The organism is Actinomadura monticuli (assembly GCF_041463655.1).
Lineage (GTDB): Bacteria > Actinomycetota > Actinomycetes > Streptosporangiales > Streptosporangiaceae > Spirillospora > Spirillospora monticuli.
This window is the reverse complement of record NZ_JAXCEI010000006.1, coordinates 52998-110668: the sequence shown is the minus strand read 5'-3', so window position 1 is coordinate 110668 and position 57671 is coordinate 52998. Positions and strand designations below refer to the sequence as shown.

Here is a 57671-nt window from a genome sequence, read left to right as displayed (position 1 = left end):
GACCGCGAACCAGGACCGGCGGCGGGCCCGCCGGCACCCCCGGGCGGCTCCGGCTGGACGGTCACCGCGACGCGGATCTCCCTGCCCAGCTCGCGGGAAAGCGCCTGCGTGATGAGGTTCCGGAGGCGGGTCTCAAGCGCGTCCTTGGCGAACTCGTTCGGCGCGGCCAGCAGGGCCGTCCCCTCGACGAGCGCCAGCGGGCGGACCATCGGCAGCCATGCGCGGTAACTCGGAGACAGATCGCTCTCGGCCAGTGCGGTGAGGGTGCGGGCCCAGACCGATCCGAGATCCTGACCGTCCATGCGCGAGGTCCCCCCTCCACCGACTCCGCCGAACGGAGTACCTGACTGCCCGGCTCTCCCACGGGATACGGCACGCCTCTCAGGGCCCGGCCGTGACGCGGAAGACTTACTCTCTCACGAGTTGTCCACAGAGTTGTCCACATGCTGTGCATAGGCATGCGGCACCTGTGTAAAACCCGTGGGGCGGGTCACTGGATGCGAGGTCGGAAAGGCTTCGGCCTTGTCGCGGCCGGGACGGGGCGATTCTGGAACGGGGGGCTTGAGGGCAAAAGGCCGACATCAGATCATCGAATACGTCGAAGGAGCGTCGGCTCGCCCGGACGACCCTAACCCTTGCCGCCCCCACCCGCAACACGAACCTATCCCGTCCACAGCGCATCCTCTGGCCCCCCGTCCGGGGCTGAGCGGCGTGCGCGGGACATGAGGTGCACGGAGCCATGAGGCGCACGGAGGCCGACTCCGTTTGACCGCGTGGCCGGAGAGCCCGTAACGTGCTGAGGTCGAGTCGCATCGACGGAGATGCCGCGTGCCCGCCGGCAGCCCCTCCAGGCGAGTCCGGGTGGGCCCCCGCTGCGGGGGACCGGACGCGGCCCCCGGTGCGAGTTATCGAGACTTAAGACCCGTAGCCGAACGACCGCAGCACTGGAGCCTCAAGTGAGCAAGCGTACTTTCCAGCCGAACAACCGTCGTCGCCACAAGAAGCACGGCTTCCGGCTGCGCATGCGCACCCGCGCCGGACGCGCGATCCTGTCCGGCCGCCGCGGCAAGGGCCGCGCCCGCGTCGCGGTCTGACCCACCCGGGACTGTGCTGCCGTCCGGCAACCGGATGCGGCGGCGGGACGACTTCACGATGGCCGTCCGGCGCGGGCGCCGCGCCGGACGGCCGACTGTCGTCGTTCACCTGCTTCGCCCGGACGAGGCGCCGGCGGCGGACGCACCGCCGCTGGTCGGGTTCATCGTGGCGCGCACCGTCGGCAACGCCGTCGTCCGCAACACGGCACGGCGCCGGCTCCGCCACCTGATGCGCCCGCGCCTCGACCGGCTCCCAGCGGGTAGCCTGCTCGTAGTGCGCGCCAACCCCCGTGCGGGAACGGCGCGCTCAGACGAACTGGCCGCGGATCTGGAGTCGGCGCTCGACCGGCTGCTGCGGCCCGCGTCCAAGGGGCGAAGATGACGAGTCGGCAGGGGACCGCGTCCCCCGCGCAGCACGACGAGACGGGCCGTCCAGGCCCCGTCGCGCGCGTGCTGATCCTCCTCGTCCGCGCCTACCGCCGCTTCTTGAGTCCCCTGCTCGGGCAGCAGTGCCGATTCCACCCCACATGCAGTGCGTACGGTCTGGAGGCGCTCCAGGTTCACGGGGCATTGCGCGGCACGTGGCTGACGGCCCGCCGGATCGCGCGGTGCCACCCGTTCAACCCCGGGGGTTATGACCCGGTGCCGCCGAAGAAGACGTCCGGCCCGGCCCCCTCCGGGGAATCCTCGGAGTCCGGCGACGCGTTCGGACAGGAACCGTCCGTCTTCTCCGGGGAATCTGAGGGGACGGCCCCTCAGCAGCGATCCGCGGCGGCCTCCTCGAACTCCGGCCGCGAGGAGAGCGGCCACGCCCTAGCAGAGCCCAAGGAGCTGCCCGGTGCTTGATTGGTTGTACGAGATCGTCTCTCAGCTCATCGTGTGGATACACACAGGGCTCAGTACGGTCGTCCCCAAGGACAGCGGATGGGCGTGGGGCGGTTCGATCATCCTGCTCACCGTCCTGCTGCGGCTCATACTCGTTCCGCTCTTCGTGAAGCAGATCCACGCCTCACGGAAGATGCAGGAGCTGAACCCCAAGGTCCAGGCGCTGCGCAAGAAGTACAAGAACGACAAGCAGCGCCTCAACCAGGAGGTCATGAAGCTCTACCAGGAGAACGGCGCCAACCCGCTGTCGGGCTGCCTGCCACTCCTGGTGCAGATGCCGATCTTCATCGGGCTGTTCCAGACGCTGAAGCAGATCTCGGACGCGAAGTCGGGCGAGAGCGTCTTCGCCGTCTCGTCCGACCTGGTGGCCAGCGCGCAGAACGCCAACATCTTCGGCGCGCACATCCCCGACACGTTCCTGAACGCGTGGGGCGCCGACCCCAAGTCGTGGACGGCGATCATCGTCACCGGCATCGCCGTGGTGATCAGCTCCGTCACGACGTTCTTCACCGTCCGGGCCAGCATGAAGCGGCAGCCGGTCACCGACGACGCCAACCCGATGATGCAGGCGCAGAAGATGATGGTCTTCTTGGCCCCGCTGTTCGGCCTGTTCGGCCTCGGTTTCCCGCTGGGCGTCCTCATGTACTGGGTCACGTCCAACAGCTGGACGCTGGCGCAGCAGCACTACATCTACAAGAAGTACCCGCCGCCCGCCACCAACGGCGAGGCCGCGACGACGACCACCACCGGCAAGACGGGCGGCACGAAGACGGCGGGCACGAAGACCGGTACGAAGACCGGCGCCAAGTCGACGTCGTCCAAGAACGGCCAGTCGACGTCCGGCGTCAAGGCCAAGGCCCGGCTGAAGAAGGAGCCTGAACCGGCCCCCGAGCCCGAGGCCAAGCCGAAGGTCGTGCGCAACCAGCCGACCCGCAAGTCGCGCAGCAAGCGCAGCGGCACCCAGAAGCGCTAGTTTGAACCCCGAGCACGTGCCGGAGAAGGAGACCCCGTTGAGCCAGACCGACACGACCGAGGTCGACGTCCAGGCGCTCGAACAGGAAGGCGAGATCGCCGCCGACTACATCGAGGGCCTGCTGGACATCGGTGACTACGACGGTGACATCGACATGGACGTCGAGGGCGAGCGAGCGATGGTCGCCGTCGTCGGTGCCTCGCTGGACGAGCTGGTCGGCAAGCGCGGCGAGGTCCTGGAGGCGCTGCAGGAGCTGACCCGGCTGGCCGTCCACCGCCAGACGGGCAACCGCACCCGCCTCATGCTCGACATCGGCGGCTACCGCGAGCGCCGGCGCGCCGAGCTCACCAAGCTCGGCACGGACGTCGCGGACGAGGTCAGGCAGGCCGGCGAGTCCAAGCCGCTCGCCCCGATGACCCCGTTCGAGCGCAAGATCGTCCACGACGCGGTCGCCGCCGCCGGTCTCCGCAGCGAGTCCGAGGGCGAGGAGCCCGACCGCTACGTGGTCGTCTACCCCGCCTGATCCCCTGCTCCGGCCGCCCAGGTCGGCCCAGTCTCCGAACGGCCCCGCTGCCCTACCGGCACCGGGGCCGTTTCCTTACCCGCCCCCTCGCTGCCCTGGCTGCACCCGGCCCCGTGCAACGGCGCGCTCGCGCGTGTGCGCGAAGCCTGTGGGATGCGAAACCCGCCCGCGCGGGAAGCGGAGCTTGTGCGTCCAGGGGCTATGGGCGCGGACCCGAGGTCAGGTCTGTACCGAGATGTGCGGCCTGCCTGCCCCGTCCGCGCATCTGGCATGTGTGAAGACTGTGGATAACTCGGCCAGGTGCGGTGCCCGCGCCCTGCTCGGCACGGGGCTTTGCGCTAGGACCTGCGCATGTGCGGGGCTGTGGATAATTCGTCCGGCCACAGGAAGGGCCGCGCGTCCTGGCTGGTCAGGCCCGGGCCTCGCGGGCCCGCGTGTCTGTGGATCTCGGGTGGTGCCGGGGGCAGGGCATGTGCGCGGGTGGCATGCACGGGGTGTGGATAACTGGCCGGGCACGGGAGGGCCCCGCGCCCTGGCCGGCGCGGGGCCCCAGTTGCTCGGTGTGCGTCGCCGCCCGAGCACACCGAGCGGGTACCCGTGTTCGGATTACCGCCGGGCGGTGCGCCGCCACCTGCGGCGCTGCGGCGGGACGCGGTCCCCGGCGTCCACGACGGACGTGGTGTTCTCCGCCGCGGGGTCCTGTGCGTGCGCGGGATCCTGGGCGTAGGCCGGATCCTGCGCGACGTGGCCGTGCGTCACACCCTGGTCCGCCGGGTGTTCGATCACCCGTTCGACTCGCTCGGCCGGACGGCCCATGGGAGCCGGGTCCTCGATGATGTGCTCCTCGCGGACGATGGTGCCGGGTTCGTCCCCGTAGGCGGGGTCGGCGCCGACGACCCGGCCGGCGCGGCGGCGAGGCCGCGTGTACTTGTAGGTGAAGGCCAAGCTGGCAAGCCCCACCAGGATCAGGATCCAGCCGACCAGTTGGATGTCGACACCACTGAGTTCGACGCGCAGGGCGAACGCGAGGATCGCCCCGATGGCGATGAACGCGAGACTGACTCCGATACCCATTTGTCGGAGCTCCTTCCGGGGGGACGGTCGGGCGACACAGCACCTCTACCCGGCGAGTCCCGAATATGCCGAGGGGTCATGTGGTTCTTGCCATAACGCAAGGGTCCGCCCTGGCCCGGCGCCCGGACCATCCACAGGGAACGTTGCGCGTGCACGCCGTCGCCCCGTTATGTGGAACGATTCGTCTGGTGGGGACTGGACGTGAGGTATTCGGTGACGCGCTGCCTATCGCGGAGCGTTACGCGGCGTTCCTCGCGGAGGCCGGGGTCGAACGCGGGCTCATCGGGCCGCGCGAGGTAGACCGGCTGTGGGAACGCCACCTGATCAACTGTGCGGTGGTGTCCGAGGCAGTCCCGGCGGACGCGCACGTCGTGGACATCGGCTCCGGTGCGGGCCTCCCCGGAATCGTCCTCGCGATCGTCCGGCCCGACCTGCGGATCACCCTGCTGGAACCGCTGCTGCGCCGCACCACCTTCCTGGACGAGTGCGTTCAGCTACTCGGCCTGGAGAACGTCGAGGTCCGCAGGGCCCGGGCCGAAGAGGTGGTGAAGGAGTTCTCAGTGGATGTGGCCACCGCGCGCGCCGTCGCCCCTCTCGAACGACTCGCCAAATGGGCCCTCCCTCTGCTGCGTCCGGGCGGGGAGCTCCTCGCGCTCAAGGGCGAGCGGGCCCAGGCCGAGCTGGACGAGGCCGAGCCTGTCCTGAAGCGGCTCGGGGCGCGCTCAACGGAACTGCTGCAAGTCGGGCGCGGTATGGTCGACCCGCCGACAACACTCGTCCGTGTGGTCGCCGGCCGAGGAGAGGTTGTCGGGCGACGACAGCGCGCGCCCCGGCGTGCCAAAGGGTCGAGGAAGAGGTCTTCATGAGCACGGGACCAGGACTGGGCCGGCCTGACCGCGCCGACGAATCCCCCGACGAGCAGCCGCCCGGCTTGGGCGGATCCGGTGCGGACGGGGGTGCGCAGGCGCCGTCCACGGGTGGGGCGCAGGGGGGCTTGGGCCCGGAGACCACGCCGTCCGGGCACGCGATGTGGGGTACCACGACGTCCGGTACCGCGGAGAACGTCGGCTATGTTCCGACGCACGCCGGCGCGCAGCCGCCGGGTCCGCGCCAGGGACCGAATCAGGGGGAGTCAGAACTCGTGCGCGAGGCGCTCAAGGACGCCAAGGTTTCACATGAAACAGCGGTCACCGCGCTCAAGGCGATGTCGGGCCGCAGGGAACGGGAGTGGCCGCGGCCGGACCGATGCCGCGTCATCACCATCGCCAACCAGAAGGGCGGCGTGGGCAAGACCACCAGTTCGGTGAACCTCGCCGCGTCCCTCGCCATGCACGGCGCGCAGGTGCTCGTGGTCGACCTCGACCCCCAGGGCAACGCGTCCACGGCCCTCGGCGTCGAGCACCACGCTGAGGTCCCGTCGATCTACGACGTGCTGATCGAGGACATGGCGCTGGCCGACATCGTCGTCCCGGCGCCGGAGATCCCCAACCTGTACTGTGCGCCCGCGACCCTCAACCTCGCGGGCGCCGAGATCGAACTCGTCTCCAAGGTGGCCCGCGAGTCGCGGCTTCGGCGGGCGCTCGACGCCTACGAGACCGAGAAGTTCGACTATGTGCTGATCGACTGCCCGCCGTCCCTCGGCCTGCTGACGGTGAACGCCCTCGTGGGCGGGGACGAACTGCTCATTCCGATCCAGTGCGAGTACTACGCGCTGGAGGGGCTCGGGCAGCTGATCCGCACCGTCGATCTCGTCAAGGCGCACCTCAACCCGAAACTGAAGGTGTCCACGATCCTGCTCACGATGTACGACGCCCGGACGCGGCTCGCCGCGCAGGTCGCCGAGGACGTCCGGACCCACTTCGGTGACGTCGTTCTCAACACGGTGATCCCCCGCAGCGTGCGAGTGTCGGAGGCCCCGAGCTACGGGCAGTCCGTCATGACCTACGACCCCGGTTCGAGTGGTGCGCTCGCCTACAGCGAGGCCGCCTCGGAGATGGCCCACGGAGGAACTGTCCAGTGAGCCAGCAGCGACGCGGTCTGGGCAGGGGACTCGGCGCCCTCATCCCCACCGCACCGCCCCCGCCCACCGCGGGCGAACCGGGCAGCGCGGGCGAACCCGGATTCCCGGGCGGCCCCACCGCGAACGGCGCCGCCGTTCCCGGGCCGCCTCTCGAGCCGGTCGCCGGCGCCCACTTCGCGGAGCTGCCGCTCAGCTCCATCACGGTCAACCCGCGCCAGCCGCGCGAGCACTTCGACGAGCAGGCGCTGCAGGAGCTCGCCGAGTCGATCGGCATCGTCGGCCTCCTGCAGCCGATCGTCGTCCGCAAGTCCGCGTCGGACTCGCACGACTACGAGCTGATCATGGGGGAGCGCCGCTGGCGGGCGTCCCAGATGGCCGGGCTGGACATCATCCCGGCGATCGTCCGCGACACCGGCGACAACGATCTGCTCCGTGACGCGCTCATGGAGAACCTCCACCGCCAGCAACTGAACCCGCTGGAGGAGGCCGCCGCGTACCAGCAACTGCTGCAGGACTTCGGCGCCACCCACGAGCAGCTCGCCGGCCGCATCGGCCGGTCGCGTCCGCACATCACCAACACGCTCCGGCTGCTGAACCTGCCGCCCGCCGTCCAGCGCCGGGTGGCCGCCGGGGTCCTCTCCGCCGGCCATGCCCGCGCCCTGCTCTCCCTCGACAGCATCGAGGCGCAGGAGCATCTGGCGCAGCGGATCGTCCAGGAGGGCCTCTCGGTCCGCGCCCTGGAGGAGATGATCGCTCTCCGCGAGGTCGAGGACGAACCGAAGGCGCCGCGTCAGGGCCGCCGGAAGAAGCCGGTCGCCCCAGGCTTGAAGGAGCTGGCCGACCGGCTCTCCGACCGCTACGAGACGAAGGTCCGCGTCGATATGGGCCGCAACAAGGGCAAGATCGTGGTCGAGTTCGCCACGCTCGAAGACCTCGACCGCATCATCAAGTCAATGGCCCCGGACGAGGACGGCGCAGGCGACTCCTGACCGTCCGCCTCCGCACCACGCGCCCCGGATCCCACTCGGCTCCGGGGCGCTTTGCATTAGCGCCATGGCGGAACGGCGCGGCGAACGTGGTGTCGTCGCGGCCCGCTCCGGCCGACCATGGCCAGGGGGCGGCCAACCGCCCAGGTGCGCGGAGCAGCGGTCGCGGTGGACTTGCCAGCGAGCGTTGGTTCGGACGACCGCCACTCCCCCAAGGTCTCCCATGAACCCAGAAGGCACTCCCAGAAGCCGGACTTCTGCATCCCCCGGCTGGCCATCGATCATCCCGCAGTGCAACCCGGTGAGCCGCAGCCCGGTATGACACGCGCAACGTCGAGGCCTCGCTGTGGAGAACTCGCTCCAGCACGCGCCGGAGGGCCAGGCCCTTGATGTGCCGCATTGCCGGCGACGCCCAAATGCCGTTGCGTGGCCTCAGCTCATATCTATCGCTAGCGGGCGTTCCCGCCCGCCGGATGTTTCACGGGAAACATCGAACCCACTTGCGCGTATGGGGCGCGCCCAATGCACCGTCGAGTGAAACCCCCAATTCGGCCTCATCCACAGCTAACGAGCACCGCGGTCGGCCCGCTCATCGAGCTCGATGGCGCGTGCGGACCCGGCTGAGCCGCTGCGGCAGAGGACGGACGTCCTCCGCGACGACGACCACCTGTGGACGCTGGTCTAAGGCCGGGCGTGGGATAGACGAGCCGAGCAGCACCATCGCGTGCATCGGCCGAGTCGAGCGGTCCAGGCGAGTTGCGACCGATAGCGAGGACACGGTGCCGCGTCGCAACTGAACCAGGGGGCGCTGGCTGCCCCGTGCGATACGGCAGCGGGCCGCTGCACCCCGGGACTTGGCCGACCTTGCTCTCCGGTCACTGCATCAGAGCCGCCTCTAGTTCTGAACGGGAGTCCATAGACGGGGCTGCCCGTTGGGCGGTGATACACGTGAGAACTCGATGGAGACCACCTCACTACTTGTGTCCTGTGCCAGCTGACCGCAGCGGGCCCGATCCCCGCATCCAAGGGACGAGGTGCATAAGGCTGGTTCACGTAACGCGGTTGCCGGATCCCACTTGAAGGTGGGTGCGTACAGGGGCGGCGGGCTCGGCTGACTCCCAGGTCGTGGTCGATGTTTCCCGTGAAACATCGAGAGCACGATTGGGCTCTCCGGCAGTCTGGGTGGAGACCTGACGGGGCACCGGCACCTCGTGGTGTCCGTCACCAGATACTCACCCCAACGCCGTGATCGGCAGCACCTGGACGGTGGTCGAGCATCGCGTGACTGACGGCCAGCGAGGCAGAGGCACCTCCCACTCCTCACCCAGGTAGACAGGCGGACCGTCCCGAGTTCGTGCGTTGTTGTCCGATGTTGACCGCCGGCCGTCTGCGGCAAAGCGTCCGCACACGCCGCGTGAGTATCTACGGCGCGCGCTGGGATGAGCATTTGCGCGAATGAGTCGCGCCCGCACTACTACCGAAGTCCCCTCCCCGCGCATGCCGATCGGGAAGCTCGCCGTGACGGTGGCCAGCACTCCCGACGCTCCGAGGTGTTGGTGCGCGGAGATGAACGCGACGCTTTCAAGGGGCGGCGGGCTTCGAGTCACGGGAGCAAGGTCTCTCCGTTTCACGTGAAACAACTCCCTCGATGAGCTGGCGGCACCCCGACATCCGGCCGGACCGGACAGGCAGCCGGGCCCGCTCGGGGGTGGAGCTTTCAACCGCTAGCAGGCTGGACCGAAGCGAGGACAGCGAACGGCTCCTCACAGCGCACGCCCTCCCGCCCCTAGGCCGCGGTTGGTTGCTGCAGGAGGCCGCCGAGGACCCCTGCCGCTGCGGGAGTTCGCCGCAGCAGGGGAGGTGTCCGCCCGAGCCACACCGTCGGCCGTTCCTCGCCGCATCTTCGGGTGTCCCAGGTGCAGGTCCGACTTCCGGGTGGCGGCGCTCCCCCGATTCGACCAACCGTTTGAGCGCAGATCGGATGAGCCTGCGCTGCTGGCGACAAGTCGTGCCGCCTCTACTCACCTCCTCTCGTGAGCCGTACCGCACGGGGGTTGTTCAGGACGAAGACGGGTCGTGGGTTCGGCCGGGCGCTGTTCGTTGCTGGTGTAGCGCTGTCCCCGCCGCCGTCGGGGATGCGACCGGGTTTCTGACGTCCAGGTGGATCATCGCGCCCGGCGCGTCATGCTCATAGCGGCGCTCACTGGCGCGGGACGCGCAGATCTGCTGCCCGGTCAACAGGTCGCACGCCGCCGGCACCGGCGCGCCGTGGCGGCGCAGGATCCGGGGGACGGCGCGGGCCGGCGCCCCGGCCGCGGCGGCGATGTGGTCGCCGCCCGACACGCAACTCACGCCAGGCGGCCAGCACCCGCTCCTCGGTCTGGGCCGGGGTCCGGGACGGGCACGCGCGGGGACCGCTGCGCCGATCGGCCAGCCCGTCCCAGCCCTCTTCGCGGAACCGGCCGACCCACCGGTGCGCGCACTGACGCGACACTCCGAGCTCGGCGGCGACGTGCGCGATCGGGCGCCGGGCGAACTTGACGCGGCGAACCAGCAGGCATCTGCCATGGAACGTCAGCCGGGCCTTAGCGTGACCCACGGAGACCTCCTGGTGTGGGGGAAGGCGGCGAAACTCCACTACGCCAGGAGGTCTCCTTATTGATCAAAGACCTACCGATCAGGTGTCACCAAGATCATGGCCAAGTGCACCTAGACGCGTAGGTGCGCCATATGCGCTTGCCCTGGCGTACGCGCGAGGTTCGCCACATGCGTTGGCGCGGTGCATGCGTGGGTCTGTGCACGCTCGGGGTCAGCGACATGGGGGCATGGTGCAACGCGCGGGTGGGCGCACGCGCGGGGCCCTACAGGCGCGCGAGTCCGGTATGCGCGTGAGCCTGGTAGGCGCGTGGGTGGGCCGTATGTGAGGGACGGCCGGTTGTTCGGTGGTTTGGCTTTGGTGATGTGGACGTCGTGGTTCGAGTCGTCCATTTGGATGCGCGCGGGGGCCAGCCGTGCGTGAGAGTTCGGCGGGCGCTGTTTCGGGTGTCACGTCGACAGCAGGGGGTCATCGACGGGCCGGCGGGGTCCTCTGGCTCGATCAGAGAGGGTGGGACGCGCGGGTGTGCCCGAGGTAGTTGGCGGCAGCGGTGAGGAGCGGTGGTGTGTGGTGGGAGGTTTCACGTGAAACGGGGGTCAGGGCAGGCGGGTTTGGAGGAGGGACTCGCAGACTTCGCCTAGATCCAGGCCGGCGACGCTGACGGCTCGGGGGAGGAGGCTCGTCTCGGTCATGCCGGGGGCGACGTTGACTTCGAGGAAGTGGACCTCGTCGTCGGGGGAGACGATGAGGTCGGTCCGGGAGATGTCGCGGAGGCCGAGAGCGCGGTGGGCGGTTACGGCCGCGGCCGTGGCGCGGGCGGCGGCGTCCGGGGTGAGGCGGGCCGGGGTGATGAACTCTGTGTCGCCGGCGTCGTAGCGGGCCGTGTAGTCGTAGAGGCCGCCAGGGGCGACGATCTCGACGGCAGGGAGGGCGGTGGGGACGCCGTCCTGCTCGATGACGCTGACGGAGACCTCGGTGCCGGAGATGTAGCGCTCCACGAGTGCCGCGTCGCCGTAGGCGAAGCAGCCGACCATCGCGGCCGACAGTTCGGACGGCTCGCGTACGACGGAGGCACCGAGGGCCGAGCCGCCGCGGGTCGGCTTGACGAACAGCGGGAGGCCGAGGGCGCTCACGATGCGGTCGAGGACGGACGCGGCGCCGAGGTCATGGAAGATCTCCTTCGGCAGAGCGACCGACTCGGGGGTGCGAAGGCCGGCACGGCGGACGACGGACTTCGCGGTCGGCTTGTCCCAGGCGACGCGACACGCGTCCGGACGGGCGCCGAGATAGGGCACGCCGAGGAGCTCGAGGACGTCGCGGATCGAGCCGTCCTCGCCTGCGGCGCCGTGCAGGACGGGGAACACGATGTCCGGCGGGTCGTCCGTCAGGGAGTCCAGGAGTGTCGCGTCGGCGTCGCGTAGTTCGACCGGGATGTCGCGGGCGCGCAGCGCGTCGGTGACGCGCCGGCCAGACCTCAGCGACACCTCGCGCTCGTACGACAAGCCCCCGGCGAGGACGACGACATGTGCCAGTTCCAACGGTGGTGCCCCTCTTGACGATGCCGCGCCGACGCGCGTTTCACGTGAAACCTCAGACGACGTCCGGCCCCGGCGCCTGGATGCCGGTGGACCCACCGCCGACGGCACCGCCGAAGGTGTCGCGGAGTCGGATCTCCTGCTCGACCACCGCCGCGAGCCGCCGGATGCCTTCCCGGATCCGGTGCGGTTCCGGGAAGCAGTACGACAGCCGCATGTGCCGGTGTCCGGTGCCGTCCGCGTAGAAGCCGGTGCCGGGGACGTAGGCGACCCGTTCGGCGATCGCGCGGGGCGCCATCGCCTTGGCGTCGAGACCCTCGGGGAGTGTCAGCCAGACAAAGAAGCCGCCGGCGGGACGCGTCCACGTGCAACCGTCCGGCATCAGTTGGTCAAGGGACTCCAGCATCGCGTCACGGCGAGCCCGGTAGAGCTCCCGGAAGTCCTTGATCTGCTCACGCCACGGCTGCGTGGTGAGGTACTCGCGGACGGCGAACTGCGAGAAGTTCGACGGGCACAGGATCGCGGACTCGGCGGCCAGGACGAGCTTGGCCCGCACCGCGTGCGGCGCCAGCACCCAGCCGACGCGGAGCCCGGACGCGATCGTCTTGGAGAACGAGCCGAGGTAGATGACGTGCTCGGAATCGTCCGCGCGCAGGGCCCGCATGGGCTCGCCGTCGAAGCCGAGGAGCCCGTACGGGTTGTCCTCGACGACCAGGACGTCGAACTCGGCGCAGATCTCGAGGATCTGCGCGCGGCGCGCCGTGGTGAGGGTGACTCCCGCCGGGTTCTGGAACGTCGGCACGGTGTAGAGGAACTTGACGCTGCGCCCCTGGGCGCGGAGCGAGGCGAGCGTCTCGCGGAGCGCGGACGGGATGAGCCCGCCCTCGTCCAACGGCACGTGCACGACGTCGGCCTGGTAGGACGCGAACGTGCCGAGCGCGCCGACATAGGACGGGGCTTCGGCGAGGACGACGTCGCCGGGGTCTACGAAGATCTTGGTGATGAGATCGAGCGCCTGCTGCGCGCCGACGGTGACGACCACGTCGTCCGGCGACGCCTGGACGCCTTCGAGGGCCATGACCTCGCAGATGCGTTCGCGGAGCTGCTCGTCCCCTTGCGCCGAACCGTACTGAAGGGCCTCGGCGCCCCTGCCGGCGACGAGGTCGCCGATCATCTGGCCGACGGCGTCGAGGGGAAGCGCGGACACGTTGGGCATTCCGCCCGCGAGCGAGACGACCTCGGGCCGGGCGGCCATCGCGAACAGGGCCCGGATTTCGGACGGCACCATGCCGGCGGCGCGGGCGGCGTAGCGATCGGCGTAGACGTCCGTACGCGAATGCTGTTCCACGAGGCACCTCCGAGGTGTGACGGCTTTCCTGCAAACTACGGCATGGCGGCCATGCCGGACCGCTTCGGGTGTGGCGAGCCGCGCGGTTGGGGAAACTCCTGTCCGATACGATGCCCGCGGGTCCCGGTTGGTTGCCGGGAAGTTCAGCCGCCACGTGTTCCAGACCTGGCGGGCGAGGTTCGCAACAGGGGGTGTCGACCCGGTGTCGCGTCGTCTCGTCAACATCACGCTGGACAATCTCGAAGATCTGCCGCACCGCTGCCGCGGCTGCGTGTTCTGGGAGCTGGATCCGGTCAGCCGGGACCGTGCGCTGGAAAGCGGCGACTCGGGCCTGGAGAAGGAGGCGTGGATCTCCTCGACGCTGCTGGAGTGGGGCAGCTGCGGCAAGATCGCTTACGTGGACAACGTCCCGGCCGGGTTCGTGATGTACGCGCCGCCGCTGTACGTGCCGCGTTCGGTGGCCTTCCCGACGAGCCCGGTCAGCGCGGACGCGGTGCTGCTGATGACCGCGCACATCCTGCCGGAGTTCGCCGGGGGCGGGCTCGGCCGGATGCTCGTCCAGGGCGTTGCCAAGGATCTGACCCGGCGCGCGGTGAAGGCGATCGAGGCGTTCGGCGATCTGAAGGGCGAGGAGGGCGGCTGCATGGTCCCCGCCGACTATCTGCTGTCGGTCGGGTTCAAGACCGTCCGGCCGCATCACCGCTATCCGCGGCTGCGGCTGGAGCTGAAGTCGGCCCTGTCGTGGCGTGAGGACGTCGAGGTGGCTCTGGAACGCCTGCTGGGCTCCATGACACCCGAGGGGGCGCTACGACCCGTCTAGGGCGTTCTGAGGCGGTTTGATGCGTGTGGCCCGCACTCCGGTGGACGGAGATGCGGGCCACACGCTTTCGCGCTCGCCGCGGGAGACGGGAGGCGGCTCAGATGAACTCGGCGAGATCCCGCAGCAGGGCGGCCTTCGGCTTGGCGCCCATGATCTGCTTGACGACCTCGCCGCCCTGGTAGACGTTCATCGTCGGGATCTGCATGATGCCGTACTCCTGCGGCACCTGCGGGTTCTCGTCGATGTTCAGCTTCACTATGTCGATCTTGTCGCCGTGCTCCTTGGAGATCTCCTCCAGGATCGGCGACACCATCCGGCACGGGCCGCACCACTCGGCCCAGAAGTCGACGAGGACGGGCTTGTCGTTGTCGAGGACCTCGGTCGCGAAGTCGGTGTCGGTCACGGCTTTCATGGTTCTCCCTCGTTCTGGCTGGGCGGTGGGACACTCCCCCGCCCCGAAGTTCCTTGTCGATGATCGAGCGCCTGACCGCGGTCCGCCGCTCACCGGCCCGCCGGTGGATGTGGGAGGCGGGCGGCGTCGTCACCCGACGACTTTCGTTCGCCACCCGACTCCGTCTTGCTGCCCGACTGCGCCTTGATCGACCGCTCGGCGAAGCCGCCCTCCAGCTACAGCCAATGCCTGGCCGGTTTCGCCTGGTCGAGCATCGATCACCACTGGGCTCGGCCCCCTCCCTGACCGGACGGCTCGTCCGGTCGCGCGTCGCTGGACGAGTGCCGGTTCGGCCAGTGATCGAGGGCTGCCGTTCGGACGACCGGCCCTGGCCGCCCTTGGAGGCCGGGCGCGTGCCGGCGTCGTCGACGAACCTGCGATCGCTGTCCGACTCCTCCCACCTGGTCGACTGGTGGAGCCGACCATCCTGCCTCGGGACGACGGCCCCGACTCGCCAACTGGCTGCCGGGCGCGACCCGGCTGGACTCGGTCGGACTGTCAGGTCGAGGCTCGTCCGGTAGCGGGCCGGTGGGCGATCGGTCGGCTCCGTGCCGCTGCTCGGCTGGTGACGGATTCGCCGGCCGTCGGGGACGGTGCTCGGTTCGAGGTCAGGCCTGGGGGACGGTTTCGGCGGCGTCCTGGTCCTGGAGCCAGCGCTCGGCGTCGATGGCCGCCGCACAGCCACTGCCCGCCGCGGTGATGGCCTGGCGGTAGATGTGGTCCACGACGTCGCCGCAGGCGAACACGCCGGGGATCTTCGTCCGCGTCGTCGGGGCGTCCACGAGCAGGTAGCCGTCGGTGTCGGTCTCCAGCTGGCCGGCGAACAGCTCGCTGCGCGGGTCGTGGCCGATGGCGATGAACAACCCGGTGATGTCCAGCGACGACTCGGCGTCCGTCTTGGTGTTGCGGACGGTGATCCCGGTCACTCGGTCATCGCCCTGGATGGAGACGACCGCGCTGTCCCACAGGAACTTGATCTTCTCGTTCGCGAAGGCCCGGTCCTGCATGATCTTCGACGCACGCAGTTCGTCCCGCCGGTGCACGATGGTGACCGATCGGGCGAACTTGGTCAGGAAGATCGCCTCCTCCATCGCCGTGTCGCCACCGCCGACGACCGCGATGTCCTGCTCGCGGAAGAAGAACCCGTCACACGTCGCACACCACGACACGCCCCGTCCCGACAGCCGCTTCTCGTCCGGCAGGCCCAGCTCGCGGTATCCGGAGCCGGTCGCCACGATCACCGACCTCGCCAGGTACGTCTCGTCCCCGACCTTGACGACCTTGGGGTCGGCGGTCAGGTCGACCTCGGTGACGTCGTCGGTGATCAGCTCGGCGCCGAACCGTTCAGCCTGCTTGCGCAGGTTGTCCATGAGGTCGGGGCCCATGATCCCGTCCGGGAAGCCGGGGAAGTTCTCCACGTCGGTGGTGTTCATCAGCGCACCCCCGGCCGTCACCGAGCCCTCGAACACCAGGGGCTTCAGGTCACCGCGAGCCGCGTAGACAGCGGCCGTGTAGCCCGCGGGCCCGGACCCGATGATGATGACGTTACGGACGTCGCTCACTGTTCTGCGCCTCTCCTCGTTGGCCGTCGGTGCCGCACGACCCCGGCCTGCCAGTCGCGTCAACCGATCCTAGGCCCCGGAGATTCCCGCGACACTCCGACCGGCCGTCCACCAGGTCCTATCCCCTCTATGGTGTCGTCCATGGCACGCATTCTGCTTCTCCACTCGATGTACGGGCTGCGTCCGGCGGTGCACCAGGCGGCGGACCGGCTCCGCGCCGCAGGACACGAGGTCCACGTCCCCGACCTGTACGACGGCCGCGTCGTCGACACGGCCGAGGCCGGCATCGAGATCAAGGAGGAGATCGGCCGGGACGAGCTGCTGCGCCGCGCCGTCGCGGCGGCCGCGCCCCTGATCGGCGACGGCGGCCTCGTCTACGCGGGCTTCTCGCTCGGCGGTTCCATCGCGCAGAACCTCGCGTTCGCGGACGAAAGGGCCGGCGGCCTGCTGCTGATGCACGGCACGTCCGACATCGCGGAGGACGCGACCACCGAGGTCCCGGTGCAACTGCACGTCGCCGACCCCGACACCTGGGAACCCGTCGACTGGCTGAACGCCTGGTACCTGCGCATGCGCAAGGCGGGCGCGGACGTCGAGGTCTTCCGCTACTGGGGCGCCGGCCACCTGTTCACGGACCCAGACCTTCCCGACTTCGACCCCGACGCCGCCGAACGCGCCTGGGAAACCGCCATCTCCTTCCTCGACTCCCTCTGAAGGCCACCGGCCTGACCGCCACCTGCTGGGACACCACCGAACCGCCTGGGGCACCCACCGCCGTCTCACCCTGCTGCCTGATGCCCGTTGGCTGGTCGTGTACGGGTTGGTGACGGCGTCGGGTGGTGGGACGTGCCGACCGGGCCGCGCGGCGCCTGGTCGCGCGCCGCCTTGGTCGTGTACCGGCTGGTGACGCGTCGCGTGGTGGGCACGCTGGCTGTCGCGCGCTGTCCGGTCATGAGCTGGCCGGACGTGCTGGGTACCCGCTGGTTGGACGTGCGCGGCCGGTGACATGCCACCCAGTCATGTGCGACGTGGTCATGCGACGCCGTGTGAGGACGTGCTGGCTGTCGCGTGCCGCGCGGTCGTTTGTGGGTTGTTGACGTGTGGGTTGGGCGCGGACTGGTTGCCCCGCCCCTGGCTACCCCCGCTGGCTGGTCGTGGCTGGGGGCGCCAGTCGGGTGGGGTGGGTGGGGCCGTTCTCGGGGCGGCGAGAACGGCGGGCCGGTTGGTGTTAGGCGTTGACCAGCTTCTTCAGGATGTGCTGGTCAGTGGCGGAGCAGTCTGGGGTTACGACCCAGATGTTCCATTTGCCGGGGCTGTTGCCGGGTACCGCGATGACGGTCGCGGGGGCGCCCTCGTATTTCGCCTGGTCGACGAGGGTGGGCGTCAGCCCGTGGGTGACGCCGCTCACGCAGCCCTTGAGCTGCGCGGACGGGGCGCTGGACGCGGCTCGCAGCTTCTGCGTGTCGGCGAGTAGCCGGTCGACCTGGGGAGCCAGCGTTCCGGAGCGGTAGTCGGTGCCGCTGCCGGCGACCGTGAAGGTGCCGGCCGGGGCGGCGTTGGGCGCCATCCCGTGCTCCGAACTGGCTCGGTCGGGGTTGTCCTGCGCGGGAGTCGACGCCGAACCGTGGTCGCCGCTCACGCCGTCCAATGCCATGGTGCCGACCGTCGCGCCGCCGCCGACGACGATCACCGCCGCCGCGGCCGCCGACAGAATCCGCCAATGCCGCCTTCCGCGCCGCTGCTCCATGCTCACCACGGTGGCGTTGTGCATGGACTCCGCGGCTATGGCGGTGTCGATGCGCTCGGCCAGTTCGGCGGGCATGGACGGAACGGGTGCCTCCGCCAGGATCCGGGAGACGTCCGCAAGGTCGGCGGACAGCTCACGGCAGTCGGCGCAGGTGTCGAGGTGCGCGTTGACGGAGGCGGCTTCGTCGTCTTCGAGCAGTCCCTCGGCCAGGTCGGCCAGGATGTCGTAGTCATAGTGTGCGGGGTTCACTTGGGCATGCCACCTCCTTCCACACCTCCGACGTTTTTGCGATCCCGTCGGTTCCGGTGGTGGGTGAGAAGGGGCGCGAGCCGGGCGCGGCCCCGCGCGCAGCGGCTCTTGATCGTGCCGGGCGGGACCTCCATGACGCGGGCGGCGTCGTCGACGGAATAGCCCATCATGTCGACGAGGACGAGGGCGGCACGCTGCTCGAACGGGAGCTGCTCCAGGGCGGTGCGGACGTCGAGGGACACGCCGTGCGCGTCCGTCGGGTCGGGCATCTTCGGCGCGACGGCGTCGAACGTCGCGTCGTCGCCCATGGGCGTCGCCGGGCGGACGGACTTGCGCCTGATGCGGTCCAGGCAGGCGTTCACCACGATGCGGTGCAGCCAGGTGGTGACGGCGGCGTCCCCGCGGAACCGTCCCGCGGCGCGGAACGCCGAAAGGCATGCGTCCTGCAGAGCGTCCGCCGCCTCCTCCGGGTCGCCGAGCGTGCGCAGCGCCACCGCCCACATGCGGTCGCGGTGCCGGTGGACCAGTTCGGCGAACGCGTGCGGGTCCCCCTGGGCATGGCGCGCGAGGAGTTCCTTGTCGGGAACCTCGCCGACGCGATGCATGCTCACCGACGTCATGAGCGACCGCTTTCTCGTTCGGGACGCCCGATCGGCGCCGGGCTTCCGCGACCGGCTGCTGGGGTAGGCACCACAGATTCCTGGGGGCGAGGGGACATTCTGCTCACAGGCACGATACAGACAAGAGCAACTCCACGTCACAGCCCTTGTGCACCGCGCGGACGGGGTCAGCCGGCGGCGCCGTAGACGGTGATCTCCCCGAGCCTCCCCTTGGGGACGGGGGACGAGGGCAGCGAGGTGAACCAGACCAGTACATACTGGCCAGTAACTTGAGGGCTCGCGGTCACGGTGAGCGCTTCGCCGTTGGCGGGCTGCTCACCGATCCGCTTCATGTCGCCGGGGGACTGCGAGTCGCCGACCCGGATCTGCAGGACGCCGCCCGTCACCGGTGAGTGGATCCTGACGTTGGCAACCTTGACGGGTTTGCCCATGTCGAGGACGACGCCCATGCCCTTGGAGTAGTTGCCGAAGCGGGGGTCGGAGTACCGCTGGGTCTCCCACTTGCCGCCGGGCTTGCCGTCGATCAGCGACTGGACGTCCTTCGCGATCGAGGTGTCCTGGTGGTTGGGCTGCGAGTCCTGGAAGGGGATCACGTTCGCCGCCTGGAGCTTGACCACGGTCGGCTCGGGCGGCGCGCTCGTCCTCGACTTGTCGGTGGCGCCGCCCTCGGGGTCGTCGCCGCCGCCGGATCCGGCCAGCGCCCACGCGCCGATGCCGACGATGACGGTCAGCGCGGCGGCGGCGACACCGAGCAGCGCGCGGTTCGCGGGACGCTTCGGCGCGCCGTGACCGTGCGCCGGCGCCGTCCGCGTCGACGTGGAAGAAAGCGGCGGGGGCGCGCCGTGCTGGGCGCGCGGCGGCGGGACGTGCGACGACGCCTGCTGCTCGTGCGCGGGCCGCCGATGCGGCTGCGTGGCGGGCGGCGGCGGTGCCGCGGGACGACGGGGCGGCGCCGGACGCGGGGACGGCGGCGCGGCGTGGCCGAGCCCGGCGAACAGCGGCAGCGGGGTGCGCGGGACGCCGCGCAGCGCCTTGGCCAGGTCGGCGGGGGTCGCGATCGGCTCGGCCGGGCCAATGCCGAGGCAGCGGCAGACGATCGCGTCGACCGCGTGCGAGATGCCCGCCTGGACCTGGCGGGGCGCGTGCGGGACGCCGTCCGCGCCGGGCGCGGCGGGCAGGTCGGAGACGTCCTCGTCGCCGGGCCAGTGCGCGGTGAGCGCCGCGTACAGCATCCGGCCGAGGCCGTGGACGTCCTCGGCGGCGGGGTCGTCGGACTGCCGGTCGCCGAGCACCGCGTCGGTCGCGATGCCGAGGATCTTGACGGTGCCGCCGGTGGTCCAGACGAGGTCGCGGGGCGTGAGGCAGAGGTGGGACAGCCCGGCGGAGTGCGCGGCGGCGATCGCCTCGGACGCCTCGTACAGCAGCGTCGCGGCGCGGCCCGGCTCCAGCGGGGCCTTGGCGAGCATGCCCTCGAGGGTCTCGCCGGCCACCCATTCGCTGACGACGTAGGCGCTCTCGCCGGAGTCGTCGGCGTCGAACACCTGGGTGAGGCGGGGGTCGGTCAGCCGGCTGGCCGACCGCGCGGAGGTGACGGCCTCGGCGATCCGGGGGAACTCGGGAGCGAAGGTACGGACGGCGACCGCCCGCGCGAGGATCTCGTCGATGGCCTTCCAGAGCGACGATCCGCCGGAATCGCTGATGCGCTCCTCGAGCCGGTAGCGGCCGGCGAGACGCGTGCCGGGTTCGATGACTGACGTGCTCACGGCAACGTCCTGCACAGGTGGTCAGATCCCATTGTTCGTGGCGTGGCAGCTTACGCCTCCGACCCTCCTCTTTGCGTTCCCCAGGGTGTCGCCCCGCAAGCCGTAGTCCCCCACATGGTAGTGGTTACTCGCCTGAGTGGCCGCCTTATCGCCGCGCGTCCTTTTTTACTTTGAAACGTGTTCGCCGTCCGGGCCGTCAGCGACCGGGCAGCTTGCGCGCGAACGTGGCGATGGTCGTCTGGATCTCCTCCACCCGCATCAGCTTGGCGAACAGCACGTACAGCAGGCCGCCGCCGACGGAGCCGGCGACCAGGGTGACCAGCGCGGGAAGCATCGCCGAGGTGTCCGCGACGGCGTCGGCGACGGTGTGCGCGGCGTAGGCGAACCCGATCAGCGGCCAGATCGCGACGAGGAGCTTCAGGTGGCCGCCGATGATGCGCCGGCCGTCGATGCCGCCGAGCTTGCGGCGCAGCACCAGCCAGCAGGTGATGGTGCCGACCACGTTGGTGACCGCGAACCCGCCGGCGATGCCGACCACGATCCACTTGACGTCCAGGACGTTGTAGGCCGTGAACGCCATCGCGATGTTGGACATGGTGACGACGAGGCCGATCAGCGCGGGAGTCCGGGTGTCCCCGTGGGAGTAGAAGACCCGCAGCATGAGCTGGTAGATCGAGAACGGGACGAGCGCGATGGCGAACATCTGCATGACCCGCGCGATGACCAGCGCGTCGTCCGGCGAGGTGTTGCCGTGTGCGAACAGCACGGTGGTGATCTCCGGGCCGAGCACCAGCATCAGCGCCGCCGCCGGCATGATGATCACCGAGGAGAGCCGCAGCCCGCTGGAGAACGCGGCGCGCACGTCGGCGGTCTTGCCCTCGGCGGCGAACCGGCTCATCCGCGGCAGCAGCGCGGTGATCACCGAGACGCCGACGATCGCGTAGGGCAGCTGGAAGAGCTGGTAGGCGTTGAAGTACGGGGTGTATCCGTAGCCTTCGCCGAGGCCCGCGTCCACGGCCTTGTTCCCGGCCGCGTTGGCGAGCGCGGTGACGACGGCGAGCGCGGCCTGGGTGGCGATGACGTAGAGCAGCGTCCAGCCCGCCATCCGGCCGACCTCGCCGATCTCGTGGCGCTTGAAGTCGACCCGGGGCCGCCAGCGGAACCCGACGCGGCGCAGCGACGGCCAGAGCGCGACCGTCTGCAGGACGATGCCGCCGGTCGTGCCGACGGACAGCAGCATGAGCTGGGAGTCGGAGATGCTGGACGGGTCGACGCGCCCCGTGGTGACCGCGAGGAACGCGCCGCCGATGGCGATCACGACGATGTTGTTCAGGACCGGCGCCCACATCGGCGCGCCGAAGCTGCCGCGCGTGTTCAGGATCGCCCCGGCGAACGCGCCGACGCCGTAGAAGAACAGCTGCGGCAGGAAGAACTGCGCGAACAGGACGGCGACCTTGCGCTGGTCGCCGGTGTAGCTGCCCGCGAGGACGTCGATGAACAGCGGCGCGCACAGCACCGCGACGACGGTGAGGGCGCCGAGGCCGATCACCGCGAGGGTGAAGACGCGCTGCTCGTACTGCTCGCCGTAGGCGGGGTCGCGCTGCTTGGCCCGCACCAGCAGCGGGACGATGACGCTCGTCAGGATGCCGCCGAGCAGCAGGTCGTAGATCTGGTTGGGGATCGTGTTGGCGGTGTTGTAGGCGTTGGCGAGGAGCCCGGTGCCGAGCGCTGCGACGATGACGGCGGTGCGCACGAACCCGGTGATGCGGGACGCCAGCGTGCCCACGGCCATGATCGCGCCGGAGCGGAGGATGCCGCCGGCCTTACCGCCGCCGCCGTCGCCCTCGCCGGACGGGGGGACGGGCGTGTCGACGACCGTCTCGGCGACGGGTGCGCCGCCGCCCGGGAGGGGAATGTCAATCGCCGTCTCGGCGGCGGTGTTCGGCGCGCCACCCGGCCTGGCCGTCGGCGGCGGGCTCGGGTAGCCCGCCGGCCCCGGTGGATTCTGCGGGCCCGGTGGATTCTGCGGGCCCGGTGGCCTGGGGGGCGGCGGTCCCTGCGGCGGACCCTGACCCGGCGGTCCCGGGGGCCTCTGCGGCGGGCCCTGCGGAGGCCCCTGCGGCGGGCCCTGCGGATATCCCCGGCCCGGCGGGTTGCCCTGGCCCGGATACCCCGGGGAGTTCGGCGGCGGGTATCCCGGCCCCTGGGAACCCTGGGCCGGGGAGCCCGCTCCCCGGTTCCCCTGCTCCCGCCGATCCCATTCCGGTCGACCCGTCACCGGCTGCCTCCGCTTTCCGGCGGCGCCTCGCTCTGATGGCCCGCACTCCGACGCCCACGAAGAGTACGGCAAGTCCGCCGCCGGTGATGAGGAGCGCGAGCCGCCCGTAGCCGTTGACGTTCACGGTGATCGACTCGCCGCTGCCGTACGTCCGGCCGTTCGAGCCGGGAATCCGCAGCTCCAGTTGCACGTGGAAGTTGCCGTTCCCGGCCGCCTGCGCGGGGATCCAGCGCTGGGCGCGCTCGCCGGGCGCCAGCTCGATGACCGCGTCCTCGGCGGCGAGCGTGCCGAGCCGCAGCTTCGCGCTGTTCTCGGACGTCGCGACGAGCCGCACCTTGACCGACTGGTCGGACAGCCTGTTCTCCACGAGCACCGGCAGCCGCCCGGAGCTGCCCCCCATCAGCACCCGTTTGCTCTTGGTGGTGACGATGCGGACCCGGCCCATGTCGGACGCGAGCTCGTCCTCCAGCTGCCTGCGGGCCGCCCTGGCCTGCCGCGGGGACGTCCGCCACGCCGCCGACTGGAGGCGCAGCAGCGCGCGCTCGTAGGAGATCTTGGTGGGGCCGACCAGCACGGCCTGGAACGCCGCGGCCTGCCGGGAGATCGCCTGCACCTCCGAGAGGTGCGCGTCGCCGAGCTCGTACTGCTGGTAGTCGTCGCTGTAGCCGTTGAAGACGCGGCCCTGCGGCTCGGCCGACTCGATCTTGCCGAGCGGGACGTCGTTCAGCCAGCTCGCGCGCTTGGTGTACTTCAGCAGGTTCTTCGCGACCCCGTCGGCCGGGTCCCAGTTCCGGTCGGGGGCGACGACGAGGGTGCGCTGCCGGTTCGGCGCCTCCGCCGCGATCATCGCCGTCTCGGCGAGGAAGCGCTGCTCGGCCAGCAGCCCGCCGGACGCGGACCGCGACCCCTCGCTGACGATCTGGTTGATCTTCTCGTCGTAGAGGAGCGTCCGCTTGGCGCCGTAGTGCGTCGGGAGCGTCGTCGTCGCGTTGGGCAGCGCGCCCGTCGCCGGGTTCTGGAACTGCGAGCTGCTCATCAGGAACGCGCCGCCGTCCTTCAGGGCGCTCTTGGCCAGCTGGTCGACGGTCCCCGGCCCGGCCGCGCCGGACGGCGGCCAGGCGACGTGCGCGTTCGCGGCGCGTCCGAGGACCTGTGTCGCGACGCCCGTGTTCCGCTCGTCGAACGCGACGCCGATGTCGCGGGGCGTCTTGCGCCGGACGAGCGCGACGACGTCCGGGTCGGCGTAGGGGAGGGTGAAGTACGGGTCCTTCTCCGCGGCCTTCTTCAGCGCCGCCAGCCAGGCCGCCGCGGCCGCGCTCTTCTTCTTCCGGACGCCCTTCGTGTCGCCCGGCGCCCGGACCGTGTAGTCGCCGGACGCCATCTGCCGCACGTCGTCCAGCAGCGCCGGGTCGATCGCCCACGTGAGGGGCGTGGCGGTGCCGGACGCCGCGTCGACGAGCCGGCTGAGCCGGCCGCCGGGCGCCACGGCCTTGCCGAGGTCGTCGTTGAGGAACGTCCGGTCGTTGGTGCGGTGGATCTCACCGGCGAGCGGCATGACCCAGCCGACCGCGACCGGGTTGAAGTGCCGTTCCTTCGGCATGAACGTCACGAACGTCGTGATTCCGCCGACGACCTGGCGCGCGGAGTTCAGCACCTCGACGCCGACGGGGTAGACGCCGGGCGTGCCCGCCGGTGCGCGCAGGGCCAGCTTCCTGGCCGTGGTCGCGAACGTCCAGCTCTGCTTCACGCCGGGCGTGGCCGCCCCCGGGAGGCGCTTCTCCTCGCCGATGTTGGGCAGCGCGTTCGCCGCGCCGGCGGCGAACTGGTCGAGCTGGCTGCGGCTGGTGACGGGCTGCGCACTGTAGCGCAGCCGGACGGTGAGGCCGGGCAGCTGGTGGCCGCTGCGGTTCATGGCCAGCCCGGAGATCGCGATCCGCGATCCGGCCGTGACGGTCTTGGGGTCGACCTTGGTGAGGGCCATGGCGACCTGCGCCTTCGCCCGAGCCCGCGTCGAGGCATGCGCGGAGGCGGGGGATGCCGGCGCCGCGGGCGCCGCCATCGCCATGCAGGGCAGCAGAGCGGCCAGCGCCACCGCGCGTTTGACCGTCCTCACGCCTTACCGGCCGCCTCAGGACGGCGGGCGAACATTTCCCGCACCACGGCGTCGATGGTAGTCCGTCCGGCGTCTGGCGTGGTCGGGGTCAGGCCGGGGATCGGGTGGGCCGCGCTCCGCCGGACGGAGCCTGGAGCGGCGGCGGGACGAGGGGGTCGATCGGCTTGGCGTGGCAGAGGGCGTAGAGCGAGCCGCCCCGGATGCCGAGGGCCGTGGACGCCTCGCCGGTCGCGGTGTAGACGACGTCGTCGCTGTTCAGGCCGTCCGCCAGCCGGTGGTCGACGAGCACCGGCATCGTGTCGGGCAGGAGCAGCGGGCAGACCAGCCCGGCCGCGTACTCGGTGGCGGCGTTCACGACGTCGGGGTGCGCGGGCCGGACGGTGCGCGCGCCGATGGTGCGCCGGACGGCCTCGATCGGCGGCCGCTCGCCCGCCGGGACGATCACCGCCGTCAGGAAGCGCCGGCCGCCGGCGGCGTCGGCGCAGGAGTAGACGCGCGTCACCAGGCATCGTTCCGCCGGGAGGCCGAGGGCCTTCGGCAGTTCGTCGGCGTGGGTCATCGCGACGCGGAGCCGCACGATCTCGTGCACGGTCTCCCATTCGAGCAGTGCGCGGTGGATGGCGAGAGCGTCCTTCATGTTGGGCTCCATCCCGCGGGGGTATCCCCGCTCACCCCCGGAACTGGTTCGCTGTGTCCCCGTGCTTCGTGTCCCCGTGCTTCAGCACTCTGCAGGGGATATCCCCACATACCCGGAACGAACGGCCTAACTCGCGTCATACGTCACACAAACCCTCGCCAAGCGCCTCAGCCGCACCTGCGGCGGACCGTGGCCTTCGGGATCCCGCTACCGTTGTCGTGCGGGAGGCTCACCGGCGGTCGCGCTGGCGTCATCGGGGTGTCCAGAACGTAACCCGGGGATCGCGGTAGGGAAAGGGGCCCGTCCGGCTCCGGCCCCGCAAAGGCTCCCGCCCTGGGCGCCGCCGATCGCCATAAAGTCCTTTGTCAGCCCGTCAGCCAAGGAAATACGCTCGATGGCCGTGCCGAACCAGCAGCCCAACCCGCCCCGCCACAACGCGACCCCGGAGTCCTCGCGGCGCACCGCGATCGCCGAGCTGCTGCGCGGGATCGCGCCCGTCGCCGACGACCTCGGCGCCCTGTTCGCGGCGGCCGGGCACGAGCTGGCGCTGGTCGGCGGGCCCGTCCGGGACGCGCTGCTGCGCCGTCCGACCAAGGACGTCGACCTCACCACCGACGCGCCGCCCGAGCGCACCCTGGAGATCATCCGGGACTGGGCGGACGCGCACTGGACGATCGGCATCGAGTTCGGCACCGTCGGCCTCCGCAAGGACGGCGTCGAACTGGAGATCACCACCTACCGCAGCGAGTCCTACGACCCGAAGTCCCGCAAGCCGGACGTCGCGTACGGGACGTCCCTCGTCGAGGACCTGCGCCGCCGCGACTTCGCCGTGAACGCGATGGCGGCGCGGCTGCCCGGGCACGAGTTCGTCGACCCGTTCGGCGGCCTCACCGACCTGCAGCGCAAGGTCCTGCGGACGCCCGGCAAGCCCGAGGACTCCTTCAGCGACGACCCGCTGCGGATGATGCGCGCCGCCCGGTTCGCCTCGCAGCTCGGGTTCACCGTCGCGCCCGACGTCGTCCGCGCGATGACGGACATGGCCGGACGCATCGAGATCGTGTCGGCCGAACGCGTCCGGGACGAGCTGTCCAAGCTGCTCTGCGGCCGGTACCCGCGGCAGGGCCTGGCGCTGCTCGTCGAGACGGGCCTCGCCGCGCACGTCCTGCCCGAGCTGCCGAAGCTGCGGCTGGAGATCGACGAGCACCACCGGCACAAGGACGTCTACGAGCACTCACTGATCGTCCTGGAGCAGGCGATCGCGCAGGAGGAGGACGGGCCCGACCTCGTCCTGCGGCTCGCGGCGCTGCTGCACGACATCGGCAAGCCGAAGACCCGGCGGTTCGAGCCGGGCGGGCGGGTGTCGTTCCACCACCACGAGGTCGTCGGCGCCAAGATGACCCGCAAGCGGCTGACCGCGCTGCGCTACCCGAAGGACGTCATCAACGACGTCTCGCGCCTCGTCGAGCTGCACCTGCGGTTCCACGGCTACGGCACCGGCGAATGGACGGACTCGGCCGTCCGCCGCTACGTCCGTGACGCCGGGCCGCTGCTCACCCGCCTCCACAAGCTGACCCGGGCCGACTGCACGACCCGCAACAAGCGCAAGGCCGACCGGCTGCGCCGCACCTACGACGACCTGGAGGTGCGGATCGACCGGCTGGCCCAGCAGGAGGAGCTGGCGGCGATCCGGCCGGAGATCGACGGCAACGAGATCCAGGACATCCTCGGCATCGCGCCCGGCCCCCTCGTCGGACGCGCCTACAGGTTCCTCCTGGAACTGCGCCTCGACCGCGGCATGATCGGCAAGGAGGCCGCCGCGGCGGAACTGCGCGACTGGGCCGCCGCCGAGGGCCTGCTCCCCGCCGGTGACGAGCCCGCGCGGGGTGACGGCGCGTGATTCCCCTGCAGCTGGGGCGGATGAGCCCGCGTGAGGCCGAGCGGATGCTGGCGTTCGACCGCGAGCACATCTGGCATCCGTACGCGCCGATGCCCGCGTCCGCGCCCGTGCTCCCGGTCGTGTCGGCGGACGGCGTGCGGCTGACCCTCGCCGACGGCACCGAGCTGATCGACGGGATGTCGTCGTGGTGGGCGGCCGTGCACGGCTACAACCACCCGAAGCTGAACGCGGCCGTCACCGGGCAGCTCGGCAAGATGGCGCACGTGATGTTCGGCGGGCTCACGCACCCGCCGGCCGTGCGGCTCGCGGAGCGGCTCGTGGAGCTCACGCCGGAGCCGCTGACGAAGGTGTTCTTCGCCGACTCCGGGTCCGTGGCGGTCGAGGTCGCGATCAAGATGGCGCTCCAGTTCTGGCGGTCGCGGGGAGCGCCCGAGCGGCACCGGCTGCTCACCGTCCGCGGCGGCTACCACGGCGACACGTTCGGCGACATGGCCGTCTGCGACCCCGTGAACGGCATGCACCACCTGTTCGGCGACGTCCTCGCGAAGCACGTGTTCGCGCCGCCGCCCCCGCTCGGGTACTCCGCCGAGCCCGACGACGCGTACCTGGACGAGCTGTCCCGGCTGGCCGCCGAGCACGCGGGGGAGCTGGCCGGGATCATCGTGGAGCCGATCGTCCAGGGCGCCGGCGGCATGCGCTTCTACGCGCCCGAGTACCTGAGCGCGCTCCGCGACCTCGCCGACGAGCACGGCGTCCTGCTGATCCTGGACGAGATCGCCACCGGGTTCGGCCGGACCGGCGAGCTGTGGGGCTGCGACCACGCGGAGGTCTCCCCCGACATCATGTGCCTCGGCAAGGCCCTGACCGGCGGATACATGACGATGTCCGCGACCATGTGCACCGATCGCGTCGCGGACGGCATCTCGTCCGGCGAAGCGGGCGTCCTCATGCACGGGCCCACGTACATGGCGAATCCGCTGGCCGCCGCCGTCGCGTCCGCGTCCATCGACCTGCTGCTGTCGCGCGACTGGCGGGACGAGGTCGACACGATCGAGGCCGTCCTGACCAGCGAGCTCGACGACGCGGCCGGCTTCCCGGGGGTCGCGGACGTCCGCGTCCTCGGCGCGATCGGCGTCATCGAGGCGCGCGAGCCGGTGGACGTGCCGTCCGTCCAGGAGATCGCCATGGCGCACGGCGTCTGGCTGCGCCCGTTCGGCAAGCTGGTCTACACGATGCCGCCGTACGTCTGCACCGAGGACGAGGTCCTGCACATCGCCGCCGCCCTCAACGCCATCGCCGAATCCCTCTGAGCGCGGGCCGGGGGGGCCGGTCAGCGGAAGGCGTGGACGGGACGGCGGACGATGCGGGACGCGGCCGTCCGGTAGGCGACCGCGCCCGCCGCGTAGGCGACGATCACCGCGAGGAGGGTGGGGGCGGCGCGGCCGTCCGACGGCAGCCAGGTCGCGGCGGCGGCCGCCGCGGCGGCGAACGTCGCGTTGAAGAGCATGTCGTAGACGGCGAACACGCGGCCCCGGTAGGCGTCGTCGATGCCTTCCTGCAGCGTGGTGTCGACGCACAGCTTCACGCCCTGCGACACGACGCCCAGCAGGAAGGCGCCGACCGCCCAGGGGCGCTCCGCGAACGACATGCCCAGCAGGAGCAGGCTCGCGGCCGCCGTGGCGAGGAGCCACGCCGTCCACGCCTGCTTGCTGATCCGCCGGACCACCGCGGGGGTGATCAGGGCCGCCGCGAAGTACCCCGCCCCGGACACCCCGAGCATGAGCGCGAACGTCTCCAGCCCCCGGTCGGGGTCGTCGGCGAAGTGGTCGCGGCACAGCAGCAGCGTCATGATCAGTACGACGCCGTACAGGAACCGGTGGAAGGAGATCGCGCCGAGCGCCAGCGCCGCCTGCGGGCGCCGGGCGATGTGCCGCGCCCCGTCCGCCAGGCCGGACACGACGCCGCCGAGCGCGTCCCGGACCCGCGGCGCGTCCGGCGGGGCGTCCGCGGCCCGGTGCGGGCCGAGCAGCGCCTTCGGCAGCGTCGTCGCGATCGTGCCCGCGAGCAGGAACAGCGCCGCCGCCGACACGAGGATCAGGCCGGTCCCCTCGTGGCCGGCGCCGAACAGCCGGCGCAGCAGGTAGCCGATCCCGGCGCCGGCGAACGCGATGACCGTCCCGGACGTGACCGTGAACGCGTTCGCCGTCACCAGCTGGTCGCGCCGCACGACGTGGGGCAGCGCCGCCGACAGCGCCGCGAGGAAGAAGCGGTTGACGCCGAGCACGACGAGGACGGCGAGGAAGAAGCCCAGGCCGTCCTGCCCGGCGGCGACGAGGCCCGCGACGCCGAGCACGAGCGCGGCCCGCAGTACGGGCGCCCACACGAGGATCTGCCGGCGCCGCCACCGGTCGATGAACACCCCGGCGAACGGGCCGAGCGCCGAGTACGGCAGCAGCGTCACCGCGAACGCCGCCGCGGCCTTGCCGGCCGTCGTCTGCCGCTCGGGCGAGAAGAACACGTAGCCCGCGAGGGCCACCTGGAACACGCCGTCGGACAGCTGCGAGGCCAGCCGCGTCGCGTACAGCCGCCGGAAATCCCGTCCCCGCAGGATGCCGCGCAACTGACCAGCCTTCACGCGATCACCATATGTCCTCCCCTGACCGCCACGTCCTCCCATCCCGCCCCCCCGGTCCGGGGGCCGCGCGCATGCCGGCGGGACGTGCGCTCACGCTGCGGGTGAGGCCGTCCAGAAGGGCGTGGAGCCCGAATGCGAAGGTGTGATCGGGGGAGGCGGCGCAGCCGGTCGCCGCCGCGCCCTCAAGGCGGGTGCGGAGACCGGGTGGTCGTGGGCGCTAGCTCAGCCAAAGGCGGGTGTAGTCGTAGGCCGCCGTGGTGGGCAGGTACAGGGCGCCGTGGACGCGGGACGAGTGGAAGAGCGTCTGCGAGCGGTCGAGCAGCGGGACGATCGCCGCGTCCTGCATGATCTTCTGGTCGGCCTGCTGCCAGTAGCCCGCCGCGTGCTGGGCGTCCGGTGCGGTGAGGGCGGCGTCGATGAGGGCGTTGACCTGGGGGTTGTCGTAGCCGCCGTAGTTGGTGGAGTTCTGCCCGTAGGCGCGGCCGTCGAACAGCGGCTGGATGATCGACCGGCCGTTGTTGCCGTACCAGTCGGGCACCCAGCCGGGGGCGGCGATGTCCCACTCGCCCTCGCGCCCGCGCGCGGGCGTGCCGAGCGTGCCGGCGTAGAAGGAGCCGCCCGAGTCGGCGATGAGGTCGGTGCCGACCCCGCAGGCGTCGAGGTTCTCGGCGATCGACTGGGCGAGGAGCTTGTGGACGCTGTTGGTCCGGTACGGGAACTTCAGCGTCAGCTTGCCGTGGCCCGTCTTCCCGAGCAGTTCGCGGCATTTGGCGGGATCGCCGGACTCGCCGGACGTCGGATAGTGGTCGGCCGCCGCGTAACCCGAGTTCCCGGGCGGGATCACCGTGTGCAGCGGCCGCGCCACCGACGGCCCCCCGACGATCTTGATCAGCGCGCTGCGGTCGATGGCGTACTCCAGCGCCTGCCTGACCTCCCGCTTGCCGAGCGCGCCGCCGTTGTTGGGGCTGCGCGTGTTGAACACCAGGTACGGGCTGTTGTTCGGCGTCTCCCTGATCGCGAACCGGGGATCGCCCTCCAGCCTCGGGATCGCGGACGTCGGGACGGGCTGGTCCCACGCGAGGTCGGCGGTGCCCTGCTCGATCTGCTGCTGGACGGCCTCCGGCGAGTCCTGCCCGAGGGTGATCCGGATCTTCGCGACGTGCCGCTCGCGCAGCGGGTCGCTGCCCGCCCGCCACGCCGGGTTGCGGGTGAGCTGGTACGACAGCCCCGGCCGGTACTCGGTGATCTGGTACGGGCCGTTCGAGACGGTGTGCTGCCGGAACTCCGCGCCGTCCGGGACGTAGGCGTCGTACTCCTTCGGCGCGGCGGCCGTGTACGGCAGCGTCAGCAGGTTGAGGAAGTCGCTCGCGGGCCGCACCAGTTTGAACACGAGCGTCCGCTCGTCCTTGGCGCGGACGCCCTCGATCCCGTGGTCGCGCTGGTAGGCCGCCATGGCCGCCGGGTTCTTGGCGTTGACGTCGCCGTAGCCGCGGCAGAACTCGTCCATCCCCTTGAGCGTGGAGATGAAGTAGCCCTTGCCGGCGGACGGCGCCGCGGGGTTGCAGAGCCGCTCGAAGCCGCGGACGAAGTCCTGCGCGGTGACCGGACGCGGAGGCTCGGTGTTCCACTGGACGCCCTCGCGCAGCCGCACCGTGTACGTGCGGCGGTCCTTGCTGACGCCGCCGTTCTCCCGGGTCGGGACGCGCTCCGCCACGTCGGGACGGACGGGGAGCGTCTCCTGGAAGTCGTTGGACGCGCGCGTGCCGAAGAGCGTCCGGGCGAACGTGCGGGCGAGCCCGTACGCGCCGACGCTCGCGACGGAGGACGGGTCGAGGTGCTCGACGTCGGACGACCCGATGATCCGCAGCGTTCCGCCGCTGCGGCCCTGGCCCGCCGCGGCGTCATCACCTCCCCCCGCGCATCCTGCGAGGCCGACCATCAGCCCCGTCAGCCCCACCGTCACCTTGAACATCTCGCGTGCCGTCACGTTCTCACCTCGAACACTCTGAACCTGGCGCGCAGTCACCGGCGGTGTCACAGTAGGGCCACAGAGTGACAAAGGGCCGGTACATCGTCGTTTTCCTATAGAAGTAAGGACGCCCTGACAGGGGATGTCCACTGTCAGGGCGTCCTTTGGGAACTTTGTGATCAGACTCTCAGCGAGCGATCGGCGGCGACTCCGGGCGGCTCGGGGGAGCCGGGAGCCTCACCGGTCGACCCTCAGCGCTCGACCTCGCCGCGGATGAACTTCTCCACCGCGTCGTGCGCCTGGTCGTCGTTGTACTGCTCCGGCGGCGACTTCATGAAGTAGGAGGACGCCGACAGGATCGGGCCGCCGATGCCGCGGTCCTTGGCGATCTTCGCGGCGCGGACCGCGTCGATGATGACGCCGGCGGAGTTCGGGGAGTCCCAGACCTCGAGCTTGTACTCCAGGTTGAGGGGGGTGTCGCCGAACGACCTGCCCTCCAGCCGGACGTAGGCCCACTTGCGGTCGTCCAGCCACGGCACGTGGTCGGACGGGCCGATGTGCACGTCCGCCTTCGCCATCTCGTGCGGGATCTGCGAGGTGACCGACTGCGTCTTGGAGATCTTCTTGGACTGGAGGCGCTTGCGCTCCAGCATGTTCATGAAGTCCATGTTGCCGCCGAAGTTGAGCTGGTACGTGCGCAGCAGCTCGACGCCGCGGTCCTCGAAGAGGCGGGCCATGACGCGGTGCGTGATGGTCGCGCCGACCTGCGACTTGATGTCGTCGCCGACGATCGGGACACCGGCGTCGGTGAACTTCTGCGCCCACTCCGGGTCGGAGGCGATGAACACCGGCAGCGCGTTCACGAACGCCACCTTGGCGTCGATCGCGCACTGGGCGTAGAACCGGTCGGCCTCCTCCGAGCCCACCGGCAGATACGACACCAGGACGTCGACCTCGGCGTCCTTCAGCGCCTGCACCACGTCGACCGACTCGGCGTCCGACTCCTCGACCATGTCCAGGTAGTACTCGCCAAGGCCGTCGAAGGTGTGCCCGCGCTGGACGGTGATGCCGGTCGGGGGCACGTCGGCGAACTTGATGGTGTTGTTCTCGCTGGCGTGGATGGCCTCGGAAAGGTCCATTCCGACCTTCTTGGCGTCCACGTCGAACGCCGCGACGAACTCCACGTCGCCCACGTGGTACTCGCCGAACTGCACGTGCATGAGGCCGGGGACTCGCGTGTCGGGGGCCGCGTCCTTGTAGAACTCGACACCTTGGACGAGTGAAGAGGCGCAGTTGCCCACACCCACGATGGCTACGCGCACCGAACCCATCCGGTTGCTCCTTCTCTCTTGCGGAACATGTGGTGTTTCACCCGCCCCCGAAGGCGCCGGGCCGCCGCTCAGCGACCCTCGTCCCGAGGCATGTCCTGGTCAATTCGCTTAGCTGACTGTGCTTGCTGTGCTTGCTGTGCTTGCTGTTCCTGCTCGGCCCGTTCGCGTCCGATCAGCTCGTTGAGCCACCGGACCTCGCGCTCGACCGACTCCAGCCCGTGGCTCTGCAGCTCCAGGGTGTAGGAGTCGACGCGCTCGCGGGTCCGCGCCAGGGCGGCGCGGACGCTCTCCAGGCGCTCCTCCAGCCGGCTGCGCCGGCCTTCGAGGATCCGCAGCCGGACGTCGGCGCGGGTGTGCGAGAAGAAGGCGAAGTGCACGCCGAACCCCTCGTCCTCCCACGACGCCGGACCGGCCTCGGTCAGGAGCTGCTGGAGGCGCTCCTTGCCGTCGGCGGTGAGCTTGTAAACGATCTTCGACCGGCGGCTCTGCAGTGCCAGCGGAGCGTTCGCCTCTTCCGGACGGTCTTCGACGATCATCCCGTCCGCGAGAAGCTGCTTGAGGCACGGGTAGAGGGACCCGTAGGAGAACGCCCGGAACATGCCCAGCAGGGTGTTGAGCCGCTTGCGCAGCTCGTAGCCGTGCATCGGGGCCTCGTGCAGCAGCCCGAGCACGGCGAGCTCCAGCACGCCCGCGCCCTTCCTGGCCGCCATCCGGTTCCCTCTTCCGCAGAAGCCGATGTCTCGATCCGATGTATCGAGTGAATGTATCGACTCGATACATCGACACGATACGTACGAGGCCCCGTCCTGGCAAGTGGCCCGGTCAGAACCCCGGTCGCCGCGCGGGCCGCGCCGGATCGAGCCCCGGCGGGGCGGGCGGGCGTACAAGATGGCGTGACCCCTGTTGCGAGCGCGGCCCGGCGCGGAGACGATCCCGCGTCGCGAGGCCGGGACGACCGCCGAGGTAGGACGCCGAATACGGCGAATTCAGGGTGTATGTGGCCGAAGTATGCCAAAGTTGCGACTGGAACCACCTGGCCAAGTCGAGCGTCCTCGGCTACGGGGAGCGGAACCCCGGGCGGCAGACGCGCAAGGAGGATCCACCCGGCCGCGAGCTACGGCAGGGGCGCCGACCGGCCGGGACGGAGTTCCGGCGTGCACGCGCTCCCCCCGCTCACCAGCCCGCACAGTACTCTTCGGACGGCGCACGAGTCGCAACAAGGGCCGGGGGCCGTCCCGGGCCCCTGGCAACAACCGTTGTCCCCTGTTGATGAGGTCGCGTGAGTAATCCAAGCCAGCCCCGACCGGAACCCGGGTCGCAGCGGCCGGGCGGGCAGCAGAACCCCCGTCCCGGCGATTCCGGCGACCCTGTTCGCGGTGAGTCCACCGGTCTGCCCGGCATGCCCCAGAACCCTGGCGCCCCCGGGACATCGGACGCCGGACAGAGCCCCGGCTTCATGGGCGGCCACTCCGTCCCGCCGGCCGGTGCCGCGCCGACGGCCCCGACTCCCGCGATCCCCTCGGCCCCCGATCCCCGTCCGCAGGGCCGGCATGCCGGCCCCGGCGGGCCGCCGGCGTCCGGAGGATTCCCGCCCGCGCCCGGCGCCGGCGGTGGACCCCTTGGACCCCTTGGACCTGGCGGATCGGGCGCACCCGGTGGTCCCGGTGCGCCTCCCGGCCCGGGGATGGTGGGAAATGCCCCCTCCGGCGGTCCCGGCGGGTTCGGGCCGGCCGGTGCCGGTTCCCGCGGCGCCCTTGGCGGCTCGGGCGGCCCCGGTACGCCAGGCGGTTCTCCTTCGTCGGCGGGCTTCGGTACTCCGGGCGGCCCCGGTGCTCCGGGTGCTGCGGCTAGTCCCGGTGCTTTTGGTGCTTCGGGCGGTCCGGGTGGTCCCGGCGGTCCGGGTGGTTTTGGTGGCCCCGGTGGTCCGGCGGGGCCTGGAGGTCCTGGAGGTCCTGGAGGTCCGCGGCCTCTGAACGGGCCCGGGACGCCCGGCGGCCCCGGTATGGGCGGCGGCCCTGGCATGGGTGCTGCCCCCGGTATGGGAGGCGCGCCCGGTATGGGAGGCGCGCCCGGCGTGGGCGGCGCGGCCGGTATGGGCGGCGCGGGGATGGCCGCCGGTGCCGCGTTCGGAGGCGCCGGACGGGCGGTCCCCAAGCCCGGTCTCCGGGAGAAGCTCGCCGAACTCGGGAAGGCCGGGCAGGAGCTCGGCGCGAAGGTGACCAGCCAGTTCCAGGGGAAGGGCACCCGGGCGGCGAACCGGTCCGGGGGGCCTGCTGGTCCGGCCCGTCCCGGCGGGCCTGGAGGTCCGGGTGGGCCAGGGGGGCCCGGTGGACCTGGTGGCCCCGGTGGTCCGGGTGGGCCCGGACGGCGGGGGATGCCGCCGGGTCCGCAGAAGAAGGGGTTCCTCGGGCATCTGCGGTCGCGCGAGGAAGGCTGGCGGCGGTTCATCCCGTCCTGGAAGGTGGTGGCCGGTGTCTGCGGGCTCGGCATCGCCGCGTTCATCACGCTGATCTGGGTCGCCTACTCCAACACGCCGACGCCCGCCGAGCCGACGGTCGCGGGTGTCGAGGACCAGGCGTCGATCTTCTACTACACCGACGGAACCGAGATCGGGCGCATCGGCAAGAAGCGGCAGAGCGTCGAGCTGAAGCAGATCCCGCCAGTCGTCCAGGACGCGGTGCTGGCGGCGGAGAACCGCAGCTTCCGCACCGACCCCGGGTTCTCGGTCAAGGGCACGACGCGCGCGGTGTGGGACAACCTGACCGGCGGGTCGGGCGGCGGCTCCACGATCACGCAGCAGCTGGCGAAGAACTACTACTCCGACCCGAACAACCGGACGGTGAACCGGAAGTTCAAGGAGCTGTTCATCTCGCTGAAGCTGGAGGACAAGTACACCAAGGACGAGATCCTCAAGCTCTACCTGAACACGATCTACCTCGGCCGCGACACGTACGGGATCCAGGCGGCGTCGCGGGAGTACTTCGGCAAGGACGTCTGGGAGCTGCAGCCCGACCAGGCGGCCGTCCTCGGCGGCATCATCCAGAACCCGAACCGTGACGCGGGCGACGAGAAGAACAAGGCGTGGCTGACCGCTCGCTATCAGTACACGCTCAAGGGCATGGTCTCGATGGGCAAGATGAGCGAGGCCGACGCCGCCAAGTACATGCAGCGCCTGCCCGCGATCAGCAAGCCGGGCAGCGACAAGCAGCTGTACGGCGGCCAGCGCGGCTACATGCTGACGCGCGCCATGGAGGAGCTGAAGCGCGAGGGCCTGGACCGCACGGAGCTGACGACCGAGGGCCTGCGCGTCTACACGACGTTCGACCGCAGGCGGATGGCGATGGCCAAGCGGGCGGCCGAGAAGACCGTCCCGCAGGTGAATCCGAAGAAGCTCGCGAAGCGGAAGATCCGCGTCGGGCTGGTGTCGGTGAACTCCGCGAACGGCGAGGTCGTGGCGTTCTACGGCGGGCCCGACTACCTGGACCAGTCGTTCAACAACGTGTGGCAGGGCTCGGCGCAGGCGGGTTCGGCGATGAAGCCGTACGTGCTGGCGACGGCGCTGAAGCAGAACTACAGCCTGAAGAGCACGGTCGAGGGACGGTCGAAGACGCCGATCGGCCCGGACGGCACCGTGGTCTCGAAGGACGATCCGAACGCCACGATCGTCCCGAACAGCCATGACGTGGGCCCGGCGATCAACCTCATCACCGCGACCAAGGACTCGGTGAACACCGCGTTCATCCAGCTGATGGGCAAGGTCGGCATCCAAGAGGTGATCAAGACCGAGACGGACGCCGGCATCGCGTCCGACCTGCTGACACCGCACAAGTGCTGCCTGAACCTGGCGCTGGGCGTCAACAACATCCGCCCGGTCGAGCAGGCGGCGGGCTACGCGGTGTTCGCCAACGGCGGCGTGTACCACAAGCCGCACGTGATCCGGGTGGTCAGGTACAGCGACAACAAGCGGGTCCGGCTGCGGCCGGAGGTCGACAAGCGGCGGGTGTTCAGCCCGAAGGTCGCGGCGGACGCCACGTACGCGATGCAGCAGGTCATCAAGGGCGGCACCGCGACGGCCGCGGCGCTGCCGGACGGGCGCCAGGCCGCCGGCAAGACCGGCACCACGGACCGCAACGTCTCGTCGTGGTTCGTCGGGTACGTCCCGCAGATCTCGACCGCGGTGACGATCTACAACGACGCGACCGGTCCGGACGGCAAGAAGAAGTCGGTGATCCTTCCGCAGATCGGTGAGGTGGAGGGCGGTACGATCCCCGCCCGCATCTGGCGGTCCTACATGTCGAACGCGCTGCAGGGCGTGGAGGCGAGGCCGTTCCCGCCGCCCGCATGGGGCGGGATCGTGCAGCGGTGGGCGAAGCCGCCGAAGAAGAAGGACGACCGGCCGGGGTTCTGCAGGAACCCGATCTTCAGCCAGCACCCGCGCTGCAAGGACAACGGCGGCGGTGACCGGGGCGACCTCCCGCCGTGCCAGTCGCCCTTCCCCGACGGCAACTGCGACCCGAACAAGCCGCCGACCACCCCGCCCCCCAACTGGTGGTGCCAGATCCACCGCGGCGATCCGGCCTGCCGCAAGGGCGGCGGCCGCGGCGCCGAGACGCAGAGCCTGGCGCCGCCGGTCCTCGTGACAAGGCCCCCGGAATGAACCGGCGGGCCTGGCGGGGAAGGACCGCCACTCGAACCGTCCACTGGAGACTTGGGGGCGTGACATGAAGCATGATCGTGAATTGCCGCACTCCAGCGGCCCCGATCACCCGTGCCGACCCGGCCGGGGGAAGGGCAGCCTCCCCTCACCGGCCACTGCGGTCACGGGTGCACAGTACGCTCGGACGACGCATAGCCGTCCCCCAGTTGATGAGGCCGCGTGAGTAACCCAAGCCGATACGGACCGGATTACGGAGAGAGTTCTGGCCGGCGGGGTTCCCCCCGTCCCGGCTCCGCGGGCACGCCGTCCGGTAACGCGCCGCGCGGCGGGCCGCCGTCCGGCTCACCGCAGCCCGGCAGGACGCCGCGTCCCGGCGGCAGGGCGGGCGGACGGTCCGGCGGCCCCGCACGAATGGGCGGCGGCGGCGGTGCGGGCGGTGCGGGCGCCGCGGGCGGCGCGCGGCGCCGCGGCGCTCCGATGGCCTCGCGCTCGGGTCCCGGCGGGCCTCCGCCGCGCCGTGGTCCGGGCGGCCCGGGTGTGCCCGGCGGCCCGGCCGGCCCAGGTGGGCCCGGCGGTCCCGGCGGCCGTGGGCCCGGCGGCCCCGGCGGTCCCGGCGGTCCCGGCGGCCCTGGCGGGCCTGGCGGCCCCGGCGGCGGTTCCGGGGGCGGCGGCTTCTGGGGCGACGAGGGCCGCGGACGTCGGCGCGACAAGCACGCCGGCGACGCCGAGAAGAAGACCGGCTGGCGGCGCTACGTACCGAACTGGAAGGTGTCCGTCGCCGTCGTCAGCGTGCTGATCCTCGGCATGGCGGTGCTCGTCGTGGTCGCCTACGCCAACACGCCGCTTCCGACCAAGAAGCAGCAGGACGCGCTCCGCCAGGAGTCGGTGATCACCTACGCGAACGGGGACACGCTCGCCCGGGTCGGCACCCACCGCGAGGACATCCCGCTGGACAAGGTGCCCGATCACGTCGTCCACGCGGTGCTCGCCGCGGAGGACCGCAACTTCTACAGCGAGCCGGGCATCTCGCCGACGGGCATCGCGGGAGCGTTCTACCGGGCCATGACCGGCGGCGACGTCGCCGGCGCCTCGACGATCACCCAGCAGCTCGCCCGCAACTACTGGGCCAACCTCAGCCAGGACCGCACGGTCAGCCGCAAGCTCAAGGAAATCCTCATCTCCGTCCGGATGGGCAAGGAGATGAAGAAGGAGAAGATCCTCGAGCTGTACCTCAACGTCGTCCCGTTCGGGCGCGACTCGTACGGCATCCAGGCGGCCTCCCGCGCCTACTTCCACAAGCCCGTCACCGAGATCAACGAGTACCAGGCGGCGATGCTCGCCGCGCTGATCCAGCGGCCCGGCTACTTCGCCACCTACGGCCCGGACTCCAACCCGGCCAAGCAGGCGCTGATCAACCGGTGGAACTACGTCCTCGACGGGATGGTCGAGAAGGGCTGGCTCGACCAGACCAAGCGCGGGGCGGCGAAGTTCCCGCAGACGCAGAAGGTCTGGAGCGACGCCCCGGACGACCCGAACGCCGGCTACCTCCAGGCCCGCGTGATCAACGAGCTGGAGGCGCTCGGCATCGACCGGGAGCGGCTCGCGAGCGGCGGCCTGCGGATCACGACCACGTTCAACAAGCAGCTGCAGGACTACACCAACGTGGTCGTCAAGCAGCTCAAGAAGGAGAACGGCCTCAAGTCCGACATCCAGTTCGGGCTGGCGGCGATCGACCCGAACACGGGCGGGGTGGTGGCCGCCTACGGCGGCCCCGACTTCCGCAAGCAGCAGTTCGACAACTCCTTCCAGGGGCAGGTGCAGCCCGGGTCGTCCTTCAAGCCGATCGTGCTGGCGACGGCGCTCGACCAGGGCATCAGCCTGAAGACGACGATGGACGGCCGTTACAAGCGGACGATCAACGGCGCGACGTTCACCAACGACAGCACGAGTGAGAACGGCGTCTACAACCTCAAGCAGATGACGGCGATGTCCATCAACACGGCCTATGTCGACCTGGGCCAGAAGGTCCAGCTGACGAACGTCATCGACATGGCCAAGAAGATGGGCATCCCCGCGAAGACCCAGGGGCTCAACCCGACCTACACCTCGCTGCCGCTGGGCGTCATCGACGCGAGCCCGGTCACGATGGCGTCGGTCTACTCGACGTTCGCCGCCAACGGAAAGCACCGGCAGGCCCACGTGATCGCGAAGATCACCGACGCCAGGGGCCACACCGTCGTCAACAACGAGAACAAGCCGCTGGAGAAGCTGCCCTGGCAGAAGCCGACGCAGGTCTTCGACGAGGGCGTCGCCGCGGACGCCACGGCGGCGATGCGCGGAGTCGTGCAGAGCGGCGGTACCGGTACCCGGGCGAACCTCGGCACCCGGCCGGTCGCCGGCAAGACCGGTACGACGGACGAGAACAAGTCCGCCTGGTTCGTCGGCTACACGCCGGAGCTGGCGACGTCGGCGGCGATGTGGCGGCAGGACAAGAAGGGCAACCGCAAGTCGCTGATCGGCGTCGGCAACTACAGCCAGGTCTACGGTGGTACGGTCCCCGCCGAGCTGTTCAAGCGCTTCATGCTGAAGGCGCTGGAGGGCAAGGAGATCAAGCAGTTCCCGCCGCCGGTCAACGGAGGCCAGATCGCTCCGTGGGCGAAGCCGAAGGCGACGCCCTCGCCGACGGCCACGCCGTCCCCGACGAACACGCCGACCTGCCAGCCGGGCCGGCAGAACCCGCCGGGATGCCAGCCGAGCTCGCCGTCGCCGTCGATCACGCCGACGCAGCCGTCGAACCAGGACGTGCCCTGCAACCAGTTCAACATGCCGCTGGGCTGCAACCCCGATCTTCCGCCCAACGGTGACAAGAGCTGGTGGTGCGCGAAGCCCGAGCACCGCAACGATCCGGCCTGCCGGAACCAGGAGCAGAACCCGGCCGGCACCTAGCCGGGCGGCATCGCCTCTCGCATGGTGGAGGCCCGGAGCCCGCGGCGGCTCCGGGCCTTCACCATGCTCCGGGCGTTCGGGATGTGCCGGGCCTCGGGCATGTGATCGCCGGGGTGGCCGGGGGCGAATAGGCTTGCTGACCATGTCGTCGTCTTCTGAGAAGCTCGCGATGCCCGCCGACGGCGACGCGGCGGACCGTCCCGGCCGGCTGATGCGGCTCGCGCCCGTGCTGACGGGGCTCACCGCCCTGGTGTGCCTGCTCGGCTGGCTGCAGAAGCAGCCCTGCGCGTCGGCGCGGTTCGACTTCATCAAGACGACGACGAACGCCTGCTACACCGACGTCTACCCGCTCTACTACGTGCGCGGGCTGAGCGACGGCAAGCTCCCGTACTTCGACTCGTTCACCGGATCCGACATCCACTACGTCGAGTACCCGGTGCTCAGCGGCGGCTTCATGCAGCTGGTCGCGTGGCTCGTCCAGCCGTTCGGGGCGGACGGGCGCGGGATGGCGTTCTACAACGTCACCGCGCTGCTGCTCGCCGTCCTCGCGGTCGCGGCCGTGCTCGCCACGGCGTACGCGGCGGGACGGCGCTCGCTGCGCGCCGGCCTGATGGTGGCGCTGTCCCCCGCGCTGCTCCTCACCGCGTACATCAACTGGGACCTGCTCGCGGTCGCGCTGTCCGCGCTGGCGGTCGCCGCCTGGTCGGCGCGCCGCCCCGCGCTCGCCGGCGCGCTGCTCGGCCTCGCGATCGCCGCGAAGTTCTACCCGCTGCTGTTCCTCGGCCCGCTCGTCCTGCTGTGCGTCCGCGCCGGGCAGTGGCGCGCGATGGGACGGCTGCTCGCCGGCACCGCCGGGGCCTGGCTGGCCGTGAACCTGCCCGTGATGGTCTTCGCGTGGGACGGCTGGAAGGAGTTCTACACCTTCAGCCAGGGACGCGGCATCGACTGGGGATCGATCTTCTTCGTCCTGCAGGACCACGGGCTCCCGGGCCCCGCCACCGACACCGATCTGCTCAACCTGCTCGGCACCGGGACGTTCCTCGTCCTCGCCGCCGGCATCGCCGTCCTCGCGCTGGCCGCGCCGCGCCGTCCCCGCCTCGCGCAGCTGCTGTTCCTGGTGCTGGTCGCGTTCATGCTGCCGAACAAGGTCTGGTCGCCGCAGTACGTGCTGTGGCTGCTGCCGCTCGCCGCGCTGGCCCGTCCGAAGCTGCCCGCGTTCGTCGCGTGGCAGATCGGGGAGATCCTCTACTTCTTCGGGATCTGGTGGTTCCTGCTGTCGGTGTCGGCGCAGACGCCTGGGCAGGACCTGTCCGGGACGGTGTCGGCGGTGCTGAGCCTGGAGGCCCCCGAGGGCGGCATCAGCCAGGACGTCTACTCGCTGGCGCTGCTCGCCCGGTTCGTGACCGTCCTCGCGCTGGCCGTGCTGGTGGTGCGGGACATCCTGCGGCCGTCCGGCGACACCGCGCGGTCGGACGGGCAGGACGACCCGGCGGGCGGCGTCCTCGACGGAGCCGCGGACGTGATCTCCCTGGGACGCTGGCGCGGCGCCCGCCGCACCGGCGTCCCCGTGCCGTCCTAGCCCGGTCCTGGGCAGGCCGTGTTCAGTCGCGCAGGGCCTCGATGAACCATTCGAACGACGGGGTCATCGAGGGCCAGACCTCCCAGCCGTTGATGACGGCGATGAGCTGCCAGTACCGTTCCGCGCGCCGGTCGGTGCCGATCTGCGTCCGGCGCCGCAGCTCGGCCCGGAACGCGGCGTCGTCGGCGGTGCCGAAGGCCGCCGCGTAGGCGGCCGCCAGCTCGTCGACGATGGGGCGGGCCGCTTCCGAGCGGGGCTCGACGCCGTCCGCGATCGCCGCCGCGATCTTCTCCCCCGTCAGCCGCCCGAGCCGCGCCGGGTCCTCGGGGTAGGAGCCGTTCCGGATGTCGGCGGCCTGGAGCTCGGCCATCCGCCGGATCGCGGCCCGGAACCCCGGGTCGCCGACCAGTTCGGCCAGCTCGACCCACGCGTCGACCTGCTCGGGTTCGGGATCGTCGGGCAGCTCCGGCAGCGCGGACCGCATCCGCGCCTCGAAGCCCGGGTCCACGTCGAGCCCGGCGAACGACTCGTCGATGAAGTCGGTGATGATGCGCCGCCGCTCCTCGTCGGAGAGCCTGGCGAGCTTGTGCATGAGTTCGATCTCCTCGGGACTGGATGCTCGTTTGGCGACCGCCCGCAGCACGGCCCGGCGCAGCCGGAGCGTCCGGATCTGCACGTCCAGGGCCTCGGCGTGCGCCGCCGCGACCTCGCCGACGCCGATCTCGCGGTCCAGCACCCGCTGGATCGTGCCGAGGCCGACGCCGAGGTCGCGCAGCGTCCGGACGAGGTCGAGGCGCGCGGCGGCCTCGGCGTCGTACAACCGGTAGCCGGCTTCGGTGCGGCAGGTGGGCGGCACGACGCCCGCGTCGGAGTAGAACCGGATCGTCCGCACCGGCAGGCCGGTGCGGCGCGCCAGTTCCCCGATCGTGTACACGGTGTCGCCGTCCATGCCCCTCACCCTGGGCTCTCCACCCGCTGGAGACTCAAGCCCGATTCTCCCGGGCCGGACGCGGTCAACCTCGTCCAAAGAGCATCGGTGCTGGTCAGCGCGTCGGCCGCGGCGGCCGTGCGGCGATCGCCGGGTTCGCACGGGACGTTCCATGGCCGGAATCTGCCCGCACCGGGAGATTCCGTCGCCGAGTGCGGGGGAAGGTCGCGGCGAAGCGGGGGGCGCCCCGGCCCCTCGCGGGACGGACCGCGGGGACGCGGGAACAGCCGGGAGAGGACGTGGACGCGAACCGGGCACTGAACGAGCTGCTCGCGGGAAACCTGAAGCCGGGCGTCTACCAGTGGCGGACGCCTCCGGCGCCGGGCGCGATCGGCGACAGGAGCTGGGTCGAGCGGGCCGAGGAGGCCGGCTGGCGCGGCTTCCACCTCGACGGCCGCCGCGCCCGCGGAAAGGACGCGTTCCTGCGCCTGTGCGCGGACGTGTTCGAGGTCCCGGCACTGGCCGGCGGCGACTGGGACGACCTCGCCGGCTGCCTTGAGGATCTGTCGTGGACGCCCGCGAAGAACGGCTACCTGGTGCTGTTCGAGTCGTGGGCGGAGCTGGCCGACGCCGACCAGAAGTCGCTGCGGGTCGTCCTCGACGTGTTCGGGGCGGCGGTCAAGGCGTGGCGCGACACCCCCACCCCCATGACGGTGCTGATGTCGAGCGTCGGCGTGGAAGTGGCGGGCGTCCCCCGGCTCGCCTGAACGGTCGGTGTCAGTACGTGCTGCTGGTCGCGGCGCCGCTGCCCACGATCATCGCCCACAGGCCGATGTAGAAGATCCAGAAGATCAGCCACCCGGCGGACACGATGTAGCCGAGGACCAGCCCCGCGACGGCCATGCCGTGGCCGCCCTCGTGGGTCCGCTTGATCTGGTTGAGCGACACGTGCCCGAAGATGACCGCCAGGATCGAGGTCAGGCCGCAGGCGAAGAAGCCGATGAGGCCGCACACCAGCGACGCGGTCGCCATTCCGTTCGTCGGCGGGGCGACCGGCATCGAGCCGCCGTAGTAGTGGTGCTGCACCGCCGGGGGCTGGGAAGAGTAGGACTGGGCGTAGGGGTCCTGCTGACCGTAGCCGTAGGGATCGTAAGGGGGCTGTGCCATGTGCTTCCCGATCGGTTCGCGCGCCCGCCGCCGGAGAGAACGCTCGTGCGCTGAGGGCTGGGTTCCGGATTATGCCAGTGTGACGTGACCTTCGGATTTTGTCGTCAGGCTGGTCGTATGCGGGGTTAGATGCCGCGCAGACGATGCGGGTTCCAGTGACGCCCCCGACTCTGCTCGGTCAGAGCTTCGACCGCAACCACGAGATGTCGTCGGCCTGCCCCGCCGCCGGCGTCTCGACCACCACGGGGGCGCCCGCGGCCCGGACCACGCCGAGGATCAGCTCCGGCTCGATGCTGCCACTGCCCAGGTTGGCGTGCCGGTCGGCGCCCGACCCGAACGCGTCCCGGCTGTCGTTGCAGTGCACCAGGTCGATGCGGCCGGTTATGGCCTTGATCCGGTCGACGGCGTCGATGAGTTCCTCCCCCGCGGCGTGCGCGTGGCAGGTGTCGAGGCAGAAGCCGAGCTTGGACTCCAGCCCGGGGACCCCGGACAGCACCTCCCACAGCCTGGCGATCCGGTCGAACTTGCGCGCCATGGCGTTGCCGCCGCCCGCCGTGTTCTCGATGTAGACCGGAATCGGACAGTCGACCCGCTCGAACACCTTGCGCCAGTTCTCGAAGCCCGTCTCGGGATCGTCGTCCTTCAGCACGTGCCCGCCGTGCACGATCAGCGCCTTGGCCCCGATGGACGCGGCGGCCTCGAGCTGCTGCGTGAGGTTCTTGCGGCTCGGGATGCGGATCCGGTTGTTGGACGTCGCCACGTTGATCGTGTACGGCGCGTGCACGTAGACGTCCACACCGGAGCCCGCAAGCGCCTCGACGCCCTCCGGCAGGACGGGCTTCTTCCAGCCCTGCGGGTCGCCCAGGAAGAACTGGACGACGTCCGCCCCGACAGCGCGCGCGTTGTCGAGCGGGTTGTTCTGGTCGACGTGGGCTCCGATGCGCATGTCCCGAGCCTAGCCGCGCCCTGTGACAGCCGGGCCGCGACGGCTCGGCCGCCTCGGCCGCCTCGGCCGCCTCGGCCGGGACGCGGGCCGCACCCGTCCCGGCCGGCGGCGGGTCAGATGGAGAAGCCTCCGTTGCTGAGGGCGAAGCCGGCGCCGATGAAGGAGGCGACCATGCCGATCACGTTCAGCCAGCGCTCGTTGGTCGTCGCCGAGATCATCTGGGAGTAGAGGGCGACCGGAAGGCCGATGACGCCGAGGACCGCGCCGGGGAAGTGGGTCGCCGGGATCCAGCCCAGGATGAGGGCGGCGATCCCGATGGTGACGGCGGCCACGGCCAGGACGTCCTGATACCGGTGGGACTCGGGCTTGGCCTCGGTTCGGGTGGTCGGCTGCGTGCCGGTTGCCTCCTGCGGCATCGGGATCTCCTCCAGGTCGTATCCCGCGCGTGGGGCGCATGGTGAACGCGGGACCGGGCGGGCCATGCGGGTAAGGAATTCCCATCCAGAGGGAAGATCAACCAGCGCGGGCGAGCGGAAAATGTCGGCGGCACCCGGTACTGTCGAACATGGATTCGAGAAGACCGGCTCGGGTCCGGCCCCCGAGGGGAAGCGGGGGAGAGCAGGAGGTGCACACCGTGACGAAAGCGGAGTTGGGGCTCATCGGTGACGCGGAGCTCGTGGAGGAGCTGTCGCTGCTGACGACCCAGACCGCCCGAATGCGCGCCCGCATGGCCGACATCATGGCCGAGCTGGAGCGCCGCCGCTGCAGCAAACCCGTCCACCCGGGCCAACGCCGGCGCCACTGACGGCCGGCTCCGCGCCCGGCGGACGTCCGGCGAACGCCCGGCGGGCGCTCGACCGGCGCTCAGCTGCGGGGAACCGGCTCGTACGCTGCCGACTTGTTGGTAGCCTGTACCGGTCTCGCGGCAGGCGCACCCGGCGATCCGGGGTCCGGCGCCGCCGCGGGGGACGCAACAGCCCTCCTGTCACGGAGAGACCGTGACCGCATCAGTCCAGAGGAGGTAGGGACACAGCATGCGTCGTTACGAACTCATGACCATCCTCGACCCCGCCATCGACGAGCGCACCGCCAGCGCCGCGCTCGACCCGTTCCTGAAGGTCGTCCGGGACGGCGGCGGCAGCGTGGAGAAGGTCGACGTCTGGGGCCGCAAGCGCCTGGCGTACGAGATCCAGAAGAAGTCCGAAGGCATCTACGCGGTGATCGACCTGTCGGCCGAGCCTGCCACGGTCAAGGAGCTCGACCGGCAGCTCAACCTGAGCGAGTCGATCCTCCGCACCAAGGTCATCCGCCCCGAGGTCCACTGAGCCGGGCTCAGCCCTCTAAGCAGCCGGAGCGAGCCCCATGGCAGGCGACACCGTAATCACGATCGTCGGGAACCTCGTCGAGGACCCGAATCTCCGCTTCACCCCGAGCGGCCAGGCGGTCGCGTCCTTCCGCATCGCCTCGACCCCGCGGTTCTTCGACCGCCAGTCGAACGACTGGAAGGACGGCGAGGCCCTGTTCCTGACCTGCAACGTCTGGCGGCAGGCCGCCGAGAACGTCGCCGAGACCCTGCAGCGCGGCATGCGGGTCATCGTGCAGGGTCGCCTCAAGCAGCGGTCGTACGAGACCCGCGAGGGTGAGAAGCGCACCGTCTTCGAGATCGAGGTCGACGAGGTCGGCCCGTCGCTGCGCAACGCCACCGCCAAGGTCAACAAGACCCAGCGGCAGGGCGGCGGTGGCGGCGGTTTCGGCGGCGGTGGCGGCCAGGGCGGCGGTTTCGGCGGTGGCGGCGGCCAGGACGGCGGCTTCGGAGGCGGCGGCCAGCAGGGTGGCGGCGGCTTCGGAGGCGGCCAGCAGGGCGGCGCTCCCGCCGACCCCTGGGCCACCGGCGGCGGCGGTGGCGGCGGCTACTCCGACGACCCGCCGTTCTAACCCAACATCCAGTACACGTCCATTCCCGCGTGAGCGGGGCTCTCCCAAAGGAGCACCACGATGGCGAAGCCACCTCCCCGCAAGCCGAAGAAGAAGGTTTGCGTTTTCTGCCAGGAGAAGATCTCCTACGTCGACTACAAGGACACGGGCCTGCTGCGGAAGTTCATCTCCGACCGCGGCAAGATCCGTGCTCGGCGGGTGACCGGCAACTGCACCCAGCACCAGCGGGACGTCGCCACGGCGATCAAGAACGCCCGCGAGATGGCGCTGCTGCCGTACACCAGCACCGCGCGCTGAGGCCGGGGGTATAGATCATGAAGCTCATCCTGACCCAGCAGGTCTCCGGGCTCGGCGAGCCCGGTGACGTCATCGAGGTCCGCGACGGCTACGGCCGCAACTACCTCGTCCCCCGCGGATTCGCCATCAAGTGGACCCGCGGCGCCGAGAAGGAGATCGACTCCATCAAGAAGGCGCGTTCGGCCCGCGAGATCGCGACGGTCGAGCACGCCAAGGAGGTCGCCGACCGGCTCGGCGGCCTGCGCGTCACACTGCGCACCCGCACCGGCAGCAACGGCCGCCTGTTCGGCGCCGTGACCGCCGCCGACATCGCCGAGGCGGTCAAGGCCGCCGACGGCCCCGACCTGGACCGCCGCCGCATCGAGATCGGCAACCCGATCAAGACCGTCGGCACCCACCGGGTCAGCGTGCGCCTGCACAGCGACGTCGCCGCCACGATCGACGTCAACGTCGTCGAGGCCTGACGGCACGCATCGAACGGCCCCCGGAGCTCGATCCGGGGGCCGTTCGCATGCCCGCGCCCGCGTCCGTCCGCCGGCGGGTGCCTCTCGATAGCGCAATCTCTCTCACAAGGGGAGGGTGAGCGGCGTCCAATGCGGGGCATAGCAGGCTGGGTTTCATGTGAAACGTCCCTGAACCTCCCTGTGTTTGGGTGATCAACCGAGCGGCCATGACGTTCCGTGATCAGTTGATCGCCCGGACGAAGGGGGACGGTGTTGATCGCGCATTCGGGGGACGGCGCGGACGACCGGGGCGGGTACGGCCGGCCGGTGACGCGCCGGGCGGTCATCGGCGGGGTGGCCGGGGCGGGCCTGGTGGAGATGCTGTCCATGGCGTCGCCCCTCCAGAACGGGGCCATGGCGGACGAGCGGCTCGCGGGCGCCGCCGACCGCGCCCTGTTCACGGCTGAGGTCCCGCACGTCTACACGCGTGCGCAGTGGAAGGCGAGCCCGCCCAGGCGGCGGGCGAAGGTCCGTCGCCGGGCGCCGGACCACATCATCGTCCACCACACCGCCACGGCGAACTCCGGCGACCGGTCGCTCGCCCACGCGTTCGCCCTGTCGCGGTACATCCAGCACTTCCACATGAACAAGAACGGCTGGGACGACACCGGCCAGCAGCTCACCATCAGCCGGGGCGGCATCGTGATGGAGGGCCGCAACCGCAGCCTGAGGGCGATCCGCGCGGGCGACCTCGCGGTCGGCGCGCAGGTCCTGCACCACAACGACCACACGATCGGCATCGAGAACGAGGGGACGTACACGTCGCGCGCGGTGCCCGGCAGCCTGTGGAGGTCGCTCGTCGAGGTGTGCGTGTGGCTGTGCCGGGAGTACCGCCTCGACCCGTCCGAGGCCATCATGGGGCACCGCGACTACAACAACACGTCGTGTCCGGGCGACAGGCTCTACGCGCGGCTGCCCGAACTCCGCAGGGAGGTGGCCGCCCGGCTGGAGGGCGCGCCGGGGCCGGGCAACGCGACCGAGGACCAGGGCCTGCCGCTGCTTCCGTCCCTCGACGACCTGACCTGAGCCTTCTCGGCCTGCGCGGAGGACGTCCGGGCCCGCGGGGTCACGTGTCCGGCGTGGTGTAGCGGGTCCGGCGGCGGGCTATCTCGGGGTCGATGCCCTCGATCAGGGACCAGATGCCCGCCACCCGTTCCACGAGGGTCTCCGGAGGCAGCCCGGCCAGGCCCTCGGCCGCCAGGTCGTCGATCGCCTGCGTCAGCCGGGCCATCCGCTCGCCATGCGTGGAACACATGTTCGAATAGTAGCGGGTGGGGTCCGCGGTGCGGGTGCGATTCGCCGAACCAGAACAGAACGGCTAGCGGACGGCGCCGGTGACCATCCAGCGGTCGCCGCGGGCGCGCAGGCCCAGGGTGAGCATGCGGGTCAGCATCCACAGGCCGATCGCGGTCCAGAGCCCGACGAGTCCGGCGTCCGCCCGGTAGAGGACGATGGCGGCGGGCAGGAAGACGGCGGTCGCGATCAGCGTCGTCACGGCCAGGTAGGCGCCGTCCCCGGCACCGATCAGGATGCCGTCCAGGACGAACACCACCCCGGCGACCGGCTGCAGCACCGCGACCAGCAGCAGTGAGGCGAGCAGCAGGTGCCGGACGTCGCCGTCCGAGCTGAACAGGCCGGGCAGCCACGGGCGCACCGCGAGGATGACCAGCCCGAACACGATGCCGCAGCCGACGCCCCACCAGATCATCCGGCGCGTGACGGCGCGCGTGCCCGTGACGTCGGACGCGCCCAGGTAGCGTCCCGTGATGGCCTGCCCGGCGATCGCGATGGCGTCGAGCGCGAACGCCAGCAGCGTCCACACCTGGAAGCCGACCTGGTACGCGGCGATCTCCGGGTCCCCCATGCGGGCGGCGATCGACGTCCCCACGATGAGGACGATGCGGAGCGCGGCCGTCCGCACCAGGAGGCCGAAGCCCGCCGTGGCGGACGTCCGCAACCCGTCCAGATCGGGGCGGACCGGGGCCCCGTGGCGCCGCGCCGCCCGCAGCACGACGGCCACGTAGACGGCCGCGCTGCCCGTCTGCGCGAGGACGGTCCCCCAGGCCGAACCGGCGATCCCCCACTCAAGGACGATCACGAACAGCGCGTTGAGCAGCAGGTTCACCGAGAACCCGCCGATGGAGACGAGGAGGGGGGTGCGCGTGTCCTGCAGGCCGCGCAGGACGCCGGTCCCGGCGAGCACGACCAGCATCGACGGGATGCCGAACAGGCTCACCCTGAGGTAGGTCTCGGCGTACGGGGTCACGACGGGGGACGCGCCGAACGCGTCCACGGTCCACGGGACCAGCGGCCAGCCGACGGCGATCAGGACCGCTCCGATGGCGACCGCGAGCCACATCCCGTCGATGCCCTGCCTGATCGCGGCCCGCGTGTCCCCGGCGCCGATCTGCCGCGCGACCCCGGCCGTGGTCCCGTAGGCGAGGAACACGCACAGGTAGACGAGCGTGCTCAAAGCCTGGCCCGCGACCCCGAGGCCGCCGAGCTGAGCGGTGCCGAGATGCCCGACGATCGCCGAGTCGGACAGCAGGAACAGGGGTTCGGCGACGAGCGCGCCGAAGGCCGGCACGGCCAGGCGCAGGATCTCGCGGTCGTGCGCGGTCGCGAGCCGCCGGGAAGTCGTCACCGCGCCGAGGGTACCACCGTGTAATTTTCCTAAGAACTTCAAGCCTTACATGGCCGTGCGCGGTCGACTTTCTTTCCCACACAGGCGGTGGACGAGGTTACCGCAGGTCAGCGCATGGATGTGGACATCGTCCACGGAGAATCCACAGAGTTGTCCACAGGTCGTGCACAACCGGAACGGCGTGTCTGCACAGGCACTCCACAGGCTTGTCCACAGCCTGCTTTGCTCATGTCGGCGCGGGCTCGCGAGAATGTCCGACGCGTCAGGTAGACGTGAGGGACGGTCGGCGACGGGGGCCGCCGGCGGCCGAGACGAAGGGGGTGCGACGGTGAGCGTGGCCGATATCGGACCGCAGGAGCACGAGTTCGAACGCACCCCGCCGCACGACATCTCGGCGGAGCAGGGCGTCCTCGGCGGCATGCTGCTCTCCCCGGACGCCATCGCCGAGGTCGTCGAGCTGCTGCGCACGCCCGACTTCTACCGTCCCGCGCACCAGATCATCTACGACGTCATCCTCGACCTGTACGGCCGGGGCGACCCGGCCGACGCCGTCACGGTGGCGGGCGAGCTCACCAAGAACGGCGAGATCGCCCGCATCGGCGGCGCCCCCTACCTGCACACCCTGATCTCCCTGGTGCCGACCGCGGCCAACGCCGGGTACTACGCGAAGATCGTCCACGAGCGGGCGATCCTGCGCCGCCTGGTCGAGACCGGCACCCGCATCGTCCAGATGGGCTACGCCGCCGACGGCGCCGACGCCGACGAGGTCCTCGACCGCGCCCAGGCCGAGGTCTTCGCCATCGCCGAGAAGCGCGCCGGCGAAGACTACGTCGCCCTGTCCGAGATCATGCCCGGAGCCCTGGACGAGATCGAGGCGATCGGCAGCCGCGGCGGCCAGATGGTCGGCTGCCCCACCGGCTTCGCCGACCTCGACGCCCTGACCAACGGCCTGCACCCCGGCCAGATGATCGTGGTCGCCGCGCGCCCTGCCATGGGCAAGGCGCTGAGCGTCGATGCGCCGCTTCCCACCCCGCTGGGGTGGACGACCATGGGCGAAGTGTCCGTTGGCGATCAGCTGATCGGGGCCGACGGCAAGCCGACCCGGGTCGTGGCCGCGACCGAGGTGATGCACGACCGCCCCTGCTATGAGGTCGAGTTCTCGGACGGCGAGATCATCGTCGCCGACGCCCAGCACCAGTGGCGTACCACGGCGAGGGACGCCGTAGGCCGGATCTCGGAGCACGCGTCGCTGCTCGCCGATGACGCCGGTCTGGGCGAGCCGGCACTGGCCGAAGCCGTCGCCGAAGCTCTCATCCGTCCGAGGGAGCCTTTCCGCGACACCGTGTCCCGCACCCGCACGACCAGCGACGTCGGAGCGGCCGGAGCGGCCGGAGCGGGCGGTCGCACTGCGGCGGACGTCGGCAGCGCGATCTCTGAAAGGCACGACGGCCAGATCGGACGATTCGGGCTCGGGATCATGTCGGTTCCGAGACTGCCTGCGGACGAGGCGGAACACTTTCACGACTCACGCGCTTCCACCGGTACGGGCGGAGGCCCTCGCACGGCGTCGTCCGGGAACGGTGGTCCGGTGGCCGGGGGCCGCCGCGGCCCGACCGACCGCCCCGAGGTCCGGACGACCGAGGAGATTTACGCGACGCTGCGGCATGAGTCGCGTCCCGTCCATGCCGTGGAGGTCGCCGCCGCCTTCGACCTGCCCGAGGCCGAGCTGCCCGTCGATCCCTACGTCCTCGGTGTGTGGCTCGGCGCCGGCGAAGAGGACGGCAGCATCACCTGCATGGACGGCGAGGTCATCGCCCAGATCGAGGCGACGGGCCAGCAGGTCGTCCCGGAGCCGGTCCCCGGCTGCTACCTGCTGCCGGGAACGCACCATCACCTCGGCGTCCTCGGCCTGCTGGACGGCGGGGACGTCCCGTCGTGCTACCTGCGAGCGTCCGCGGCCCAGCGCCGCGCCCTGCTGGCGGGGCTGCTCGACGTCCGCGGGCACGTGTCCGCCGACGGACGCGTCGACCTCGCCTTGTCCTCCGGACGGCTCGCCGCGGCTGTGCGTGAACTCGTCCTCAGCCTCGGCCACCGGGCCGAACCGGCGAGGAGCCCGGGCGAGGAGGGCGTGCACGAGGTCGGCTTCACGCCCGCCGGGACGGTGTTCCGGCTGCCCCGCAAAGCGGCCCGTCAGCGCACGCACGTCCATCCGACCACGCGGGTGCGGTACATCGTCGACGTGCGGCCCGTGGAGAGCGTGCCGGTGCGGTGCGTGCAGGTCGACAACGACGACCACATGTACCTGGCGGGCCGGTCGTGCATCCCGACGCACAACTCGACGCTCGCGCTCGACTTCGCCCGTGCCGCGTCCATCAAGCACGGCCTGACCTCGGCGTTCTTCAGCCTGGAGATGGGGCGGAACGAGATCACGATGCGGCTGCTGTCCGCCGAGGCGCGGGTGGCGCTGCACGCGATGCGGTCCGGCACCATGCAGGACGAGGACTGGACCCGCCTCGCCCGCCGCATGAGCGAGGTCGCCGAGGCGCCGCTGTTCATCGACGACTCGCCCAACATGTCGATGATGGAGATCCGCGCGAAGTGCCGGCGCCTCAAACAGCAGCACGACCTGCGGCTCGTCATCATCGACTACCTGCAGCTGATGACGTCCGGCAAGCGTGTGGAGAGCCGCCAGGTCGAGGTCTCGGAGTTCTCCCGCTCGCTGAAGCTCCTCGCGAAGGAACTGGGCGTCCCGGTCATCGCACTGTCGCAGCTCAACCGAGGCCCGGAGCAGCGAACCGACAAGAAGCCCATGGTGTCCGACCTCCGCGAGTCGGGTTCCATCGAGCAGGACGCGGACATGGTGATCCTGCTGCATCGCGAGGACGCCTACGAGAAGGAGTCGCCGCGCGCGGGCGAGGCCGACCTGATCGTGGCCAAGCACCGTAACGGTCCGACCGCCACCGTCACCGTCGCGTTCCAGGGCCACTACAGCCGCTTCGTCGACATGGCCCAGTAACCGTCTCCAGCCGGCGCGCTGTCGCCGCCCCAACGCCACGCTCCCCGCTCCCAGGTCGGCGGGCGACGGCCGAGCGGCGGGGTTTGTGGGGACGTCGCCGGTACCAGGTGCCGGTCAGGTTGTGGGGGTCTGGCGGGCAGCGCGGCGATTGAGGATGGCGATGGCCTGTTCGCACCAGCGGAGGTTCTCGCGTTCGAAGGCCAGGCCGCGCATCAGGGTCAGGTAGGGGCCGATGCGGTCGGCGGTGGCGAGGTAGTCGGCCTCGGTGCGGCCGTCCAGCATGCGGGCGCGGAGGCGTTCGAAGCGGGCGACCTTGGACTCGGCCCAGGTCATGCGTTCACGGATGGCGTTCATGACTGCCTCGGTGTCGCCCGCGTCGATCGCCTGGACCTGGACCATGAGCTCTTCGCGGATCGCGCCGGGACGCGGCGGGGTCGCGGTGAAGTCGTGCAGGGCGCGGCGACCGGCGACGGTGAGGGAGAAGAGCCGTTTGTTGGGACGGCGTTCCTGCTGGACGACGCGTGCCTGGATCAGGCCGTCGCCCTCCATCTTGTCCAGTTCCCGGTAGAGCTGCTGCGGGGTGGCCATCCAGAAGTTGGCGACCCCGGCGTCGAAGCTCTTCGCCAGGTCGTATCCCGATGCCTCGCCCTCCAGGAGCGTGGCCAGGACCGCGTTGCGCAGCGACATGGCTCAGAGCCTAGCCGCGGTTATAGGTGTATTGACCATTAATCAACTTTGTGACTATGCCCACGTCGCCCAACCCTGGACGAGTGATGGAGGGCACGATTACTGTCATCCGCACCTAGTCAACTAGTTTCATATCGGGGGCGCTCCCATGCATCCGTTCCGACGCGCCGTGGAGGCCGGTGACGTCTCGGCCCTGGAGTCACTGTTCGCCGAGGACGCCGTGTTCACGAGCCCGGTGGTGTTCAAGCCGTACGCGGGGAAGGCGATCACCGCGGCGATCGTGCGGGGCGCGGCGCGGGTGTTCGGGGACATCCACTACGTGCGGGAGATCGTCAGCGCGGACGGACGCGACCACGCGCTCGTGTTCAAGGCCACGGTGAACGGGCTCCAGGTGCACGGATGCGACTTCCTGCACCTCGACGAGGACGGCCTGATCGACGACCTCACCGTCATGGTCCGCCCCCTGTCGGCGGCCAAGGCGCTCGCCGAGGCGATGGGCGCGCAGTTCGACCAGATCCACCGCGAGGTCGCAGCCGCCCAGGCCACGGTGCCGGAGCCCCAATAGCGCCGACACGGCGGTGTGCGAGGCGGCGATCGGCGCAGCCGCGCGGCAGCGCTTGAGGCCGCGGTGGCGCAGCGGAGTAGCGCGCGAGACACCGGCGCGCGAGGCCCAGTGGTGGGCCCGTGCTGGCGCCCGGGGCGGTGGCGTGAGTGCGTGCAGCCGTAGTGGCGCGTCCGGTTGGGTGCGGGGTCGTCAGCGGGCGGGGCGGTCGAAGATCAGCTCGCGGCCGTCTTCGTCGTCCCACTGCTCGCCGGTGTGGACGAAGCCGTGGCCTGCGATCGTGGCCAGGGACGCCGCGTTGTCGGGCCGGATCGTCGCGCGGACGGTCGTGACGGACGGTTCGGCGGCGGCGCGTTCCAGGAGGGCGGCGAGCATCGCCCGCGCGTAGCCCCTGCGCCGGTGGGCCGGGTCGACGGAGTAGGCGACCGAGACCGTTCCGCTCGCGTCCGGCGCGCCGTGGAAGCCGGCGTGGCCGACGACCACGCCTTCGGGTTCGGCGACGGCGGCCCGGACGATCCAGGAGGCGTGGGACGGGTCGCGGGCGAGCTGGGCGAGGCGGAACCGCCAGAGCGACTTCGCCTCGTCGGTCGTGAAGTAGTCGGTGAGGGGGACTCCTGCGGCGGAGCCGGCGCGGGCCAGGTCTCCGTCGAGTAGCGCGGTCATCGCGTCCTGAGGCAGTTCGACGAGCCGGATGGCGGGTGGCATAGGCGGTTCCTTCCGAGGTGGGCGCCCAAGCGTACGGGTCGGGCGCCGGCCGCCCATAGCGAATTTCCGCCGGGTTGTTGGTGTAGCCAACGATGCGTTAGTGTTGGCCTAGCCAATGTTGGCATATCCAATGAATGGAGCGGTCATGGACGACCACCGACAGCTGTCCGCGCTGGTCACCCGCCTCGGACGGTGGCTGGACGGCGAGAGCCCCGGCGACGGGCGGGCCCTGTTCACCGAGGACGCGGAGGCGCACACCCCCGGCGGCGTCGCGAAGGGCCTCGACGCCCTCATCGAGCAGGCGCGCCGCAACCACACGGTGCCGACGCAGCACTTCATCACCGATCGCCTCGTGGATGTGGACGGCGACAGGGCCGCGATCAGCGCGAACCTTCTCGTCGTCTTCGCGCACGAGGGCGGGCCGCGCCTGCTGGGCGAGCGCTACGACCTGGAGGCCGCCCGGACGGACGGCGGCTGGCGCCTCTCACGCGTCCAGGCCAGTCCGGTCTGGGAGGTCGCGAAAGCCTGAGCCTCCGTCTGGACCGCCCGCACGGGGCGTTGACCGGACGGACGGCATGCGCCGCGCCCGTGATGAGGATCGTCTGCTGATCGATGGGACGCATGCCGTCCATCCTGCTCGGCGCGCACGGTAACCAGGGTTCGTGCAGCCGGTGTCCCGACTGCCAGGCTCTCGCTAGGGGCGGCCGAAGAACTCCTGGACGAGCTTCACGAACTCGTCCGGCCGTTCCATCATCACCACGTGCCCGCTGTCGAGTTCGGTGTACTCGCTGCCCCCGATGCCCTCGGCCAGCTCCCGGTGATTCTCGACCGGGACGGTCAGGTCCCGGGTGCAGCCGACCACCAGCGTCGGCGCCTCGATCTTCGGGAGCAGGCGCCGGATGTCGAGCCGCCCGACGAGGTCGAGCTGGCGCAGCATCCCGTCCGTGGGGCGCATGAAGCCGTGGAACTGCTCGACGGCCTCATGCCCGAACTCGTTGAGGAAGGGGCGGCTGTAGGCGGTGACCGTCCCGAGCCGTCCGAAGCCCTCCGGGCTGCCGGCCAGGCTGGTCCAGAGGGTGAAGAGCTGCCGGAGGTACTCGTCGCGGCCGTCCACGAGGCCCGCGACCGGCATCAGGCGCCGGACGAGGTCGGGGCGCAGCGCGGCCGCGGCGGCGGCGGTCGGCGCGCCCAGCGAGAAGCCGAGCAGGTCGACCGGGCCGGTGCCGAGGTCCTCGATCACGGCGATGACCTGGGCGGCGAGCGCCTCGATGGTCAGCGGCGCGCCGTCGTCCTCGGCGGGGTCGGAGCCGGCGAGGTCGGGCAGGACGACGGTGTTGCGGTCGGCGAAGCGGTCAACGAGCGCGTCCCACATGACCGAGCCGGGGCCCGCTCCGTGGACGAGGACGAGGGCGGGGCCGGAGCCCTCCGTGCGGTAGGTGATCCGGGCGTTTCCAACGGTCAGGTTCGTCATGCCGGTGAGGCTGCCAGCGCTGCGCCCGCATGAGGAGCGGACCGCTCTGGCTAGGACAAGCGATCCCAGTCTCAGGCCGGGAGGAGGACGGATCATTGAGGCATGGACATGAACCGCCGCGACCTCGCCGACTTCCTCCGCCGCTCGCGGGAGCGGCTGCGCCCGCAGGACGTCGGCCTGGCGGCGGGTCCGAGGCGCCGCACGCCGGGACTGCGCCGCGAAGAGGTGTCGCAGCTCGCGGGCATGTCCGCCGACTACTACATGCGCCTTGAGCAGGCCCGCAGCCCGCAGCCGTCCGCCCAGCTGCTCGGCGCGCTCGCCCGTGCGCTGCGGCTGACCGCGGACGAGCGCGACCACCTGTTCCTGCTCGGGGGGCACCGTCCGCCCGCGGGCCCGTTCGCGGGCGAGCACGTCCGGCCGGGGCTGCTCCACCTGCTCGACCGGCTGGCCGAGACGCCCGCGCAGATCATCGGCGATCTCGGTGACCTGCTCGCGCAGAACGCCATGGCCGAAACCCTTTTC

The 57671-nt window shown here is 70.9% G+C and carries 51 protein-coding genes and 3 pseudogenes (2 of these 54 cut by a window edge); 27 read left to right on the top strand and 27 right to left on the bottom strand.

Annotated elements, in window-relative coordinates; translation table 11 throughout:
* Positions 1-302, bottom strand: partial view of a chromosomal replication initiator protein DnaA gene (dnaA, locus tag SM611_RS15045; RefSeq protein ID WP_371950149.1) — the beginning only. The gene continues 1774 nt to the left of window position 1, outside the view; 302 of the gene's 2076 nt are visible here — the first part of the coding sequence; the start codon lies at positions 300-302; its stop codon lies off the left edge, out of view.
* A 654-nt stretch (positions 303-956) separates the two neighbouring features.
* Between dnaA and rpmH the strand changes: the two genes are divergently transcribed.
* The 5 genes and pseudogenes from rpmH to SM611_RS15020 all read left to right on the top strand — a co-directional run bounded on the left by rpmH (position 957) and on the right by SM611_RS15020 (position 3475).
* A complete protein-coding gene (gene rpmH / locus SM611_RS15040; RefSeq protein WP_067628126.1) occupies positions 957-1094 on the top strand; it encodes a 50S ribosomal protein L34 in 138 nt (45 codons plus the stop codon).
* A gap of 13 nt (positions 1095-1107) precedes the next feature.
* Positions 1108-1476, top strand: a complete 369-nt coding sequence (gene rnpA / locus SM611_RS15035) for a ribonuclease P protein component (RefSeq protein WP_371950148.1) — start codon at positions 1108-1110, stop codon at positions 1474-1476.
* Positions 1473-1805: pseudogene (gene yidD / locus SM611_RS15030) on the top strand (membrane protein insertion efficiency factor YidD); the annotation flags it as partial. The gene rnpA and the pseudogene yidD, both read left to right, overlap by 4 nt.
* 127 nt (positions 1806-1932) lie before the next feature.
* A complete protein-coding gene (gene yidC, locus SM611_RS15025) occupies positions 1933-2952 on the top strand; it encodes a membrane protein insertase YidC (protein WP_371950147.1) in 1020 nt (339 codons plus the stop codon).
* A 37-nt stretch (positions 2953-2989) separates the two neighbouring features.
* On the top strand, positions 2990-3475 hold the full coding sequence (locus SM611_RS15020) for a Jag family protein (protein WP_371950146.1): 486 nt from the start codon (positions 2990-2992) through the stop codon (positions 3473-3475).
* A 606-nt stretch (positions 3476-4081) separates the two neighbouring features.
* Here SM611_RS15020 and SM611_RS15015 read toward each other — a convergent pair.
* Positions 4082-4549, bottom strand: a complete 468-nt coding sequence (locus SM611_RS15015) for a DUF6458 family protein (protein ID WP_371950145.1) — start codon at positions 4547-4549, stop codon at positions 4082-4084.
* Between the two features lie 179 nt (positions 4550-4728).
* Between SM611_RS15015 and rsmG the strand changes: the two genes are divergently transcribed.
* The 3 genes from rsmG (at position 4729) to SM611_RS15000 (ending at position 7558) form a co-directional block, all read left to right on the top strand.
* A complete protein-coding gene (gene rsmG, locus SM611_RS15010) occupies positions 4729-5415 on the top strand; it encodes a 16S rRNA (guanine(527)-N(7))-methyltransferase RsmG (RefSeq protein ID WP_371950495.1) in 687 nt (228 codons plus the stop codon).
* A gap of 275 nt (positions 5416-5690) precedes the next feature.
* Positions 5691-6569, top strand: a complete 879-nt coding sequence (locus SM611_RS15005; protein WP_371950144.1) for a ParA family protein — start codon at positions 5691-5693, stop codon at positions 6567-6569.
* On the top strand, positions 6566-7558 hold the full coding sequence (locus tag SM611_RS15000) for a ParB/RepB/Spo0J family partition protein (protein ID WP_371950143.1): 993 nt from the start codon (positions 6566-6568) through the stop codon (positions 7556-7558). Before SM611_RS15005 ends, SM611_RS15000 begins: the two co-directional genes overlap by 4 nt.
* Positions 7559-9674: 2116 nt before the next feature.
* On the opposite strand, the pseudogene SM611_RS14995 reads toward SM611_RS15000, so the two are convergent.
* The 3 genes and pseudogenes from SM611_RS14995 to SM611_RS14985 all read right to left on the bottom strand — a co-directional run.
* Positions 9675-10154 (bottom strand): annotated as a pseudogene (locus SM611_RS14995) (leucine zipper domain-containing protein); the annotation flags it as partial.
* Positions 10155-10747: 593 nt separating this feature from the next.
* Entirely contained in the window at positions 10748-11689 is a 942-nt protein-coding gene (locus SM611_RS14990) for a D-alanine--D-alanine ligase family protein (protein ID WP_371950142.1), read from the bottom strand.
* Between the two features lie 52 nt (positions 11690-11741).
* Positions 11742-12974 (bottom strand): aminotransferase-like domain-containing protein, encoded by a 1233-nt coding sequence (locus SM611_RS14985; RefSeq protein ID WP_371950494.1) that lies wholly within the window; start codon positions 12972-12974, stop codon positions 11742-11744.
* Positions 12975-13236: 262 nt separating this feature from the next.
* Between SM611_RS14985 and SM611_RS14980 the strand changes: the two genes are divergently transcribed.
* Complete coding sequence (locus SM611_RS14980) at positions 13237-13854, top strand: GNAT family N-acetyltransferase (protein ID WP_371950141.1); 618 nt, start codon at positions 13237-13239, stop codon at positions 13852-13854.
* A gap of 97 nt (positions 13855-13951) precedes the next feature.
* Here the strand turns inward: SM611_RS14980 and trxA are convergent, their stop codons facing one another.
* Together trxA and trxB are read right to left on the bottom strand one after the other, a co-directional pair.
* On the bottom strand, positions 13952-14266 hold the full coding sequence (gene trxA / locus SM611_RS14975; protein ID WP_371950140.1) for a thioredoxin: 315 nt from the start codon (positions 14264-14266) through the stop codon (positions 13952-13954).
* A 647-nt stretch (positions 14267-14913) separates the two neighbouring features.
* Positions 14914-15867: a thioredoxin-disulfide reductase gene (gene trxB, locus SM611_RS14970; RefSeq protein WP_371950139.1), complete on the bottom strand. Its 954-nt coding sequence runs from the start codon at positions 15865-15867 to the stop codon at positions 14914-14916.
* A 141-nt stretch (positions 15868-16008) separates the two neighbouring features.
* On the opposite strand from trxB, the gene SM611_RS14965 reads away from it, so the two are divergent.
* Complete coding sequence (locus tag SM611_RS14965; protein WP_371950138.1) at positions 16009-16581, top strand: dienelactone hydrolase family protein; 573 nt, start codon at positions 16009-16011, stop codon at positions 16579-16581.
* 514 nt (positions 16582-17095) lie between these two features.
* Here the strand turns inward: SM611_RS14965 and SM611_RS14960 are convergent.
* The 6 genes from SM611_RS14960 to SM611_RS14935 all read right to left on the bottom strand — a co-directional run bounded on the left by SM611_RS14960 (position 17096) and on the right by SM611_RS14935 (position 25274).
* The gene (locus tag SM611_RS14960) at positions 17096-17863 is read right to left on the bottom strand and encodes an anti-sigma factor family protein (protein WP_371950137.1); all 768 of its coding nucleotides are present in this window, start codon (positions 17861-17863) and stop codon (positions 17096-17098) included.
* Complete coding sequence (gene sigM / locus SM611_RS14955) at positions 17860-18483, bottom strand: RNA polymerase sigma factor SigM (RefSeq protein ID WP_371950136.1); 624 nt, start codon at positions 18481-18483, stop codon at positions 17860-17862. The genes SM611_RS14960 and sigM overlap by 4 nt, the downstream gene beginning before the upstream one ends.
* A gap of 167 nt (positions 18484-18650) precedes the next feature.
* Positions 18651-20246: a protein kinase family protein gene (locus SM611_RS14950; protein WP_371950135.1), complete on the bottom strand. Its 1596-nt coding sequence runs from the start codon at positions 20244-20246 to the stop codon at positions 18651-18653.
* 196 nt (positions 20247-20442) lie between these two features.
* Entirely contained in the window at positions 20443-22059 is a 1617-nt protein-coding gene (gene murJ / locus SM611_RS14945) for a murein biosynthesis integral membrane protein MurJ (protein WP_371950493.1), read from the bottom strand.
* Positions 22060-22162: 103 nt separating this feature from the next.
* Positions 22163-24637 (bottom strand): DUF6049 family protein, encoded by a 2475-nt coding sequence (locus SM611_RS14940; RefSeq protein WP_371950134.1) that lies wholly within the window; start codon positions 24635-24637, stop codon positions 22163-22165.
* A gap of 88 nt (positions 24638-24725) precedes the next feature.
* Positions 24726-25274 (bottom strand): aminoacyl-tRNA deacylase, encoded by a 549-nt coding sequence (locus SM611_RS14935; RefSeq protein ID WP_371950133.1) that lies wholly within the window; start codon positions 25272-25274, stop codon positions 24726-24728.
* A 394-nt stretch (positions 25275-25668) separates the two neighbouring features.
* Between SM611_RS14935 and SM611_RS14930 the strand changes: the two genes are divergently transcribed.
* Together SM611_RS14930 and SM611_RS14925 are read left to right on the top strand one after the other, a co-directional pair.
* Positions 25669-27171, top strand: coding sequence for a CCA tRNA nucleotidyltransferase (locus SM611_RS14930; protein ID WP_371950132.1), 1503 nt, complete (start codon positions 25669-25671; stop codon positions 27169-27171).
* 20 nt (positions 27172-27191) lie between these two features.
* Positions 27192-28481, top strand: a complete 1290-nt coding sequence (locus SM611_RS14925; RefSeq protein ID WP_371950131.1) for an adenosylmethionine--8-amino-7-oxononanoate transaminase — start codon at positions 27192-27194, stop codon at positions 28479-28481.
* Between the two features lie 20 nt (positions 28482-28501).
* On the opposite strand, the gene SM611_RS14920 is transcribed toward SM611_RS14925, so the two are convergent.
* The 4 genes from SM611_RS14920 to SM611_RS14905 all read right to left on the bottom strand — a co-directional run bounded on the left by SM611_RS14920 (position 28502) and on the right by SM611_RS14905 (position 33816).
* Entirely contained in the window at positions 28502-29806 is a 1305-nt protein-coding gene (locus SM611_RS14920) for an MFS transporter (RefSeq protein WP_371950130.1), read from the bottom strand.
* 217 nt (positions 29807-30023) lie between these two features.
* Positions 30024-31793, bottom strand: a complete 1770-nt coding sequence (locus SM611_RS14915) for an ABC transporter substrate-binding protein (protein WP_371950129.1) — start codon at positions 31791-31793, stop codon at positions 30024-30026.
* A 233-nt stretch (positions 31794-32026) separates the two neighbouring features.
* Positions 32027-33106, bottom strand: a complete 1080-nt coding sequence (locus SM611_RS14910; protein WP_371950128.1) for an inositol-3-phosphate synthase — start codon at positions 33104-33106, stop codon at positions 32027-32029.
* A gap of 68 nt (positions 33107-33174) precedes the next feature.
* Positions 33175-33816, bottom strand: a complete 642-nt coding sequence (locus SM611_RS14905) for a PadR family transcriptional regulator (RefSeq protein WP_371950127.1) — start codon at positions 33814-33816, stop codon at positions 33175-33177.
* A gap of 275 nt (positions 33817-34091) precedes the next feature.
* Here SM611_RS14905 and SM611_RS14900 point away from each other — a divergent pair.
* Together SM611_RS14900 and SM611_RS14895 are read left to right on the top strand one after the other, a co-directional pair.
* Positions 34092-34376, top strand: a pseudogene (locus tag SM611_RS14900) (DUF5318 family protein); the annotation flags it as partial.
* A gap of 1104 nt (positions 34377-35480) precedes the next feature.
* Positions 35481-37763, top strand: a complete 2283-nt coding sequence (locus SM611_RS14895; protein WP_371950126.1) for a transglycosylase domain-containing protein — start codon at positions 35481-35483, stop codon at positions 37761-37763.
* Between the two features lie 342 nt (positions 37764-38105).
* On the opposite strand, the gene SM611_RS14890 is transcribed toward SM611_RS14895, so the two are convergent.
* The gene (locus SM611_RS14890; protein ID WP_371950125.1) at positions 38106-38477 is read right to left on the bottom strand and encodes a hypothetical protein; all 372 of its coding nucleotides are present in this window, start codon (positions 38475-38477) and stop codon (positions 38106-38108) included.
* Between the two features lie 54 nt (positions 38478-38531).
* Here SM611_RS14890 and SM611_RS14885 point away from each other — a divergent pair, with 54 nt between their 5' ends.
* Entirely contained in the window at positions 38532-40709 is a 2178-nt protein-coding gene (locus tag SM611_RS14885) for a transglycosylase domain-containing protein (RefSeq protein WP_371950124.1), read from the top strand.
* A 142-nt stretch (positions 40710-40851) separates the two neighbouring features.
* On the top strand, positions 40852-42288 hold the full coding sequence (locus tag SM611_RS14880; RefSeq protein ID WP_371950123.1) for a glycosyltransferase family 87 protein: 1437 nt from the start codon (positions 40852-40854) through the stop codon (positions 42286-42288).
* Between the two features lie 22 nt (positions 42289-42310).
* On the opposite strand, the gene SM611_RS14875 is transcribed toward SM611_RS14880, so the two are convergent.
* Positions 42311-43237, bottom strand: a complete 927-nt coding sequence (locus SM611_RS14875) for a MerR family transcriptional regulator (protein WP_371950122.1) — start codon at positions 43235-43237, stop codon at positions 42311-42313.
* Between the two features lie 278 nt (positions 43238-43515).
* Between SM611_RS14875 and SM611_RS14870 the strand changes: the two genes are divergently transcribed.
* Complete coding sequence (locus SM611_RS14870; protein ID WP_371950121.1) at positions 43516-43983, top strand: barstar family protein; 468 nt, start codon at positions 43516-43518, stop codon at positions 43981-43983.
* Positions 43984-43993: 10 nt separating this feature from the next.
* Here SM611_RS14870 and SM611_RS14865 read toward each other — a convergent pair whose 3' ends face one another.
* The 3 genes from SM611_RS14865 to SM611_RS14855 all read right to left on the bottom strand — a co-directional run bounded on the left by SM611_RS14865 (position 43994) and on the right by SM611_RS14855 (position 45745).
* A complete protein-coding gene (locus tag SM611_RS14865) occupies positions 43994-44383 on the bottom strand; it encodes a DUF4190 domain-containing protein (protein ID WP_371950120.1) in 390 nt (129 codons plus the stop codon).
* A gap of 178 nt (positions 44384-44561) precedes the next feature.
* Positions 44562-45329, bottom strand: a complete 768-nt coding sequence (locus SM611_RS14860; RefSeq protein ID WP_371950119.1) for a deoxyribonuclease IV — start codon at positions 45327-45329, stop codon at positions 44562-44564.
* Between the two features lie 113 nt (positions 45330-45442).
* Entirely contained in the window at positions 45443-45745 is a 303-nt protein-coding gene (locus SM611_RS14855) for a hypothetical protein (RefSeq protein WP_371950118.1), read from the bottom strand.
* Between the two features lie 218 nt (positions 45746-45963).
* Here SM611_RS14855 and SM611_RS14850 point away from each other — a divergent pair, with 218 nt between their 5' ends.
* From SM611_RS14850 to SM611_RS14825, 6 genes are all read left to right on the top strand, one after another.
* Positions 45964-46134 carry a hypothetical protein gene (locus tag SM611_RS14850; protein ID WP_371950117.1) on the top strand — a complete coding sequence of 57 codons (171 nt, stop codon included), beginning with the start codon at positions 45964-45966 and terminating at the stop codon, positions 46132-46134.
* Between the two features lie 229 nt (positions 46135-46363).
* Positions 46364-46654: a 30S ribosomal protein S6 gene (gene rpsF / locus SM611_RS14845; protein WP_371950116.1), complete on the top strand. Its 291-nt coding sequence runs from the start codon at positions 46364-46366 to the stop codon at positions 46652-46654.
* 37 nt (positions 46655-46691) lie between these two features.
* Positions 46692-47264, top strand: coding sequence for a single-stranded DNA-binding protein (locus SM611_RS14840; RefSeq protein WP_371950115.1), 573 nt, complete (start codon positions 46692-46694; stop codon positions 47262-47264).
* Between the two features lie 60 nt (positions 47265-47324).
* The gene (rpsR, locus tag SM611_RS14835) at positions 47325-47561 is read left to right on the top strand and encodes a 30S ribosomal protein S18 (protein ID WP_019631633.1); all 237 of its coding nucleotides are present in this window, start codon (positions 47325-47327) and stop codon (positions 47559-47561) included.
* Positions 47562-47578: 17 nt separating this feature from the next.
* Positions 47579-48025 carry a 50S ribosomal protein L9 gene (gene rplI / locus SM611_RS14830; protein WP_371950114.1) on the top strand — a complete coding sequence of 149 codons (447 nt, stop codon included), beginning with the start codon at positions 47579-47581 and terminating at the stop codon, positions 48023-48025.
* A gap of 252 nt (positions 48026-48277) precedes the next feature.
* Complete coding sequence (locus tag SM611_RS14825) at positions 48278-49090, top strand: peptidoglycan recognition protein family protein (protein WP_371950113.1); 813 nt, start codon at positions 48278-48280, stop codon at positions 49088-49090.
* A 40-nt stretch (positions 49091-49130) separates the two neighbouring features.
* On the opposite strand, the gene SM611_RS14820 is transcribed toward SM611_RS14825, so the two are convergent.
* Positions 49131-49319 (bottom strand): hypothetical protein, encoded by a 189-nt coding sequence (locus SM611_RS14820; RefSeq protein ID WP_131944373.1) that lies wholly within the window; start codon positions 49317-49319, stop codon positions 49131-49133.
* A gap of 63 nt (positions 49320-49382) precedes the next feature.
* The gene (locus tag SM611_RS14815; protein WP_371950112.1) at positions 49383-50708 is read right to left on the bottom strand and encodes an MATE family efflux transporter; all 1326 of its coding nucleotides are present in this window, start codon (positions 50706-50708) and stop codon (positions 49383-49385) included.
* A gap of 328 nt (positions 50709-51036) precedes the next feature.
* Here SM611_RS14815 and dnaB point away from each other — a divergent pair, with 328 nt between their 5' ends.
* Positions 51037-53724: a replicative DNA helicase gene (gene dnaB / locus SM611_RS14810; RefSeq protein ID WP_371950111.1), complete on the top strand. Its 2688-nt coding sequence runs from the start codon at positions 51037-51039 to the stop codon at positions 53722-53724.
* A 114-nt stretch (positions 53725-53838) separates the two neighbouring features.
* On the opposite strand, the gene SM611_RS14805 is transcribed toward dnaB, so the two are convergent.
* Positions 53839-54411, bottom strand: a complete 573-nt coding sequence (locus tag SM611_RS14805) for a PadR family transcriptional regulator (protein ID WP_371950110.1) — start codon at positions 54409-54411, stop codon at positions 53839-53841.
* A 148-nt stretch (positions 54412-54559) separates the two neighbouring features.
* Here SM611_RS14805 and SM611_RS14800 point away from each other — a divergent pair, with 148 nt between their 5' ends.
* A complete protein-coding gene (locus SM611_RS14800; RefSeq protein ID WP_371950109.1) occupies positions 54560-54976 on the top strand; it encodes a nuclear transport factor 2 family protein in 417 nt (138 codons plus the stop codon).
* A gap of 189 nt (positions 54977-55165) precedes the next feature.
* Here the strand turns inward: SM611_RS14800 and SM611_RS14795 are convergent, their stop codons facing one another.
* Complete coding sequence (locus SM611_RS14795; RefSeq protein ID WP_371950108.1) at positions 55166-55678, bottom strand: GNAT family N-acetyltransferase; 513 nt, start codon at positions 55676-55678, stop codon at positions 55166-55168.
* A gap of 145 nt (positions 55679-55823) precedes the next feature.
* Between SM611_RS14795 and SM611_RS14790 the strand changes: the two genes are divergently transcribed.
* Entirely contained in the window at positions 55824-56207 is a 384-nt protein-coding gene (locus SM611_RS14790; protein ID WP_371950107.1) for a nuclear transport factor 2 family protein, read from the top strand.
* 165 nt (positions 56208-56372) lie between these two features.
* Here the strand turns inward: SM611_RS14790 and SM611_RS14785 are convergent, their stop codons facing one another.
* Positions 56373-57149 (bottom strand): alpha/beta fold hydrolase, encoded by a 777-nt coding sequence (locus tag SM611_RS14785; RefSeq protein ID WP_371950106.1) that lies wholly within the window; start codon positions 57147-57149, stop codon positions 56373-56375.
* A 102-nt stretch (positions 57150-57251) separates the two neighbouring features.
* Here SM611_RS14785 and SM611_RS14780 point away from each other — a divergent pair, with 102 nt between their 5' ends.
* Positions 57252-57671 carry the start of a helix-turn-helix transcriptional regulator gene (locus tag SM611_RS14780; RefSeq protein ID WP_371950105.1) on the top strand. Its footprint extends 435 nt past the window's final position, so the window shows 420 of its 855 coding nt (coding positions 1-420); its start codon is at positions 57252-57254; its stop codon lies off the right edge, out of view.

What these genes read in the sequence shown, in the direction of transcription:
- SM611_RS15015 (WP_371950145.1), bottom strand. Translation starts at nt 4,549, where the DNA reads ATGGGTATCGGAGTCAGTCTCGCGTTCATCGCCATCGGGGCGATCCTC.
- SM611_RS14985 (WP_371950494.1), bottom strand. Translation starts at nt 12,974, where the DNA reads ATGGTGCCGTCCGAAATCCGGGCCCTGTTCGCGATGGCCGCCCGGCCC.
- trxA (WP_371950140.1), bottom strand. Translation starts at nt 14,266, where the DNA reads ATGAAAGCCGTGACCGACACCGACTTCGCGACCGAGGTCCTCGACAAC.
- SM611_RS14965 (WP_371950138.1), top strand. Translation starts at nt 16,009, where the DNA reads ATGGCACGCATTCTGCTTCTCCACTCGATGTACGGGCTGCGTCCGGCG.
- sigM (WP_371950136.1), bottom strand. Translation starts at nt 18,483, where the DNA reads ATGACGTCGGTGAGCATGCATCGCGTCGGCGAGGTTCCCGACAAGGAA.
- SM611_RS14935 (WP_371950133.1), bottom strand. Translation starts at nt 25,274, where the DNA reads ATGAAGGACGCTCTCGCCATCCACCGCGCACTGCTCGAATGGGAGACC.
- SM611_RS14930 (WP_371950132.1), top strand. Translation starts at nt 25,669, where the DNA reads ATGGCCGTGCCGAACCAGCAGCCCAACCCGCCCCGCCACAACGCGACC.
- SM611_RS14925 (WP_371950131.1), top strand. Translation starts at nt 27,192, where the DNA reads ATGAGCCCGCGTGAGGCCGAGCGGATGCTGGCGTTCGACCGCGAGCAC.
- SM611_RS14910 (WP_371950128.1), bottom strand. Translation starts at nt 33,106, where the DNA reads ATGGGTTCGGTGCGCGTAGCCATCGTGGGTGTGGGCAACTGCGCCTCT.
- SM611_RS14905 (WP_371950127.1), bottom strand. Translation starts at nt 33,816, where the DNA reads ATGGCGGCCAGGAAGGGCGCGGGCGTGCTGGAGCTCGCCGTGCTCGGG.
- SM611_RS14895 (WP_371950126.1), top strand. Translation starts at nt 35,481, where the DNA reads ATGCCGCCGGGTCCGCAGAAGAAGGGGTTCCTCGGGCATCTGCGGTCG.
- SM611_RS14880 (WP_371950123.1), top strand. Translation starts at nt 40,852, where the DNA reads ATGTCGTCGTCTTCTGAGAAGCTCGCGATGCCCGCCGACGGCGACGCG.
- SM611_RS14875 (WP_371950122.1), bottom strand. Translation starts at nt 43,237, where the DNA reads ATGGACGGCGACACCGTGTACACGATCGGGGAACTGGCGCGCCGCACC.
- SM611_RS14865 (WP_371950120.1), bottom strand. Translation starts at nt 44,383, where the DNA reads ATGGCACAGCCCCCTTACGATCCCTACGGCTACGGTCAGCAGGACCCC.
- SM611_RS14860 (WP_371950119.1), bottom strand. Translation starts at nt 45,329, where the DNA reads ATGCGCATCGGAGCCCACGTCGACCAGAACAACCCGCTCGACAACGCG.
- SM611_RS14855 (WP_371950118.1), bottom strand. Translation starts at nt 45,745, where the DNA reads ATGCCGCAGGAGGCAACCGGCACGCAGCCGACCACCCGAACCGAGGCC.
- rpsF (WP_371950116.1), top strand. Translation starts at nt 46,364, where the DNA reads ATGCGTCGTTACGAACTCATGACCATCCTCGACCCCGCCATCGACGAG.
- SM611_RS14840 (WP_371950115.1), top strand. Translation starts at nt 46,692, where the DNA reads ATGGCAGGCGACACCGTAATCACGATCGTCGGGAACCTCGTCGAGGAC.
- rpsR (WP_019631633.1), top strand. Translation starts at nt 47,325, where the DNA reads ATGGCGAAGCCACCTCCCCGCAAGCCGAAGAAGAAGGTTTGCGTTTTC.
- rplI (WP_371950114.1), top strand. Translation starts at nt 47,579, where the DNA reads ATGAAGCTCATCCTGACCCAGCAGGTCTCCGGGCTCGGCGAGCCCGGT.
- SM611_RS14820 (WP_131944373.1), bottom strand. Translation starts at nt 49,319, where the DNA reads ATGTGTTCCACGCATGGCGAGCGGATGGCCCGGCTGACGCAGGCGATC.
- SM611_RS14805 (WP_371950110.1), bottom strand. Translation starts at nt 54,411, where the DNA reads ATGTCGCTGCGCAACGCGGTCCTGGCCACGCTCCTGGAGGGCGAGGCA.
- SM611_RS14800 (WP_371950109.1), top strand. Translation starts at nt 54,560, where the DNA reads ATGCATCCGTTCCGACGCGCCGTGGAGGCCGGTGACGTCTCGGCCCTG.
- SM611_RS14795 (WP_371950108.1), bottom strand. Translation starts at nt 55,678, where the DNA reads ATGCCACCCGCCATCCGGCTCGTCGAACTGCCTCAGGACGCGATGACC.
- SM611_RS14790 (WP_371950107.1), top strand. Translation starts at nt 55,824, where the DNA reads ATGGACGACCACCGACAGCTGTCCGCGCTGGTCACCCGCCTCGGACGG.
- SM611_RS14785 (WP_371950106.1), bottom strand. Translation starts at nt 57,149, where the DNA reads ATGACGAACCTGACCGTTGGAAACGCCCGGATCACCTACCGCACGGAG.